This is a genomic window from Streptomyces sp. NPDC059499 (assembly GCF_042749285.1).
GTDB lineage: Bacteria > Actinomycetota > Actinomycetes > Streptomycetales > Streptomycetaceae > Streptomyces.
This window is the reverse complement of sequence record NZ_JBHYTT010000003.1, coordinates 113,720-171,390: the sequence shown is the minus strand read 5'-3', so window position 1 is coordinate 171,390 and position 57,671 is coordinate 113,720. Positions and strand designations below refer to the sequence as shown.

The following is a 57,671-nucleotide window of genomic DNA, read 5'->3' as shown; positions in this document are numbered from 1 at the left end:
ACGCCCGCCACCAGCGGATGACCGGGCACAACGTCCTGCACACCCTGGGCTTCGACGCCTTCGGCCTGCCCGCGGAGCAGTACGCCGTGCAGACCGGTACGCACCCCCGGGCCTCCACCGAGGCCAACATGGAGAACATGAAGGTCCAGCTGCGCCGGCTGGGCCTGGGTCACGACAAGCGCCGCTCCTTCGCGACGATCGACGCGGACTATTACAAGTGGACCCAGTGGATCTTCCTGCAGATCTTCAATTCCTGGTACGACACCGAGGCCGACCGGGCCCGCCCGATCGCCGAACTGATCGCCCAGTTCGAGAGCGGTGAGCGCCCGGCACCGGACGGCGGCGAGTGGAGCGCGCTGAGCACGGCCGAGCGCGCCGACGTCCTGGGGCAGTACCGCCTGGCGTACGCCTCCGACGCACCCGTCAACTGGGCGCCGGGGCTGGGCACCGTACTGGCCAACGAAGAAGTGACGGCCGACGGCCGTTCCGAGCGGGGCAACTTCCCCGTCTTCAAGGCCAAGCTGCGCCAGTGGAACATGCGCATCACGGCCTACGCGGACCGGCTGCTGGACGATCTGGACGGGCTGGACTGGCCCGAGGCCATCAAGCTGCAGCAGCGCAACTGGATCGGTCGCTCCGAAGGCGCGCGCGTCGACTTCCCGGTCGACGGAGCCGGTGACATCACCGTATTCACCACCCGTCAGGACACCCTGTTCGGTGCCACCTACATGGTGCTGGCACCCGAGCACGAGCTGGTCGAGCGGATCATCCCCGCGGCCTGGCCCGAGGGCACCCACCCGGTGTGGACCGGTGGTCACGCCAGCCCCGCCGAGGCCGTGACGGCGTACCGCAAGCTGGCCGCCGCCAAGTCCGACGTGGAGCGCCAGGCCGAGGCCAAGGACAAGACCGGCGTCTTCACCGGCGCGTACGCGACCAACCCCGTCAGCGGCGCGAAGGTCCCTGTCTTCATCGCCGACTACGTCCTGATGGGCTACGGCACCGGCGCGATCATGGCCGTACCCGCGCACGATTCACGGGACTTCGCCTTCGCGCGCGCTTTCGAGCTGCCGATGCGTTGCGTCGTCGAACCGTCGGACGACCGCGGCACCGACCCGTCGACCTGGGAGAACGCCTTCGCCTCGTACGAGGCGAAGCTGGTCAACTCGGCGAACGACGAGATCTCGCTGGACGGTCTGGGCGTCGTCGACGCGAAGGCGAAGATCACCGAGTGGCTGCAGGAGCACGGCGTCGGAGAGGGCACCGTCAACTTCCGGCTGCGTGACTGGCTGTTCAGCCGGCAGCGCTACTGGGGCGAGCCCTTCCCGATCGTGTACGACGAGGAGGGCATCGCTCACCCGCTGCCCGAGTCGATGCTGCCGCTCGAGCTGCCCGAGGTCGAGGACTACTCGCCGCGCACCTTCGACCCGGAGGACGCCGACACCCAGCCCGAGACCCCGCTGTCCCGGAACGCCGACTGGGTCAACGTCACGCTGGACCTGGGCGACGGCCCGAAGAAGTACCGCCGCGAGACCAACACCATGCCGAACTGGGCGGGTTCCTGCTGGTACGAGCTGCGTTACCTGGACCCGCACAACGACCGGCAGCTGGTCGACCCGGCGATCGAGCAGTACTGGATGGGACCGCGGGAGGGCCAGCCGACCGGTGGTGTCGACCTGTACGTCGGCGGCGCCGAGCACGCCGTGCTGCACCTGCTGTACGCGCGTTTCTGGTCCAAGGTGCTGCACGACCTGGGTCACGTCTCCTCCGCCGAGCCGTTCCACAAGCTGTACAACCAGGGCATGATCCAGGCCTTCGTGTACCGGGACAGCCGAGGAATCGCCGTCCCGGCCACCGAGGTCGAGGAGCGCGACGGGGCGTACTACCACCAGGGCGAGAAGGTCAGCCGTGTCCTGGGCAAGATGGGCAAGTCCCTGAAGAACGCCGTGACACCCGACGAGATCTGCGGCGAGTACGGGGCGGACACGCTGCGCCTGTACGAGATGGCCATGGGGCCGCTGGATGTCTCGCGGCCGTGGGACACACGGGCCGTGGTGGGCCAGTACCGGCTGCTGCAGCGGCTCTGGCGCAATGTCGTCGACGAGGAGACCGGTGAGGTCACCGTGGTCGACACGGAGCCCGACGAGGACACGCTGAGGGCGCTGCACAAGGCCATCGACGGTGTCGGCCAGGACATGGCCGGGATGCGCTTCAACACCGCCATCGCCAAGGTCACCGAGCTGAACAACCACCTGACGAAGTCGGGCGGCCCGCTGTCGCGGTCGGTCGCCGAGCGGCTGGTGCTGCTGGTCGCACCCCTGGCTCCGCACGTGGCGGAGGAGCTGTGGCGCCGGCTGGGCCACAGCGAGTCCGTCGTGCACCAGGACTTCCCGGTCGCCGATCCGGCATATGTCGTGGACGAGACCGTCACCTGCGTGGTGCAGATCAAGGGCAAGGTCAGGGCACGCCTGGAGATCTCCCCGTCGATCACGGACGAGGAGCTGGAGGCTCTGGCGCTGGCCGACGAGAGCGTCGTGGCCGCGCTGGGCGGAGCCGGGATCCGCAAGGTGATCGTGAGGGCTCCGAAGCTGGTCAACATCGTCCCCGCGTGACGACCGGGGCCCGGTGACCCGGTCCGGTGACCCGGTCCGGTACGGCTCAGGGACCGCTCCAGGCGGTCGCGGAGCCCTGCCGGACCGGTCTTGGGGCTTTCCCCTACGGGCAGGTTGGGGGTTCCGATGGAACCCCTGGCCTGCCCGTTCCGTTTACCGTAGAAGGGGCGGCCGCACACCGGCAGCCGAATCGAAAACCGAGGGGCGTTCATGGAAGCCGTGATCCTGATCCTGACGCTGCTCTTCGTCGCGTTCATGGCGCTCGGGGTGTACGCCGGAGTGAAGGCCGTCCGCGCCGCCAAGCGTGGCGTGGACCGCACGATCACGCAGGCGCGCCGCTCCGTCGAGGACACCGCGCTGCGGGCCAAGAGCTACGGCCAGCCGGGCGTCCAGGGGGAGCTCGCGCAGCTGCGGCTCGCTCTGCGGACGTCGATGCGGGCCACCCAGGACGCACTCGGTGCGGGGGTGGCGGAGGATTCCTCGCTCTCGGAGTCGATGGGACTCTTCCAGCGGCTCAGCGCGCACGGACGAGAGCTCGACAACGAACTGAAGAGGCTGGAGCGCGAGCCCGACCGGGCGACGGTCGCCACGCTGCTCCCGAGCCTGAAGGAGCGCACGGAGCGCATCACGCACTCGGCGGAGTCGCTGCGCTGGGCGGCGCGTGACAGGGCACGGCAGTTCGCCGACGACGACCTGGCTGCGCTGAACGCCCAGATCGACGTGGAGGCGGGTGCCCTGCGGCACTGGACGACGGAGGAGCCGTCGACGCAGGACGGTGCGACGGCGCAGAGCTGGAGCGGCCCGGCAGACGAAGAGGCACCGCAGGCGCTCACGCCGCCTGACCCGCGACTGCAGACGGGGTACCCGTGGCAGAAGTCCGCCAGGCCGGAGACCACGAACTGACCCGGAACGACAGTGACCGGGACCGGCAGGAATCGTTCCGGAACGACTGGGAATGATCGGCAGGGCGGGCCCGAGCTGCCGTGCCCCCGCCCCGGAAGGTAATCTCCGGCTCATGTCCCGCCATGTCGCGATCGTCACCGATTCAACGGCCTACCTGCCGCGCCAGACGATGGAACGGCACGGCATCACCGCAGTGCCCCTGACCGTTGTCCTGGGTGACCAGGCTCTGGAGGAGGGCACGGAGATCTCAGCCAGGTCGCTGGCTCTGGCCCTGCAGAAGCGCCGCTCCGTGACCACGTCCCGGCCCAGCCCCGAAGTCTTCGCGGCCACCTACCGTGCCGCGGCCGAGGCCGGAGCCACCGGCGTCGTCTCCCTCCACCTGTCGGCCGAGTTCTCGGGCACGTACGACGCCGCACTGCTTGCCGCGAAGGATGCGCCGGTGCCGGTGCGGGTGGTGGACACCGGCATGGTCGCGATGGCGCTCGGATTCTGTGCGCTGGCCGCGGTGGAGGCGGTCGAGGCGGGCGGTGACCTGGACGCGGCGGTCGCGGCGGCGGAGAAGCGGGCGGCCGGTACATCGGCGTACTTCTACGTCGACACACTGGACTACCTGCGCCGGGGAGGCCGCATAGGCGCCGCCCAGGCGCTGCTCGGCTCCGCGCTCGCGGTGAAACCGCTGCTCACTCTGGACGGCGGACGTATCGAGCTGCTGGAGAAGGTGCGGACGGCGTCCAAAGCGATCGCACGGCTCGAGGAGCTGGTCGCCGAGCGGGCCGGTTCGGGCGCGGTGGACATCGCCGTGCACCACCTGGCCGCGCCTGAGCGGGCGGACCGGCTGGCGGAGCGGCTGCGCGAGCGGGTTCCGGGGCTGGTCGAGCTGCATGTCAGCGAGGTGGGCGCGGTGATCGGGGCACATACCGGACCCGGGCTGTTGGCGGCAGTGGTTTCGCCTCGTTGATGCCGGCGCCGGCCGCACCCGTTGACCAACCGTTGATCCTTTTCTGTGATCCCGTCCATTGATCCCAGCCATTGATTCCAGCCCTGAGTCCTTCAGCTGATTCCGGTGATCATGCCCTGCGTCCGGCCGTCGGTCTCACTCCGGCGGGTGAGCGAAATATTCACAACTGGCAAGTTATCCACCGGAATTGAGGCTTCCGAACGGAATTCGCCGGAAGTGTCTAGCGTCGTGACACATGGCCCTCCGATCACCGCACACAGCCAGCCGCGCAACTATCCGACCGACCAGCCGCGCCGCACATCGCGCCACGCGTGGGCCAGGGCACAGGTACGGGCATGTGCCCGGATCGCCCCCTGACCCTGGCCCGATTCCGGGCTCTGCAGAACATGCCCGGCACGGTCCTGGCACCGGTGCTCCCCGCGCGGGCAGTGGTCCCGGCGTCCGGCCCGGGGGAGCGGCGGGTACCGGGCCAGGCGCCCGCCGTGGTCATCGGCGCAGGGCTGGGCGCGAACGCGATGCCGAGGTCGCGACGGCTTCACGTCGCCGCGCGGACGCGCTGATGGGGGCGTACGGAGGGGTTGGCGGCCGGCACGCGAGGCGAACGGTCGCCCCTGCTACGGTCCCTGCCCCCGCTGGGGTGATGATCCCTGCGGCGACCCCTGCGACGGCCGGAACCAGTGCTCCGGTGGTAGGCCCTCCACCCGTCACAGCCCGTACGCCGGTCGTTCCCCGCACTCCCGCCGCACCCCCTGCGCCCGCCCCGGCCCCTGCTCCTGCTCCTGCCTCCGCCCCTGCCGTGGCCCTTCCACGGGACTCGGTCCACTTCGGGGGGCCTTCTCCGGCGGTTTCCGCAACGGTTCAGGCGCCCGCTCGCGTTCCCGGCCCCGCCTCCGCCCGTGTGCGTGGCGCCAGGCCGATTCCCTCCTGGGCATCGGCCTCCACGCCGACTGCGAGCCCTGTCGCCGCCCGGGCGACCGCAGAGCCGGAACAGGTTCGTGGCGTACCGCCCGTGAGCGGAGGTACGACAGCGGTGTCGCGGTGGTGGCGTGCTCTCGGGCCCGCCCTGCGGGAGCGGTTACCGCTGTGGGTGCAGCTCCGGTGCGGTCTGGAACCAAAAGCGCTCACAGCGCTCGCCGTTGTCCTCGCAGGGGCCGCGGCCCTGGCCGCCACGCACTTCTGGTCGGCGCGCCCCCAGCCCGTACACGCCCCCGAGCAGGTGAAGGAGGCCGCAGCGGCGCACCCGGTCGCGCCGGGATCCTTCGACTCGCAAGGCGGCCCCGGCCTGATGCCCGGGCCGTCTGCCGGGTCGCCGCCCACCGCAGCGATGGGCGGACAGATCGTCGTCGATGTGAGCGGCAAGGTGCGGCGCCCGGGAATCCAGCATCTGCCCGCTGGTTCGCGCGTTGCCGACGCACTGCGCGCGGCGGGAGGAGTTCGCGAGGGCACGGACGTCACCGCGCTCAACCGGGCGCGGGTTCTGACGGACGGCGAGCAGGTCGTGGTGGGCGTGCCCGCTGCGCAGCCCGCCGCAGGCGGATCGGCAGGCGGATCGGCCGGCGGCGGAGACGGGCGGGGAGGGCAGGCGCGACCCCTGGCGCCGGTCAGCCTGACAACCGCCACTGTCGAGCAGTTGGAGACACTCCCCGGAGTCGGACCGGTACTTGCCCAGCACATCGTCGACTACCGCACCGAGCACGGGGGTTACCGGTCCGTCGACGAGCTTCGCGAGGTGAACGGGATCGGTGACCGCCGGTTCGAGGATCTACGGCCGCTGGTCAGGCCATGAGCAGCGTCGACGTCCATAGGACCACGGGTGGTCGACTGGGTGCCGCCGATCCGCGTCAGGAAGGTCCGGTCGATCTCCGGCTCGTCCCGCCCGCCCTGGCGGCTTGGGCCGCGGCCGCGCTCGCCCTCGTGGTGCCGGGGCAATGGGCTGCAGTGGGGGCTGTCGTCTGCACCTGCATCGCCCTGGGGCTCCTGGCGGTGCCTCGGCTGCCGGCCAGGGCGGGACGGGCCGGGACCGGTGGGTGCGCCGGTGGTGACCCGCCCACCGGGGGAGCCGGCGGGGTGTGGCGGCCCGGGGCCAGGGCGACAGCCGCTGCCGCGGCACTGCTCTGTGCTGCCGCTGGGGCCGCGGCGGCGGGGCTCCACGCGTCGGATGTGCGAAGCGGCCCAGTTCCCGGCCTGGCGCGGGACCACACCCGGGTCGAGGCGGAGGTGACGGTCACGTCGGATCCGCGGCAGACCCGGCCGCAGGTCCGGGGTGACCACAGCACCCCCGTATCCCTGCTCCTCGACGCCGAGATCGATCGGCTGACGGCTCCCGGGGGTGCTGCCACCAGGCTTCGCACCCCGGTCCTCGTCATGGTCGCGCCCGGTGACGCGGCAGCGCAGTGGCGTCGGCTGCTGCCGTCGACCAGGCTCCGTCTGAGCGGACGTCTCGCACCACCGCGCCACGAAGGGGAGCGACTTGCCGCGGTGCTCGGCACCGACGCCGACGAGGCCCCGCGGATCATCGGCCGGCCGACATTCCTCCAACGCACGGCGGGAGAGCTGCGCGCCGGACTGCGGAAGGCGACGGACGGGCTCGAACCCGATGCGCGGGCGCTCCTGCCCGGGTTGGTGGTCGGTGATACCTCCCGGGTCCCACCCGAGCTGCACGACGCTTTCAAGGCGACCGACCTCACCCACCTGCTCGCTGTCTCGGGCGCCAACCTGTCGATCCTGCTCTTCCTGCTGATCGGCCCACCGGGCACCGCCCTTCGTAGCGAACGCGGAGGTCTGGCACCCCGGTTGGGAATTTCCCTGCGGATGACCGCACTGACCGGTGGTGGGGTCGCACTCGCCTTCATCCTCGTCTGCCGCCCCGAGCCGAGTGTTCTGCGCGCGGCGGCCTGCGGTCTGATCACGCTGCTCGCCATCGGCACGGGACGTCGCAGATCGCTCCTTCCCGCGCTGGCCGCCGCTGTCCTGCTGCTGGTGCTGTACAACCCGTGGCTGGCCCGCAGTTATGGATTCCTGCTGTCCGTGCTGGCCACCGGGGCCCTGCTGACGCTCGCGCCGCGTTGGAGCAGTGCCCTGCAACGGCATCGTGTTCCGCCGCGGCTCGCCGAGGCGCTGGCCGCCGCAGGCGCCGCTCAGGCGGTGTGCGCCCCGGTGGTCGTGGTCCTCGCCTCACGGGTCAGCCTGGTGGCGATCCCCTGCAATCTGCTGGCCGAGTTCGCGGTGGCGCCCGCGACCGTCCTGGGGTTCGCCGCGCTCGCTCTCGCCCCGATGGCCATGCCCGTGGCCGAACTGCTCGCCAGGGCCGCCGGGTGGCCGGTCGGATGGATCGCCTCGGTGGCCCGCTACGGAGCGGGCCTCTCGGGAGCGGAGGCGGACTGGCCGGGAGGCTGGCCGGGGGCGGCACTCCTCGCCGGTCTCACCGTCGCCGTCGCGCTGTCCGCCCGCCGTCTCGCCCGCCATCCCTGGGTCTGTTCGGCCGCAGGCCTTCTCCTGGTCCTCGCCGTACTGAGGCCGGTGCCGCTCACCCGGATCATGACCGGATGGCCGCCTCCGGGCTGGGCGTTCGCGATGTGCGACGTGGGGCAGGGTGACGCCATGGTGCTCGCTGCGGGCGAGGGCACGGGGGTCGTCGTCGACACCGGTCCCGATCCCCGCCTCGTCGACCGATGCCTGCGCGACCTCGGCATCACGCGCGTACCGCTCCTCGTACTCACCCACTTCCACGCCGACCATGTGCGGGGCCTGCCGGGTGCGCTGCGTGGAAGGCAGGTCGGAGCGATCCAGACGACGAGCCTCGGCGAACCGGCGGAACAGGCCTCGTTCGTGAGGAGGACGGCGGCTGCGGCGCGCATTCCCGTGGTGCCGGCGCTTCCCGGGGAGCGCCGACGGATCGGTCCGCTCGACTGGCGGGTCCTCTGGCCGCCGGCAGAGTCGCGAGGCAGAGCGCCCGCCTTCGTCACCGAGGAGCCGAACGACTCCAGCGTCACCCTGTTCGTGCGATCCGGCGGGCTGACCCTCCTGCTCCTCGGTGACCTCGAACCCCCGGCCCAGCAAGGGGTGTTGCGCAGCTACCCAGTACTGCCCAGGGTGGACGTACTCAAGGTGGCGCACCACGGCTCCGCCTACCAGGACCCCGCCCTTCTGCGCAGCGTTCGTCCCCGGCTCGCCCTCATCTCGTGCGGAGCGGACAATCCGTACGGACATCCGGCGGCCCGTACGGTCGAGGCTCTCGGAGCGGCGGGAGCGAAGGTTCTGCGTACCGATACCGACGGTGCGATCGCGGTGACGGGCGCCGGGGCGGAACTGCGTGCGGCAGGTAGCTCATGAGCGCGCTGGGCAGGTCGCCAGTGAGTGCGCGCGGCGGGTCGCTCGTGAGCGCGCGGCCTTGGCGGTGCGGCGGCCACTCGTCAGACCAGCCAGCTCCCCTCGATCATCAGCTCGCGCCCGGTCAGCTCGTTCTGCTCCCGCCACGCCTTGACGGTGTCCGGGGTGATGCGCAGGTACACCCATGCAGGTCGGCCTCGCGGGTCCCAGTGGAGCTTCGAGGTGAACGCGTCACCGGACTCGGCAGGGAGCTCCGCCCCCTCCACGATCTCGGCCGTCCCCTCTATGAGCACCACATCACGGGTGTGCCCCAGGGTGACCCTGGCCTGTCCGGACGGCGTCACGTTGACCGCTGTCGGATTGGTCCGCCGGGTGGCCAGCAGCAGCGTCCCTCGGTCCCACACGAAGGACAGCGGCACCAGGCAGGGCACGCCGTCCGCCGAGGCTGTGGCAACCCAGGCGTCGTCGTCCTTCTCCAGGTGATCGAGCACGTCCTGCTTGCGCTGCTCCGGACCGCGCGCCGGCTCTCGCTTCGTCATGGTCCACACGCTAGCCACCAGCCGTGTCCACCACCTCCGTCGACGGTCCTAGGACCCGTGGCTGATGGCGCAGTACCGCGAACCGGGACAGAATTCCGATATGAACGAGGAATCGCTGGAGCTCCGGGAGACCGCCGACATCTCCCCCCGCACATGGGCCGATGCCTACCTGGAGCGCATCGGCGCCGCACGCCCCGCCCGCTCCGACGCGGCGGCCCTGCGCGAGCTGCAGCTCCGCCACCTGATGACGGTGCCCTTCGAGAACCTGGCGATCCACCACGGCGAGGACATCGTCCTGGAGGACAAGAGGCTCATCGAGAAGGTCGTGACCGACCGGAGAGGCGGTTTCTGCTACGAGTTGAACGGCGCCTTCGCCGCGTTGCTGAGTGCGCTCGGCTTCCGCGTCACGCTGCTCCAGGCGCGGATCTTCGGCGACGGCGGGCGGCTCGGCATTCCGTTCGACCACATGGCGTTGCGCGTGGAGACCGACGACGACACGGGCCCCTGGCTGGCCGACGTGGGGTTCGGCGACCACGCCGTACAGCCGCTGGCGCTGGACGACCGTACCGAGCAGGAGGACCCCATCGGTGTGTTCCGCTTCAGGCCCGCTCCGCAGGGGGACCTCGACCTGCTGCGCGGCGGATCGCGGCAGTTCCGTCTCGATCTCCGCCCACGGGCGCTGGCGGACTTCCGGGCAGGGTGCTGGTACCACCGGACCTCGCCGGACTCCTACTTCAGACGTTCCCTCGTCTGCTCCCGGCGCACCGGCACCGGGCGCGTGACACTCAGCGGCCGCACCCTGATCACGACCGTTGGGGGTGAGCGACGGGAGACGGAGCTGGACACCGACGCGGAGGTACTGGCCGCTTACGAAGACCACTTCGGGCTGCGTCTCACCTACCTGCCCGAGGTGCGTCGGATCCCGAATGCCTGACATGTGCGGCACACACAAGCGGAGCGATCAATTCGGACCTTCGGTAACACCTCGCCACAACCCCTTCCGAGCCCCTGCGTTTGCCTCGAACGTCGCATCAGTGATCGAATGTCCCTTCGTCGGCGGGCCGCTGCTCCGACAACGACGTCCAGCTGTCAGGGGTCCGAGGTGAGAACCGCCCTGGGGAGTACGCGCGCATGTTCGGCCGTTGGCTAGGCAACAAGGCGAAGTCCGGCAGCACAATCAGCAGCCCCTTCGCCGGACTCGCAGTCCCACGCACCGCCGGTCTGCTCAGCTGCCGGGTGCTCGACCCCGTCAACGAACCGGTGCGCAACGCCGAGTTCGTCCTTTCCGACAGCGCGGGCCGCAAGGCCGTCGGCGGGGAGACGGACCCGTTCGGGAGCGTCGTCGCCACCGTTCCGGCGGGTGACTACCGACTCGCTGTCACGGCCGAGGGTTTCACCCCGTTCCACGGCCCGGTCACCGTCGTCGAGAGCGGTCACGCGAGCGTCGGCGACGTGACCCTCCAGGTGTCCACGCCTCCGCAGCTTCCCGACCCGGGCGACTGGGACATCGAACCGACGCACTCCCAGATCGGTTTTACGGCACGTCATATCGGCATGGCCCGGATCCACGGAAGGTTCAACACCTTCGCCGGCGCCGTCCGGATAGCCGACCGCATGGAGGACTCCGCCATGCACGTGGTCATCGACGCCGCGTCGATCGACACGAACGTCCAGATGCGCGACGACCACCTGCGCTCCAGCGACTTCCTCGACGTCGGGCGCTACCCGACCCTCGAGTTCTACAGCGAGCGCTTCATCCACCGCGGTGGAAGCCGCTGGGGCGTCAGCGGCGCGCTCACCCTGCACGGTGTGAGCCGCACCGTCACCTTGGACACCCAGTACCTCGGTCTGGGCAACGGCCTCGAGGGTGAGACCCGTGCCGCATGCCGGGCCACCACCGAACTGCACCGCGAGGACTTCACGCTCACCTGGCAGACGATGCTGGCCCGCGGCATCGCGGCGGTCGGCTCGAGCATCGAGATCGACATGGACATCCAGATCGTCCCCAAGAGCTGATCCGCCCCGAGAACTGCCCACGCGCCCGGCCGGCCCCGAGGACCGGGATCCTGCCCTCGTGCCAGGCCCGCCCCCGTGCCGGCCCGTTCCCCGGTCCCGGCCCGTTCCCTGGCCCCGACCGGGATGCAGGCCGCCGCTACGGTGCCTCCAGCCACCCCTCGTACTCCGCGGCGAACGCGTCCAGCGCCGCGGAGTCCAGCCGCCCGGCCGGATCCTCCACGACCACCAGCCACTGGGCGTCCTCGGCATCGTCCTCGCCGGCGAGGGCGTCGCGTACGAGCTGAGGCTCCTCGGTGACGCCGAACCGGTCGGCGAGTTCCTCGGCCGCGTCCTCCGCCGTGTCGCGGTCGGGCAGCACCAGCACATGTCTCACATCGCTCACCCGGTCATTCTCCGGTACGCCCGGGCGGGCAGCCCCGCCGCCCTGTCACAGGGGCGTGGGATGCTGGACCGCGATGGCCACCAGAAGTAGTTCCACCGACAATCCGCTCGCCCCCGTGACGCTCGCCGTGGGCCAGGAGGACCTGCTCCTGGACCGTGCCGTGCAGCACGTGGTGGCAGCGGCACGCGCCTCCGACGCCGACACGGACGTCCGCGACCTCTCCTCCGACCAGCTGCAGCCCGGCACGCTCGCGGAGCTGACCAGTCCGTCGCTCTTCGCCGAGCGCAAGGTCGTGATCGTGCGCAACGCACACGACCTCTCCGCCGACACGGTCAAGGACGTCAAGGCCTACCTGGCCGCGCCCGCCGAGGAGATCACCCTCGTGCTCCTCCACGCGGGTGGCGCCAAGGGCAAGGGGCTGCTGGACGCGGTACGGAAGGCGGGGGCCCGCGAGGTCGCCTGTCCCAGGACGACCAAGCCTGCCGAGCGGCTCTCCTTCGTACGGTCGGAATTCCGGGCCCTGGGGCGCTCCGCGACCCCCGAGGCGTGCCAGGCCCTGGTGGACTCCATCGGCAGCGATCTGCGGGAGCTGGCCGCCGCCGCATCGCAGCTGACCGCGGATGTCGAGGGCACCATCGACGAGGCGATCGTCGCCCGCTACTACACGGGCCGGGCAGAGGCGTCCTCCTTCACGGTCGCCGACCGCGCGGTCGAGGGCAGGGCGGCGGAGGCGCTCGAGGCGCTGCGCTGGTCACTCTCCACCGGGGTCGCCCCCGTCCTGATCACCAGCGCGCTCGCGCAGGGCGTGCGGGCGATCGGCAAGCTGTCGTCGGCCCGGGGCGGACGCCCCGCGGACCTTGCCCGCGAGCTCGGTATGCCGCCGTGGAAGATCGACCGGGTGCGCCAGCAGATGCGCGGATGGACCCCGGACGGTGTGGCAGCGGCCCTGATCGCGGTCGCGGCGGCCGACGCGGGGGTCAAGGGCGGCGGGGACGACCCTGCGTACGCCCTGGAGAAGGCCGTGGTGGCTGTCGCGCAAGCGGCCCGCTCCGGGCGTTAGGGGCGCCACGCCGACCGACGCGTTCCCGAACGCACGGCATGAAGCGCACACACCGAAAGCCCCGGTCGCCGTCCTGGGGAGGACGGTGGCCGGGGCCTTCGGTTCACGCTTTGGTGTGCCGCACCCGCGTGGCGAACGCAGGTTCGGTGTGCGGCACGGAGTGCCGGTCAGGAGCGGGAGAGAGGGCCCGCGGAGTCCGTTCCGGCGATCACATCAGTGCTCAGCCCTGGAGGGCGGCAACCTTGAGCGCCAGCGCCGACTTCTTGTTGGCGGCGGCGTTCTTGTGGATGACACCCTTCGAGACGGCCTTGTCGAGCTGGCGGGACGCGTCACGGACGGCCACAGTGGCCTTCTCGACGTCACCGGCAGCGGCAGCCTCACGGGCCTTGCGGATCGAGGTCTTGAGCGACGACTTGACGGCCTTGTTGCGCAGGCGCGCCTTCTCGTTCGTCTTGTTCCGCTTGATCTGGGACTTGATGTTCGCCACGAAAGAGCCTTTTCAGGTTCGTTGGATCTTCTATGTGCGCCACGCCGCTTCTGAGGGCCACGAGGCACAGCTGCCCACGATACCAGTCGCCCACGGACCGGCCCAAACCGGTCCCAGCCCCGCGGGCGTGGGACGATGGAAGCTGCGTACAGATCCGTCCGACCCGACATCGACCCGAGACACGGCGTTCGGCGTCTCAAGAATCAGGACCCTGCGTGCCCGCGACTCCTACCAACGTGCCCGAGCCGAGCCGTACCGACCCGGCACTGATCCGCAACTTCTGCATCATCGCGCACATCGACCACGGCAAGTCGACGCTTGCCGACCGGATGCTCCAGCTGACGGGCGTGGTCGACGTGCGGCAGATGCGCGCTCAGTACCTCGATCGGATGGATATCGAGCGCGAGCGCGGCATCACGATCAAGTCCCAGGCGGTACGTCTGCCGTGGGCACCGACCACGGGCGGGGACACGGGCACCACCCATGTCCTCAACATGATCGACACCCCGGGGCACGTGGACTTCACCTACGAGGTCTCCCGCTCGCTCGCGGCATGCGAGGGCACGGTTCTCCTGGTGGACGCGGCGCAGGGCATCGAGGCCCAGACGCTCGCCAACCTCTACCTCGCGATGGAGAACGACCTCACCATCGTCCCGGTGCTCAACAAGATCGACCTGCCGGCCGCGCAGCCGGAGAAGTTCTCCGAGGAGCTGGCCAACCTCATCGGCTGCCAGCCCGAGGACGTACTGAAGGTGTCCGCCAAAACCGGTGTCGGTGTGGACGCCCTGCTCAACCGGGTGGTCAGGGACGTCCCCGCCCCCGTCGGCCAGGCGGACGAGGCAGCCCGCGCGATGATCTTCGACTCGGTCTACGACCCCTACCGGGGTGTCGTCACCTACGTCCGTGTCATCGACGGTCAGCTCAACAAGCGCGAGCGCATCCGGATGATGTCCACGGGCGCCACCCACGAGCTGCTGGAGATCGGTGTCTCGTCCCCGGAGATGACCCCGGCCGACGGCATCGGTGTGGGCGAAGTGGGCTACATCATCACCGGGGTGAAGGACGTCCGGCAGTCCAAGGTCGGTGACACGATCACCTCCCTGCACAACGGCGCGACCGTGGCGCTGGGCGGCTACAAGGACCCCAAGCCGATGGTGTTCTCGGGGCTGTACCCGCTCGACGGTTCCGACTACCCGGATCTGCGCGAGGCCCTCGACAAGCTCCAGCTCAACGACGCCGCCCTGGTGTACGAGCCGGAGACCTCCGCGGCACTCGGCTTCGGCTTCCGTGTCGGCTTCCTGGGCCTGCTCCACCTCGACGTGGTCCGTGAGCGGCTCGAGCGAGAGTTCGGCCTGGAGCTCATCGCCACCGCCCCCAACGTGGTCTACCGCGTCGAGATGGAGGACGGCACCGAGCACATCGTCACCAACCCGAGCGAGTTCCCCGAGGGCAAGATCGACAAGGTGCACGAGCCGGTCGTCCGGGCCACGGTCCTGGCGCCCAGCGAGTTCATCGGCGCGATCATGGAGCTGTGCCAGCAGCGCCGCGGCACCCTCCTCGGCATGGACTACCTCTCCGAGGACCGGGTGGAGATCCGCTACACCCTCCCGCTCGCCGAGATCGTCTTCGACTTCTTCGACCAGCTGAAGTCCAAGACCCGGGGCTACGCCTCCCTCGACTACGAGCCCACCGGCGAGCAGTCCGCCCAACTCGTCAAGGTCGACATCCTGCTGCACGGCGACAAGGTCGACGCGTTCTCCGCGGTCACGCACAAGGACAAGGCGTACGCGTACGGCGTCCGGCTCGTCGCCAAGCTGCAGAAGCTCATTCCCCGGCAGAACTTCGAGGTGCCGATCCAGGCAGCCATCGGTTCCCGGGTCATCGCCCGTGAGACCGTCCGCGCCATCCGCAAGGACGTTCTCGCCAAGTGCTACGGCGGTGACATCTCCCGTAAGCGGAAGCTGCTGGAGAAGCAGAAGGAAGGCAAGAAGCGGATGAAGATGGTCGGCAACGTGGAGGTGCCGCAGGACGCGTTCATCTCCGTCCTGTCGACCGACGAGTCGGCCGGCGAGGGCAAGGCCAAGAAGTAGCCCTCCGCTCCCGGAATCTACCCGGGAGTAGACAGACGGGCCCCCGTGCCGCAGACGCCTGCGGCACGGGGGCCCGTTCGTTATGAAGCGGCGGCCTGTTGCCCCTTACGCCACGGACCTGCGCGCTCTACTCTGATCACCACCCGTTAGTTACTCGCCAGTTAAACAAGCAGGCCGAGCGGGAACGAGAAGCAGGAACAGCAGGCAGCAGCCCCCCAGCACCCAGCACCATTACCCAGCAGCCGGTCGTAGCAATGCCGCAGGCCCGGAGGACGTCGTGAGCGACACACAGACCTTGATCGATAACCGACCGCCCTCCGTGGCGGCTCTCTTCATCGACCGCGTGGCGGCCACCCCGGATGGTGAGGCGTACCGCTACCCCGTGCCGTCGGCCTCCGGTCAGGGACCGGACGACTGGAAGTCGCTGACCTGGGCGCAGGCAGCGACCAGGGTCCACGCCATCGCGGCCGGTCTGATCGGACTCGGCGTCCGGCCCGAGGAGCGCGTCGCGCTCGCCTCCGCCACCCGTGTCGAGTGGATCCTCGCCGACCTCGGCGTGATGTGTGCCGGCGCCGCGACCACGACGATCTACCCGTCCACGAACACCGAGGAGTCCGCCTTCATCCTGGCCGACTCCGAGAGCCGTGTCCTGATCGCCGAGGACGCCGCCCAGCTGGCGAAGGCCCGTGAGAACCGGGACGCGCTGCCCCACCTGGCCCATGTCGTCGTCGTCGACCCGGCCGGCGTGGAGCCCGTGGAGGGTGACCCCGAGGGCTGGATCCTCACGCTTGCCGAGCTCGAGGCCCGTGGCGCGGAGTACCTGGCCAAGAACCCGGACGCGGTCACGGACCGGGTCTCCGCGATCACCGCCGACCAGCTCGCCACCCTGATCTACACCTCGGGCACCACCGGCCGCCCCAAGGGCGTACGGCTGCCGCACGACAACTGGTCGTACATGGCCAAGGCCACCGTGGCGACCGGCCTGATCAACGCCGACGACGTCCAGTACCTGTGGCTGCCGCTCGCCCACGTCTTCGGCAAGGTCCTCACCTCCGGCCAGATCGAGGTCGGCCACGTCACGGCCGTCGACGGCCGCGTGGACAAGATCATCGAGAACCTTCCGGTGGTCCAGCCGACCTACATGGCAGCCGTCCCCAGGATCTTCGAGAAGGTCTACAACGGGGTCGCGGCCAAGGCACGGGCCGGCGGCGGCGCCAAGTACAAGATCTTCCAGTGGGCGGCGGGCGTGGGCCGCGAGTACGCGAAGGTGTCGCAGGACAACTTCCGCCGTACCGGCAAGGCCTCCGTGCCGTTCGCGCTCGGCGCCAAGCACAAGGTCGCCGACACCCTCGTCTTCGCGAAGATCCGTGAGGCCTTCGGCGGCCGGCTCCGTGCCTGCGTCTCCGGTTCCGCCGCACTCGCCCCGGACATCGGCTTCTTCTTCGCGGGCGCCGGGATCCACATCCTGGAGGGCTACGGCCTCACCGAGTCCAGCGCCGCCTCCTTCGTCAACCCCGGCGAGGCCTACCGCACCGGCACCGTCGGCAAGCCGCTTCCCGGCACCGAGGTCCGGATCGCGGACGACGGCGAGATCCTGCTGCGCGGCCCCGGTCTGATGGAGGGCTACCACCAACTGCCCGAGAAGACCGCCGAGGTGCTGGAGTCCGACGGCTGGTTCCACACCGGTGACATCGGCGAGCTGTCCGAGGACGGCTACCTGCGGATCACCGACCGCAAGAAGGACCTGATCAAGACGTCCGGCGGCAAGTACATCGCCCCGGCCGAGGTCGAGGGACAGTTCAAGGCGGTGTGCCCGTTCGTCTCCAACATCCTGGTGCACGGCGCGGACCGTAACTTCTGCACCGCCCTCATCTCGCTCGACGAGCCGACCATCCTCGGCTGGGCGGAGGAGAACGGGCTGGGCGGCAAGCCGTACGCCGACGTGGTGGCCTCCCCGCAGGCCGTGGAGCTCGTCGAGGGCTATGTGAAGCGGCTCAACGAGGGTCTGCAGCGCTGGCAGACCATCAAGAAGTTCCGGCTGCTGCCCCGTGACCTCGACATCGAGCACGGCGAGCTGACCCCCAGCCTCAAGCTGAAGCGGCCGGTCGTCGAGCGCGAGTACAAGCACCTCATCGACGACATGTACGCGGGCTCCCGCGAGGCGTAACCGCCGGGGAGCGGGTCGGGGCCGGTGGGCGCCGGCCCCGAGGCAGGCCCGGACGGGGCCGGCGGGTGCGGAAGCACCTGCCGGCCCCGTTCCGCTGTCCAGCCTGTTTCTGTTCGGCACAGCCCACTTCGGTCACTCGGTGCTTATGAACACGGTCGGTCTGTCACTCTGTCGTACACGTCAGCGGTGTATCGCGAGAACTGTCAGGAGCCGCACCGTGGGGCCCATTCCCTTGCAGCGGGACATTGTTCACCGTCCCGGTACCGTCGTCGCCGGTCAGGGCGGTGACCCCCGCATGGTTGCCCGCACCAGCCTGCCCGGAATCCCGCTGGCCCCCTCGGCGGCCCGCAGGTTCGTCCGTGCCGCCCTCGCCGACTGGACCGGGCTCGGGCTGCCCGCCGCCGGAGGTTTCAGCGACCGGGTCACCGACGACGCCGTGACCGTGGCCAACGAGCTCGTCACCAACGCGGTCGTGCACGCCGGTACGGCGGTCGAGCTGCTCTTCAGGCTGGAGGACGCGGTCGGGGCCGAGCCGGCCGGTCTGGTGCTGGAGATCACCGACCACCATCCCGCCCGCTCGGTGCGCGACGGCGAGACGGAACGGCCCGATCCGTCCGAGTACGGCAGGGGACTGCAGCTGGTCGCCACCCTCGCCGAGTCCTGGGGCATCACCTACCGCACCGGCATCAAGACCGTGTGGGCGCGGCTGACCGCGGACGACTGGGACGCGCTGCCCGAGCACTCGCCGTCCGAGGAGGCCGCCCGCCGTCGCGGGCTGCGCGCCGGAGAGATCCTCGCTCCCGCGTCCCGGTGGACCGGACGTGACGACGCGGGCTGGGCCGGACGCGGTGCGCTCTCCTTCCTCGCCGAAGCCTCCGACCTGCTCGCGGGCCAGCTCGACGAGGACCTCGTGGCATCGACAGCGGGGCAGCTGCTCGTGCCCAGGCTCGCCGACTGGTGCGCGATCTGGCTGGAGAGCGAGGGCGGCGGGCACGCGGCCGTCCCACGGCTCGCCGGGGTCTGGCACAGCGACGAGGGCGGGACCGAGCTGCTGCGCCCGATGCTGGAGAAGGAGCCCCTGCGGTTATCCGGCAGCGTCGGCACCGGCCCCGTACCCATCCCGTGGCCCGGCGACCCGGCGGGGGAGGGCGGGGCCGCGCTCGCCCACCGCATCACCGCGGGCGGCCGCACACTCGGCGCCGTACTCGTGGGCCGGAAGGGCGTCGCGCAGGTACCCGACGAGGTCGCCGTGCTCATCGCGGACTTCGTACGCCGTGTCGGCCTCGCCGTGGGCGCCGCCCGCGCCTACACCCGGCAGGCCAACATCAGCCGCATCCTGCAGCGCGGCCTGCTCCCCAGCAAGGTCGCGGAGATACCCGGTGTCTCCAGCGCACTGGTCTACGAGCCCAGTGACGACGGCGTGGTCGGCGGCGACTTCTACGACCTGTTCCCCTGCCCCGGCGGGCGCTGGTGCTTCGTGCTCGGGGACGTGCAGGGGAGCGGTCCCGAGGCCGCCGTCGTCACGGGCCTCGCCCGGCCCTGGCTGCGGCTGCTGTCCAGAGAGGGCTTCCGCGTCGGCGAGGTCCTCGACCGGCTCAACCGGCTCCTCCTCGACGACGCCATGGAGGCGGCCGAGGCGGCCGCCCTGATGGTCGCGGCGGCGGGCGGGCAGCAGATCCAGGACGGCACCCAGTCCCGCTTCCTCTCCCTGCTGTACGGCGACATCGTGCCCCTCCCGGACGGCGGCGTGCGCTGCACCGTGGCCAGTGCCGGACATCCCCTCCCGCTGCTGCTCCGCCCGGACGGATCCGTCACCACGGCCGCCGAGTCTCAGGTCCTGCTCGGGGTCGTCGAGGACGTGGCGTACGAGAGCCAGGGCTTCGACCTGGAACCGGGTGACAGCCTCCTCTGCGTCACCGACGGGGTGACCGAGAGGCGCTCCGGGCGGCTGATGTTCGACGACGGCGACGGGCTCGCCCACGCCCTGGCCGGCTGTGCCGGCCTGCCGGCCGACAGGATCGCCGACCGGATAAAGCACGCGGTCCACGCCTTCGCCGAGCGTCCGCCGGACGACGACCTGGCCCTGCTCGTCCTCCAGGTCGGCTGAGAAGGAGCGTGGACCGGGAAGGTCCGGCGGCGAGCGACAATGGACGGTATGCCTTCCGTACTGCCCGATGGTGAGCCCGTGCCCGACGACGGAGCGCTGCCCCGTCATGCCCTGGAAGGCGCCGCCGACCGGCCGCTCGGCTTCTACCTGCATGTGCCCTACTGCGCCACCCGCTGCGGCTACTGCGACTTCAACACCTACACCGCGACCGAGCTGCGGGGTTCCGGAGGGGCACTGGCCTCCCGGGACAACTACGCGGCGCACCTGATCGAGGAGGTGCGCCAGGCCCGCAAGGTGCTCGGCGACGACCCCCGCCCGGTCCGTACGGTCTTCGTCGGCGGCGGCACGCCCACCCTGCTGCCCGCCGCGGACCTCGTCCGGATGCTCGGGGCGATCCGTGAGGAGTTCGGGCTCGCGGACGACGCAGAGATCACCACGGAGGCCAATCCGGAGTCCGTCGATCCGGCGTACCTGGCGGCCCTCCGGGAGGGCGGCTTCAACCGCGTCTCCTTCGGGATGCAGAGCGCCCGGCAGCACGTCCTGAAGATCCTGGACCGCACCCACACGCCCGGCAGGCCCGAGGCCTGTGTCGCCGAGGCGCGCGAGGCCGGCTTCGAGCACGTCAACCTCGACCTCATCTACGGCACCCCGGGCGAGTCCGACGACGACTGGCGGGCCTCCCTCGACGCGGCGATCGGCGCCGGCCCCGACCATGTGTCGGCCTATGCGCTGATCGTCGAGGAGGGCACCCAGCTGGCCCGCCGCATCAAGCGCGGCGAGATCCCGATGACCGACGACGACGCCCACGCCGACCGCTACCTGATCGCCGACGAGGCGATGGCGGCCGCGGGCTTCTCCTGGTACGAAGTGTCGAACTGGTCCAAAACGCCCGAGGGCCGCTGCCTGCACAACGAGCTGTACTGGCGCGGCGCCGACTGGTGGGGCGCCGGACCCGGAGCGCACAGCCACGTCGGCGGGGTGCGCTGGTGGAACGTCAAGCACCCCGGGGCGTACGCACAGGCCCTGGCCGAAGGCCGCTCGCCCGGTGCCGGGCGCGAGGTCCTGGCCGACGAGGACCGGCGGGTCGAACGCATCCTGCTCGAGCTGAGACTCGTCGAGGGATGCCCGCTGTCCCTGCTGGCGCCCGCCGGGCTCGCCGCGGCCGGCCGGGCCGTCGCGGACGGACTGCTGGAGTCCGCCCCGTACCGGGAGGGCCGGGCGGTCCTCACCCTGCGGGGGCGCCTGCTGGCGGACGCCGTGGTGCGGGACCTGGTGGACTGAGCTCCCGCGCCCTCGGTCAGCTCACCCGGCAGTCCTTGCGGGTGAGGACCACCGGGTCACCGGCAGCCCGGCCGCACACGACGCGGATCTCGGCATCCGGCCCCGGACGCGTGACCTTCATGATGTTCAGGCCGTGCACCTTCTGGGCGGCGTAGGGAATCGTCCCGCGGAAGGTGACGGTCCCGGTCGGCATGTCGTGGAGGGCGACCGAGTAGAGCGTCGCCCACGTCTCCGCCGCGCTCCGCGGGATGTCACTGCGGGTGGCGGCGGCGTAGAGGGCTGCCGTGGCCTGGTAGGAGATGACGGTCTGGCCGCTGGTGAACAGCTTGTCCTCGTACGGCGGGCGGTCCTTCGGCAGCGGGTTCAGCCGCTTCCCGTCGGGGAGCAGCGATTCCAGGGACCTGCGGGAGTCCTCGTAGAACGCCCGGCCACCGCCCCGGCTCATGGGCGCCAGCGAGCTGTAGTAGAGCGTGACCTTCTCCGCGAGCTTCGTCGAGTCGTCGAAGCGCGCCTTGGTCAGATCGTCCCCGGTGAACACCGTGATGGCCTTGCCCGAGCAGCCGCTGGTCTGCCCGAGGCCGGACATCAGGGTGTTGACGTCCTCGACCCGGCCGGCGAAGTACAGGGCGTCGGGGACCCGGTCCCCTCCGCAGATGCGCTGCAGCGGGCCGTCGAGGTTCGCGGAGCCGCCGTCCTTGGAGAGGGAGTACTGGGTGCCGTCGTCCTCGTCGCCGTTGTCGGCCGGGAGCGTGAAGCCGGAGGCCTCCAGCATCTGCTCGCCCACCCTGCGCTGCTCGGTGGTGTAGCGGTCCTTGTCCTCGTTGCCCACCCTCCGGGACAGGACGACCGCCTGTGGATCCGGCAGCTTGTCCGCCAGCTGCCCGGCGAGCAGGCCGAGCGCGTCCGCCTGCTCCTCGTCGGTCGCGGCGAGGCCGAAGTAGTTCGGGTACTCGCGGGCCAGACGGCTGTCGGAGTTGGTCGTGTCGACCACGGGCAGCCCGGCGCGCTGCAGCAGGCCGGTGGCTTCCGCGCTCTCGGTGGTGTTGCGGCCCAGGCCGACCACGCCGACGACGGAGGTGTCCCGCCGGGCGGCCTCGACGATCTTCCGCGCGGCCGTCGTCTGGCGCAGCATGTCCTGACCGCCGTTGGCCGTCAGGACCCGGAGTTTGACGGTGCGGTTCGCCGTGTCGTTGACGAACCGCTGGTGGAGAAAGACACCTGTCAGCTCCTCCAGGCCCTTGCGGGTGTCCTCCTTGTTCCTGTCCGTGCCGGTGAGGGGGCCCGCGTAGACGATGGTGACGTGCGGTTCGCCGGGTTTGATGTCGGCGTTCTGCTCACGTATCGCCTGCTCGATCCGCTCGAAGGTGATGCCCTCGCCCACACCGTTCAGCTCCAGGCCGTTGCCCTCGGCGAAGAGCACCTCGGGGGCCGTGGCCACTCCTATGCACTCCTTGGTGCCCTCGGGACCCGGCAGCCTGACCGCATCCGTGCTGCGGCCGACGAGCGGGCCGTAGCAGTAGGTCTCCTTCCAGTGCTCGCTCCACAGGAAGGCCCCCAGCAGCGCCCCGACCAGGACGAGGGCGACGGTCGTCCGCGACATCACCCACCACATCCAGGTCCGGCGCACGCGCTCGGTGACCAGCTGGGCGTGGGCGTGCTCGTGGGTCAGCTGGCCGGTGGACAGGGGCAGCCGCAGCACCCACGCCAGCTTCACCGCTGCCGCGGGGGCCTGGCCCACGCTCAGGTCGTCGACCCACTTCTCGTACCGTGCACGGGCACCCGACCTGGCGGCCCCGCTGTTCGCGGCCGGCTCAGGGGGAAGCGGCGGGGTGCGCCGCAGGATCTGCGCGGCCGGCAGGGAGGCCAGGAGCAGCAGAGGGTCCACCTCGCTGCGCCGGGAGCGGACGTTGTTGATCGCGTTGATCAGCAGCACGCCGCCGTTGTCGTGGGTGGCCGTCGGCAGGAACACCACGGGCGGTACGGTGCGCTTGCCGCGCCGCCAGTCCGGGGCGTGCGGCCGGTAGTTGTCCAGCAGATCCTCCAGCAGCGCCTGGACCCGCAGCTCCAGGTGGAACTGGCGTGCGTCCTGACCACCCGCCCCCGCGTCGGCCACCCGCTCGGCGACAGCGGCCGCCCTGGCCCGGATCACCCGCCACGAACGGCTCGGCGAGAACCACGACCAGCCGTCGGAGGGATACGCGGTGCTGGACGCGGCCAGCGAAGAGGTGGTCGCCAGCCACCGGCTGGCCGGGCGCAGCCACAGCAGGGGAGGCGCCGCCGTGGTCACCAGCCGCACGACCGCCAGGCCGAGCAGGGCACCGGCGGCGACCAGAGCGGTCAGCAGCCAGCCGATCTCGCCGAGCAGCACGCTGAGTACGGCGATGAAGACGGCACCCAGGAAGGTCTCCGGCCGGATCGACGCACGCAGCGAGCCCCACCAGTTGTTCCCCCTCGACCGGCTCGCCCGCCAGCGCAGGCTGCCCAGCTGTTCCAGGATCCGTTCGTCGCGGTCACCGCGGGCAGCGGCCCGCTCGGACTGCTGCGCGACGACTGTCGCCGTGGCCTGTTCGATGGCGTCGAGGAGACGGGAGCGGGGAAAAGTGAAGGGCTTGTACTGCGAGGTGCCCCGGGCCTCCCATGGCCGCTCCGTCAGTGCGCGCACCATCGAGAGCGCCGCTTCGTACGGGGTGGAGCCGTGGCTGTCCAGCAGCTTCACGGGGACGCGGCGCAGCTGGTTCGCCCGGTGGACCTGGTGGACGATCTGCGCGACCCTGCCGTCGATGTCGGGCCCGGCAGCGGCGTCCTCGGCCTGCGCGACCACCAGGGGCATCACCGGCCGGTTGACCCGGTACTGGTCGATCAGCTGCTGCATCAGGTGGAAGACAGCGGAGGCCGCCTCGTTCTCCGCACTGTCCCGCCACACTTCGCGCGCCATCCGCCCCCGGCCTTCCCCGTTTTTCCTGCTGGGCCCGTCCGGTCACCTGAAACCGCCGGGCCCCTCACCTCTCAATAACCGATGGTGCGTGTGAGGCGCAGGCATTCATGGGGATCGATACCGGATCCTCTTCAACGTTCCCGGGACATCAGGCAGGAAGGGTGACGAAGTCGATCAATTCCTCGACGCGGCCGAGGAGTTGTGGTTCCAGGTCCTTGTACGAACGCACTTTGGAGAGAATGTGCTGCCAGGCCGCGCCCGTGTTCTCCGGCCACCCCAGCGAACGGCACACGCCGGTCTTCCAGTCCTGGCCCCGCGGCACGGCCGGCCACCCCGGGATCCCCACGGACGACGGCTTCACCGCCTCCCAGACATCGATGTACGGGTGCCCCACGACCAGCACGTTCCCGTCCGTGACCTGCGCGGCGATACGGGACTCCTTGGAGCCGGGAACCAGATGGTCGACCAGGACGCCGAGCCGGGCGTCGGGGCCGGGGGCGAACTCCCGCACGATCGCCGGGAGGTCGTCGATGCCCTCCAGGTACTCCACGACCACGCCCTCGATGCGCAGGTCGTCCCCCCAGACCCGCTCGACCAGCTCGGCGTCGTGCCGGCCCTCCACGTAGATCCGGCCGGCCCGCGCCACCCGCGCCCGCGCCCCGGGGACCGCGACCGATCCGGAGGCCGTACGGGCCGGCCCGACCGGCCCGCCGGCCGCCGGGCGTACGAGCGTGACCACCCGGCCCTCCAGCAGGAAGCCGCGCGGCCCCATCGGGAACACCCGGTGCTTGCCGAAGCGGTCCTCCAGAGTGACCGTCGGCCCCTGGGCCGTCTTCTCGCACCGGATCACCGCACCGCAGAAACCGGTGGCGACCTCCTCCACGACCAGATCGGGCTCGGCGGGCACCTCGGGGACGGGAGCGGACCGCTTCCACGGCGGGGTCAGGTCCGGCTGGTAGCTGCGCATGGCACGACGATAGATCGCCGGCCCCTCAGGACACGCCGAACCGGGCAGCAAGCCGATCGCGCTGCGCCCGTACGAACGCGGCGTCCACGACGGCCCCGTGCCCCGGCACGTACAGCGCCTCCTCGCCGCCCAGGGCAAGCAGCCGGTCCAGCGCGGCGGGCCAGCGGGCCGGGACCGCGTCCGGGCCCGCCTGCGGTTCGCCGGACTCCTCGACCAGGTCGCCGCAGAGCACCACCACGGGAGAGCCAGGCACCAGCACCGCGAGATCGTGGCCGCTGTGGCCGGGCCCCACGTTGGCCAGCAGCACCTGGAGGCCGCCGCCCAGGTCGAGCGTCCGCTCACCGCTCACCTCGTGTCGGGGGGCCACCAGGACGTCCGTCGCCACGGTGGCGTCGTGCTCGGGCATCCCGTGGCGCACCGCGTCCGCGCGGAGCTCCTCCGCGCAGCGCCCCAGCAGCTCCCTCGTGCCCACCGCCCCGTAGACCTCCGCCCCGGCGAAGGCCGCGGTGCCGAGCACATGGTCGAAGTGCGGGTGGCTCAGTGCGATATGCGTCACCCTCCGGCCGAGCAGCCCCTCGGCCCGGGTCCGCAGTTCAACGCCCTCCCGGAGCGTGGAACCGGTGTCGTAGAGCAGCGCGCCCTCGGTCCCGGCTACCAGTGCGGCCGTCGCGTCCCAGACGGGAAGGCGCCGGCGCCCCACAACGTTGCCCAACCGCTCCCAGCCGTACTCTTCCCAAGAGGCGTCCATGCGGCGACGCTATCGGCAACGACCTGCGCAGTCCCGCGACGGCGTGGCCGGTCGCCCTTGCCCTTCGCCCACCCCGCCCCCGTACACTGACCGGGGGGATTGCTGGCACTCGAATGCACAGAGTGCCAGGCAGACACCGGAGAACCACAGCTGGAGGTGTGCGCGATGCTCAGCGAACGCAGACTCGAAGTGCTGCGCGCCATCGTCCAGGACTATGTCGGCACGGAGGAGCCCGTCGGCTCCAAGGCGCTCACGGAGCGGCACAAGCTCGGGGTATCCCCGGCAACCGTCCGTAACGACATGGCGGTGCTGGAGGACGAGGGCTTCATCGCCCAGCCGCACACGAGTGCGGGGCGTATCCCGACGGACAAGGGTTACCGGCTCTTCGTCGACAAGCTCGCGGGCGTCAAGCCCCTGTCGTCGCCGGAGCGCCGGGCCATTCAGAACTTCCTCGCCGGGGCGGTCGACCTCGACGACGTCGTGGGCCGTACGGTGCGGCTGCTCGCGCAGCTGACCCGGCAGGTCGCCGTCGTGCAGTACCCCTCGCTGACCCGCTCGACGGTGCGGCACGTCGAACTGCTGTCGCTCGCCCCCGCCCGGCTGATGCTCGTACTGATCACGGACACCGGCCGGGTCGAACAGCGTATGATCGACTGCCCTGCTCCGTTCGGTGAGACCTCTCTCGCCGATCTGCGGGCCCGGCTCAACAGCCGGGTCGTCGGACGCCGCTTCGCGGATGTCCCGCAACTGGTGCAGGACCTGCCGGAGTCCTTCGAGAACGAGGACAGGGGGACCGTTTCGACGGTGCTCTCCGTACTTCTCGAGACTCTGGTCGAAGAGACGGAGGAGCGGCTGATGATCGGCGGCACCTCCAACCTCACCCGCTTCGGGCACGACTTCCCCGTAATGATCCGGCCGGTGCTGGAGGCATTGGAGGAACAGGTCGTGCTGCTGAAGCTGCTCGGTGAGGCCAAGGACTCAGGCATGACCGTACGTATCGGGCACGAGAACGCCCACGAGGGCCTCAACTCCACGTCCGTCGTCGCGGTCGGCTACGGTTCGGGCGACGAGGCAGTCGCCAAACTCGGCGTGGTCGGACCGACCCGCATGGACTACCCCGGAACGATGGGAGCGGTACGCGCAGTGGCACGTTACGTCGGACAGATCCTGGCGGAGTCGTAAGTGGCCACGGACTACTACGCCGTACTCGGCGTGCGCCGCGACGCATCTCAGGACGAGATCAAGAAGGCATTCCGCAGGCTCGCCCGCGAGCTGCACCCGGATGTCAACCCGGATCCGAAGACCCAGGAGCGGTTCAAGGAGATCAACGCCGCTTACGAGGTGCTGTCGGACCCGCAGAAGAAGCAGGTCTACGACCTCGGCGGCGACCCGCTGTCCGCCTCCGGAGGCGGTGGCGCGGGCGGATTCGGACAGGGTGGCTTCGGCAACTTCTCCGACATCATGGACGCGTTCTTCGGCACGGCGTCGCAGCGCGGACCCCGTTCGCGTACCCGGCGCGGCCAGGACGCGATGATCCGGCTGGAGATCGACCTCTCCGAGGCGGCCTTCGGCACGACCAAGGACATCCAGGTCGACACGGCGGTCGTCTGTACGACCTGCAGTGGTGAGGGCGCCGCACCCGGCACCTCCGCCCAGACCTGTGACATGTGCCGCGGCCGTGGCGAGGTCTCCCAGGTGACCCGGTCCTTCCTCGGCCAGGTCATGACCTCGCGGCCCTGCCCCCAGTGCCAGGGCTTCGGCACGGTCGTGCCGACGCCGTGTCCCGAGTGCGCCGGTGACGGCCGCATCCGCTCGCGGCGCACCCTCACCGTGAAGATCCCGGCAGGTGTCGACAACGGCACCCGGATCCAGCTCGCGGGCGAGGGAGAGGTCGGCCCCGGCGGCGGTCCGGCCGGCGATCTGTACGTCGAGATCCACGAGCTGTCGCACGCGGTGTTCCAGCGGCGCGGCGACGACCTGCACTGCACGGTCACCATCCCGATGACGGCCGCGGCGCTCGGCACCCAGGTGCCGCTGGAGACGCTGGACGGCCTGGAGGAGATCGACATCAGGCCGGGCACCCAGTCCGGCCAGTCGGTCCCGCTGCACGGGCGCGGCATCACGCATCTGCGCGGTGGCGGGCGCGGCGACCTGATCGTGCACGTCGAGGTCATGACCCCGACGAAGATGGACCCCGAGCAGGAGCGTCTCCTGCGGGAGCTGTCGAAGCTGCGCGGCGAGGAGCGGCCCACCGGTCAGTTCCAGCCGGGGCAGCAGGGGCTGTTCTCCCGGCTGAAGGACGCCTTCAACGGCCGCTGAGCCGGTTTCCGAGCTTCATCCGCACCGCCCGCCGGTTCTCCGGCGGGCGGTGCGGCGTTCGCCGACGGGCCGTACGCCCGGCGGGAAAAGGCTGATTCGGCACGCCGCACGGGACGTGGCACGATGCCGTCATGTCCTTGGCGCTGACCGATCTCTGCCGGTATCCGATCGTGCAGGCCCCGATGGCGGGCGGCGTCTCCTGTCCGCAGCTCGTCGGGGCCGTCGCCGAGGCCGGGGGGCTCGGATTCCTCGCCGCCGGCTACAAGACGGCGGACGGGATGTACAACGAGGTCAAACAGCTGCGGGGGCTGACCGGACAGCCGTTCGGCGTCAACCTCTTCATGCCGCAGCAGGCGCTCGCCGACCCCAGCGCCGTCGAGGTGTACCGCCACCAGCTCGCCGGTGAGGCCGCCTGGTACGAGACTCCGCTCGGCGACCCGGACTCCAGCGGCGACGACGGCTACGAGGCCAAGGTCGCGATACTGCTGGAGGATCCGGTACCCGTGGTCTCCTTCACGTTCGGCTGCCCCGCCCGCGACACCCTCGACGCGTTCGCCGGCGTCGGCACGTTCACCGTCGTGACGGTCACCTCCCCGCAGGAGGCGCGGAACGCGCAGTGGGCGGGTGCCGACGCCGTCTGCGTACAGGGCGTCGAGGCGGGCGGCCACCAGTCCACGCACCATGACGACGCGCAGGCGGGCCTCACCGGCACCGGGCTGCTCTCCCTGGTCGCCCAGGTCCGCGAGACCGTACAGCTGCCGATCGTCGCGGCCGGCGGGCTGATGCGCGGCTCCCAGATCGCGGCCGTGCTCGCCGCGGGTGCCGACGCGGCGCAGCTCGGCACGGCGTTCCTGGCCTGCCCCGAGTCCGGGGCGCACCTGCTGCACAAGCAGGCCCTGACCAACCCGCTGTTCGTCACGACGGCTCTCACCCGGGCGTTCTCCGGCCGCCCCGCGCGCGGCCTGGCCAACCGTTTCGTCCGGGAGCACGGCCCGTACGCCCCCGCCGCCTACCCGCAGGTGCACCACCTGACCAGCGGGCTGCGCAAGGCGGCGGCCAAGGCCGGCGACGCCCAGGGCATGGCGCTGTGGGCGGGCCAGGGCCACCGGATGGCACGCGAGCTGCCCGCCGGGGAACTCGTGGAACTGCTCGCCACCGAAACGGACGCCGCATGGGCGGCAGTGAGTGGGAGGGGTGCACAGTGACGGCACCGGTCTTCGTCGTCGAACACATGCCCAGCGGGCCTGAGTTCGTCCTGGAAGGGTCCGAGGGGCGGCACGCCGTGTCCGTGAAGCGCCTGCACGCCGGGGAGGACGTCGTCCTGACCGACGGGCGCGGCCGCTGGGCGGAAGGCGTCGTGCGTGCGGCCGAGGGCAAGGACCGGCTCGTCGTCACGGACCTCGCCACGGTGCACGAGGAGCCCGCACCCGCGCCCCGCATCACGGTCGTCCAGGCACTCCCCAAGGGTGACCGCGGTGAGGTCGCCGTCGAGACGATGACGGAGACGGGAGTCGACGCGATCGTGCCGTGGCAGGCCTCGCGCTGCATCACGCAGTGGAAGGGCGAACGCGGCCTCAAGTCCCTGGCCAAGTGGCGCAACACGGCTCGGGAGGCGGGGAAGCAGTCCCGCCGGGTGCTGTTCCCCGAGGTGGCCGATGCCATGACGACCAAGCAGGTCGCCGCGCTGCTGGCCGCCGCGGACTTCGCGGGAGTCCTGCACGAGGACCGGGAGAGCGGCAGCGAACCCCTCGCCACCGCGCAACTCCCCGCCGGCGGCTCGATCGTGCTCGTCGTCGGACCGGAGGGCGGGGTCTCCCCGGAGGAGCTCGCCGCCTTCGCCGCCGCGGGCGCGCCGCCGTACCGGCTCGGTCCCAGTGTGCTGCGCACCTCGACCGCCGGGACGGCCGCCGCCGCCCTGCTGATGGGACGCACCGGGCGCTGGAGCTGAGGTCCGGCCGCCCGGCGGGTCCGGACGGATAGCATGCCGGTGTACCGATCACGATCACCAAGCGACCGAGGAGGCCGGGCCATGGCGGGAGAGCCGCAGACCGACTGCCTGTTCTGCAAGATCGTTACGGGGGACATCCCGGCGACCATCATCCGCGAGAGCGACACGACCGTCGCCTTCCGCGACATAAACCCCCAGGCCCCCACGCACGTCCTCGTCATCCCGAAGGCGCACTACCCGGACGTCGCCGCCCTCGCCGCGGCCGAGCCGGAGATCGCCGCCGACGTGCTGCGCGAGGCCGGGCAGGTCGCCGCGGACGAGAAGATCACCGAGACCGGCTACCGCATCGTCCTCAACACGGGTGCCGGTGCGGGACAGACCGTCTTCCACGCGCACGCCCACGTCCTGGGCGGACGCGGGATGCAGTGGCCCCCCGGCTAGGGTCTTTCGCGCGTGCCGGGCCCCGCGTGCCCGGCATGATCCGAACGAGAGGCCTAGGAGCCGCACCGTGTCCGTACGAGAGCTGGTGGTCCTCGGCACCGCAAGCCAGGTCCCGACGCGCCACCGCAACCACAACGGCTATCTGCTGCGCTGGGACGGCGAGGGCATCCTCTTCGACCCGGGGGAGGGCACCCAGCGCCAGATGCTCCGGGCGGGCGTCGCCGCGCACGACATCAACCGGATCTGCGTCACGCACTTCCACGGCGACCACTCGCTGGGCCTGGCCGGGGTGATCCAGCGGATCAACCTGGACCAGGTCCCGCACCCCGTCACCGCCCACTTCCCGGCGAGCGGGCAGCACTTCTTCGACCGGCTCCGGTACGCGACCGCCTACCGCCAGTCCGTCGAGCTCACCGAGGTGCCGGTCGCCGCCGACGGCGTCCTCGCCACCACGGACGCGTACACGCTGGACAGCCACCGGCTCTCGCACCCGGTCGAGTCCTACGGCTACCGCCTGACCGAACCCGACGGGCGGCGCATGCTGCCCGAGAAGCTCGCCGAGCACGGCATCGGCGGGCCGGACGTCGGACGGATCCAGCGCGACGGCGTCCTGCGCGGCATCCCGCTCGACGAGGTGTCCGAGCTCAGGCGCGGCCAGCGGTTCGCGTTCATCATGGACACGAGGCTCTGCGACGGCGTGCACGCCCTCGCCGAGGGGTGCGACATGCTGGTCATCGAGTCGACCTTCCTCGACGAGGACAGCGGCCTCGCCGCCGACCACGGCCACCTCACCGCCGGACAGGCCGGCCGGGCGGCGAGGGACGCGGGCGTACGGCACCTCGTGCTGACGCACTTCTCGCAGCGCTACAACGACCCCGAGGCCTTCGAGCACCAGGCCCGGGCGGCCGGCTTCGAAGGCGAACTGACCATCGCCCAGGACCTGATCCGGGTCCCCGTACCCACCCGCCACCAGTAACGAGAACACTGTGCACCTCCCCAAAGCCGAACTCCACCTCCACATCGAAGGGACCCTCGAACCCGAGCTGGCCTTCGCGCTCGCCGCACGCAACGGGGTGGACCTGCCCTTCGCGGACACCGAAGCGCTGCGCACCGCCTACCTGTTCGAGGACCTGCAGAGCTTCCTCGACCTCTACTACGCGCTCATGGCGGTGCTGCGCACCGAGGACGACTTCGCCGAACTGGCCGACGCCTACCTGGCCCGCGCCGCCGCCCAGGGTGTCCGCCACGCGGAGATCTTCTTCGACCCGCAGGCCCACACCGACCGCGGGGTCCCGATCGGAACCGTCATCGAAGGGCTCGGCAGGGCCCTGGAGCGCAGCGAGGAGACGCACGGCATCTCCACCCAGCTGATCATGTGCTTCCTGCGCGACCTGTCCGCGGAATCGGCGATGGAGACCCTTCAGGCCGCGAAGCCGTACCTCCACCGCATCAGCGCCGTCGGGCTCGACTCCGCGGAGGCCGGCCACCCGCCCGCGAAGTTCCGCGAGGTGTACGCGGCGGCCACGGCCCTCGGCCTGCGCAAGGTCGCCCATGCCGGCGAGGAGGGTCCGCCGGAGTACATCCGCGAGGCCCTGGACGTCCTGGGCGTCGAGCGGATCGACCACGGGCTGCGCTGCATGGAGGACCCGGAGCTGGTGGACCGGCTGGTGTCCGAGCGGATCCCGCTCACACTCTGCCCGCTGTCCAACGTCAGACTGCGCGCCGTCGACACCCTGGAGGACCACCCGCTGCCGACCATGATGGCCGCCGGGCTGCTCTGCACGGTGAACTCCGACGACCCCGCCTACTTCGGCGGATACGTCGGAGACACCTTCCACGCCGTCCACGAGGCGCTGGGCCTGGACCGTGAGCAGCTGCGCACCCTGGCCCGCAACTCCTTCGAGGCGGCCTTCCTCGACCACGACGAGGAGCGCAGGGCGCGCTACCTCGGCGAGGTCGAGGCGTACGCGTTCGACTGACCGGACCCGCCCGCGGGGCCGGCCGTCCGGAACGCGCTCCTGACCAGCCGCCTCCGGCGCAGCGCGGGAACGCTGATCTCCGTGACGGCCTGCTCCGGCGCGCCCAGCTTGGGCACCGCGCCGGACAGGCTGCCGGTCGTCGCGGCGAGGAGCGCCGCCGGGGCACCGCCCCTGCGCCGGACCGAACCCGGCACCAGCGGGCGCCCGCCGGTGTGCAGCGCGACAGCGGTGACGGGGGCCGCGACCAGCAGGGTGGCCGCCCCCAGGATCAGGCCCATCACCGCGTAGCCGGCCTGCTCGGAGAGCACACTGCCGAGGACGGGGCCGCAGGCCACGCCGACGGACGACGCCGAGCCGGCGAGGACCGCCCAGCGGCCGCGCACATCGAGCGAGGCGGCCAGACCGATCAGATACGACAGGACCACCGGGTAGAAGGTGTTCCACACGATCTCGCCGGTCGCGAAGGCCCCGAGGTCCTGGGCCGACGAGCTGAGCACGATGCTCGCGGCGATGATCATCGTCCCGAGGCCGATCGGCACGGCGCGGCCGATCCGCGCGCCCAGCATCCCGGCGCCCATGACACCGAGCAGCCCGGCTCCCAGCGCGGCGGCGAACACCGCGCCGACGGTCACCTCGGAGAGCCCGACCTGGACGACGCCGATCCGGCTGCTCACGCCCCACAGCGCGTTCTGCGCCATGGACCAGACGAGCATTCCGCCCGCCAGCACCAGCCCCGACCGCCGGTGCGGCAGCCGGCCGGAGACCGGCGCGCCGCCGCCCGCGGGCACGGAGCCGCCCAGCCTGGAGGTGGCCGGCCAGACGAGGAGCGCGACCAGGGCGATCGAGGCGAAGGGGAGCCGGTGCCCGCCGCCGAGGTGAGGGATCGTCAGGTAGAGCGCACCGGCCGTCGCCGAGACGCTGAGCAGCCCCAGGGACGAGGTCCGGTGCGGATCGTGCTGGGCGGCGATGCCGGATGCCGCGACCGCGGTCGCCGCGCCCGATCCGAAGCCGCCGACGACGACGCCCGCGACCACCAGCGGCACGGAGCCGGTCAGCGCCGCGCAGCCGTAGCCCAGCACGGCCAGGGCGAGCCCGATGCGCGCCGGTCTGCGTGCCCCGTATCTGTCGACGCGCCCCGCGAGGGCGAAACCGGCGGAGGCCGAGCTCAGCAGGAGGGCGCTGCCGACCAGTCCGGCCTGGGCGGAGCTCAGCCCCAGATAGGCGCTGAGGCGGCCGACGATGGTGGGGAGCAGATAGGCGGCGAGGTAACCGGCGGTGAACACGGCGACCAGGGGCCACGCGGCGCGAGGGCGCGAGGACATGGGCGTTCCTGAAGACATGCCAGAAGAGGCAGAAGAAGGCAGGGGAGGGCAATGCGAGGAGTGGCGCAGGGGAGGGTAAAGCGATGAAATGCGGGGGATGCGACACTCGTCGTCAACTGTCGTGAACGGTGCTCGCGGGCCAATTTGTATCAAGCGCGCACAGCGGACGGAAAGTCGTCACGATGTGATCTGGGTCACTTTCGGGTTTATTCACTTCTTGACCGGGTAGCAGCGCATGTTTATGCAGGTCAGGGTCGCTGTGTGCGAGACGGCGTGGACTCCCGGACCGGGGGAGCGGATCGGGCAAACTGGCCGGATCTCGCACTGTTCAGATCTGCCACGGCCGGGGAGCGCACGGTGAGCACAGGTAATCCAGGCATCGACCCGCTGCTCGGGCTGCGCGCCCCGCAGGACCCGCCCTGCGACGTCTTCCTGACGGGCACGGTCTTCCTGGACATCATCTTCACCGGCCTAGACAGCGCACCGGTGCGCGGCACCGAGTCCTGGGCCAGGGGGATGGGCTCCAGCCCCGGCGGCGTCGCCAACATGGCCACCGCGCTCGCCAGGCTCGGACTGCGTACGTCCCTCGCCGCCGCGTTCGGCGACGACCACTACGGGGAGTACTGCTGGGACGCCCTCGAACAGGGTGAACACATCGACCTGTCGATGTCGCGCACGGTTCCCGGCTGGCACTCACCGGTCACCGTCTCCATGGCGTACGAGGGCGAGCGGACGATGGTCTCCCACGGCCATGAGGCGCCCGCCCCCGACACCCCGGCCCCCGGCCGGACGCTCCCGCACTGCCCGCCGCGCGCCCGCGCGGCCGTCGCCTCCCTCACCCCCGGCCGCAGCGAGCCGTGGGTGGCCGGGGCGGCCCGTAACGGGGCCCTGGTCTTCGCCGACGTCGGCTGGGACGAGACCGGCCGCTGGGACCTGGACGCCCTCCCCGACCTGCGGCACTGCCTGGCCTTCCTGCCCAACGCCGAGGAGGCCATGCGCTACACCCGCACCGACTGCCCGCGCGCCGCCGCGCACGCCCTGACCGAACGGGTGCCCCTCGCCGTGGTCACCCTGGGTGCCGAAGGCGCGTACGCGGTGGACCGGGAGACCGGCACCGCCGCGGAGGTGCCCGCCATCGAGGTGGAGGCCCTGGACCCCACCGGGGCGGGCGACGTGTTCGTCGCCGGGTTCGTCACCGGCACCCTGGCCGGCTGGCCGCTCGCCGACCGCCTCGCCTTCGCCGGACTGACCGCCGCCCTCTCGGTGCAGGAGTTCGGCGGATCGCTGTCCGCGCCCGGCTGGGCGGAGATCGCCGCATGGTGGCAGCAGGTGCGCGCCTGCGCCGACCAGGACCCGGCGGCCCTGGAGCGGTACGCGTTCCTCCAGGAGCTGCTGCCCGCCGCCAGCCGGGCGTGGCCGCTGCGCCGTGCCGTCCCGACCATCGGCTTCCGGCAGTGAAGGGCTGATGATCGCGCGGTAAAACCTCTCGGTGTTGTCAGCACGGAGTCGTACGCTGGTACTCCAGAGGCCGTCGAGCAGCGACTGCCCTGCAACGGGAGGTATGTGCAGGCCCGAGGGCCGGCCCATGACTCAGTCACCTACACAGCCGCAGGCGCGTGCCCAGATCAGGATTCCGGCCGCACACCCCATGGTGATGCTCCTGGGATCGGGTGACTCGCTGCTGCGCGTGATCGAAACGGCGTTCCCGGCTGCCGACATCCATGTCCGGGGCAATGAGATAAGCGCGACTGGCAGCGCGGCGGACGTCGCCCTGATCCAGCGCCTGTTCGACGAGATGGTGCTGGTGCTCCGCACCGGACTGCCGATGACGGAGGACGCTGTGGAACGCTCGATCGCCATGCTCAGGGCGAGCGGGAACGGCAACGGGGACGGCGTGGAGACCCCCGCCGAGGTGCTCACCCAGAACATCCTCTCCAGCCGTGGCCGCACGATCCGCCCCAAGACGCTCAACCAGAAGCGGTACGTCGACGCCATCGACGAGCACACCATCGTCTTCGGTATCGGCCCCGCAGGCACCGGCAAGACCTATCTCGCGATGGCCAAGGCGGTCCAGGCCCTGCAGTCCAAGCAGGTCAGCCGGATCATCCTGACCAGGCCGGCCGTCGAGGCGGGCGAGCGGCTCGGCTTCCTGCCGGGCACGCTGTTCGACAAGATCGACCCGTATCTGCGCCCGCTGTACGACGCGCTGCACGACATGCTCGACCCCGACTCGATCCCGCGGCTGATGGCGGCGGGCACGATCGAGGTGGCGCCGCTGGCGTACATGCGTGGCCGCACCCTGAATGACGCGTTCATCATCCTGGACGAGGCGCAGAACACCAGTGCCGAGCAGATGAAGATGTTCCTGACCCGGCTCGGCTTCGACTCGAAGATCGTCGTCACGGGTGACGTCACCCAGGTCGACCTCCCGACCGGGACGAAGAGCGGTCTGCGTCAGGTGCAGGAGATCCTGGAGGGTGTCCCGGACGTGCACTTCTCCCGGCTCACGTCGCAGGATGTCGTCCGGCACAAGCTGGTCGGCCGTATCGTCGACGCGTACGAGAAGTACGACAACGCAGAGGGCCGAGACGGCCGCAACGGGAAGTAGTCGCACCGCACCATGTCGATCGACGTCAACAACGAGTCCGGAACCGAGGTCGACGAGCAGGCGATCCTCGACATCGCCCGCTACGCGCTCGCCCGGATGCGGATCCACCCGCTGTCCGAACTCTCGGTGATCGTGGTCGACACCGCGGCCATGGAGCAGCTCCACATCCAGTGGATGGACCTCCCGGGACCGACGGATGTCATGTCCTTCCCGATGGACGAGCTCCGTCCGCCGGCCAAGGACGACGAGGAGCCCCCGCAGGGGCTCCTCGGTGACATCGTCCTCTGCCCCGAGGTCGCGAAGAAGCAGGGCGAAGAGGCGGACACCGGGCACTCCATGGACGAGGAACTGCAGCTCCTCACCGTCCACGGAGTGCTGCACCTCCTCGGTTACGACCACGAGGAGCCGAACGAGAAGGCCGAGATGTTCGGCCTGCAGGCGGCGATCGTCGACGGCTGGCGCGGTGAGCGCGGGCTGACCGGGCCGTCGCCCGCCCCCACCGTCTCGTGAGCGTCCCCCTCGTCACGGGCGTCGTCCTGCTGCTCGTCGTCGGATGGCTGGCGGCCTGCGCCGAGGCCGGGATCGCCCGGACGTCCAGCTTCCGGGCAGCGGGCGCCGTCCGGGCCGGCCGGCGCGGCAGCGACAAGCTGTCGCAGGTCGCCGCCGACCCCACCCGCTACCTCAACGTGGCGCTGCTCGTACGGGTCGCCTGCGAGATGTCGGCCGGGGTGCTCGTCACGTACGCCTGCCTGAGCGAGTTGCCGGAGACCTGGGAGGCGCTGGCCGTCGCCATGGGCGTGATGGTCCTCGTCAGTTACGTCGCCATCGGGGTCTCGCCGCGCACCATCGGCCGCCAGCACCCGCTGAACACGGCCACGGCGGCGGCGTACGTCCTGCTGCCGCTGGCCAGGATCATGGGCCCGATCCCGCAGCTGCTGATCCTCATCGGCAACGCGCTGACCCCGGGCAAGGGCTTCCGCAAGGGCCCCTTCGCCAGTGAGGCCGAACTGCGCGCGATGGTCGACCTCGCCGAGCAGGAGTCGCTCATCGAGGACGAGGAACGCCGCATGGTGCACTCGGTCTTCGAGCTCGGCGACACCCTCGTCCGCGAGGTGATGGTGCCCCGCACCGACCTGGTCTGCATAGAGCGCTACAAGACGGTCCGCCAGGCACTGACCCTCGCCCTGCGCTCCGGCTTCTCGCGGATCCCGGTCACCGGGGAGAACGAGGACGACATCGTCGGCGTCGTCTACCTCAAGGACCTGGTCCGCAAGACGCACGTCAACCGGGACGCGGAGTCCGACCTGGTCTCCACGGCGATGCGCCCCGCCGCGTTCGTACCCGACACGAAGAACGCCGGTGACCTGCTGCGCGAGATGCAGCAGGACCGCAGCCACGTCGCGGTCGTCATCGACGAGTACGGCGGCACGGCGGGCATCGTCACCATCGAGGACATCCTCGAGGAGATCGTCGGCGAGATCACCGACGAGTACGACCGTGAACTCCCGCCGGTCCAGGAGCTGGAGAACGGCTGCTACCGGGTGACCGCGCGGCTCGACATCGGCGACCTCGGGGACCTGTTCGACCTCGACGAGTACGACGACGAGGATGTCGAGACGGTCGGCGGTCTGCTGGCGAAGGCGCTCGGACGGGTTCCGATCGCCGGAGCCTCCTCGGCGGTCGACCTGCCCGACGGCCGTCGGCTCCGGCTCACCGCGGAGTCCCCGGCGGGCCGCCGGAACAAGATCGTCACGGTGCTGGTGGAACCGGAGGGAACGGAATCGGGATGACTCCCCAGGAGTTGCGGGCGTTCTGCCTGGAGTTCAACGCGAGTGCCGAGGAGTTTCCCTTCGGCCCCGAGACCTCCGTCTTCAAGGTCCTCGGGAAGATGTTCGCCCTCAGCGCGCTGGACGCACGGCCGCTGACGGTCAACCTCAAGTGCGACCCGGACGACGCCGTACGCCTCAGGGAGAAGTACGCCGCGATCGCGCCCGGCTGGCACATGAACAAGCGGCACTGGAACACGGTGACGGTCTCCGGGCTCCCGGGCCGGACGGTCCGGGAGCTCATCGAGGACAGTTACGACCTGGTGGTGGCCGGTCTCCCCAAGGCGGAACGCCTGAAACTGGACCGGCCGTAGGGCGGCGCTCAGCCCGCGCGCCGCAGACCCGCACCCGCCGCCGCACCCGCGGCCACCAGGATCACCGCGGCGGCCGCCACCACCAGTCGCACGCCGTCGAACAGCGTGCCCTGCGTCGTGGCGAGCACGCCCAGCAGCGGGATGCCGACCGTTATCCCCACCTGCTGGGTCGTGGTCACCAGACCGGTCGCCAGGCCCTGCTCCTCGTCCGGGACACCGGACGTCACCGTCACCCCGTACGAGATGATCGCGCCCAGGTGGAACATGCTGGCCAGCGAGACGGCCACCGTCGCGAGCAGGACACCCGAGTCCTCCCCCAGAGCGAGCAGCGCCCCGATGAACAGGCCCTGACCGAGCAGCGACACGACCAGGGTCGGGCGGGCACCGAAGCGGCCGATGACCCTCGACGCGTACATCCCCGCCGCCACCGAGGCGATGCCCTGCACGCCGAAGACCAGCCCCGTCCCGAAGGCGGAGAGCCCCAGCACCTCCTGGAGGTACAGGGTCAGCACGAACACGACGGTGCTCATCATCGAGAAGGTCGCCAGACCCCCGAGGTTGCCGAACGCCACCGTGCGGCGGCGCAGCATGGGAAGGGAGACCAGCGGGGCCGCCGCACGGGACTCGACGATCCCGAAGGCCGCCAGGAGCGCCACCCCCACGACGAGCGTGACGAGGACGTCCGCATCGCCGAAGCCGCGCTGGGCGGCCGTCGACAGCGAGTAGATCAGCGCGAGCAGACCGCCGGTGACGGTCACGGCACCCGGCACGTCCAGCTTCGGCCGGTCCGGCGTACGCGACTCGGCGAGCACCTTCGGTGCCAGGACGAGCACGATCACCGAGGCGAGGGCCAGGAGCCCCATCGTGGAGCGCCAGCCGAGCGTGTCGGTGAGCACACCGCCCGCCACCATGCCGACGGTGAAGCCCAGCGAGAGAAGTGTGCCGCTGATACCCAGGGCCCGGTCCCGCAGCGGCCCCTCCGGGAACGTCGTCGTCAGCAGCGACATCCCGGTCGGCACGATCACGGCCGCGCCGAGCCCCTGCAGCGCCCGTCCCGCGAGGAACGACGCGGGGTCCCAGGCCAGCGTCGCCAGCAGTGAGGACGTCCCGAACAGGGCGAGGCCGGTGAGGAACAGCCTGCGCCTGCCGTAGAGATCGGCGATCCGGCCGAAGAGCAGCAGGAAGCCGCCGGACGGCAGGGCGAACGCCGTGACGGCCCACTGGAGCCCCGACGTGCTGAGCCCCAGATCCTTGCCGAGGACGGGCAGTGCCACATTCAGGACGGAGAAGTCGAGCGCCACCATGAACTGGGCGGCGCACAGCACGAAGAGAACGAGACGGGCCCGGCCCGGGAGCCGGGCAGGTGCGGGGTTCACGGGGTCAGCGGTGCCGACGGGTGCGGTGGTTGGGGTTTCGATCGCCATGTGCGACAGCCTGGAGCCGCAGGAATATCGGTGGGGAGCGGGAACTTATCCTGTTGGCCGCACCACCAGGCAGGCGCACGCACGGACACGGACACCAGGGGGAGTACGTGGCCTCACCGGCCCAGAACAGCACCACGGCCCGCGGTACCGCCGGCGACAAGGCGCACCGCCTCGCCGAACTGCGGGAGTTCCTGATGAGCCGCAGGGCCAGGGTCACCCCGGCCGAGGCCGGACTGCCGGACGGCGGGGCACGCAGACGTACCCCCGGGCTGCGCCGTGAGGAGGTCGCCGTCCTCGCGGGCGTCGGCGTCTCCTGGTACCAGTGGCTGGAGCAGGGCCGCGACATCACCGTGTCCCCCCAGGTCCTGGACTCCGTGGGCCGGGTGCTGCGGCTCAACAGCGCGGAACGCCGCCATCTCTACGTCCTGGCAGGCCTCAACCCGCCCGCGCCCGAAGTCGATCCGGCCGACCGCGACATGTGCGCGGGGCTCACCCGCCTCATCGACGCCTGGATGCCCTTTCCGGCGCACATCATGGACCGGTACTGGAACACCGTGCTCTACAACGACGCGGCTTCGGCGGTGCTCGGCATGCGTCCCGGCATCGTGCAGAACTGCATGATCGCCTTCTTCACCGATCCGGTGTACCGGGCGAGGTCGACCCAGTGGGAGCTGATCGCCTGCCGGGTCGTCGCGCAGTTCCGGGCCGCCTGCTCGGACCACCCCGAGGACGAGGGGTTCCGTGCCGTCGTCGCGGAGGCGAGGAGGCTCAGCACCGAGTTCGCCGCGCTCTGGGACCGGCGCGACGTCGCCCCCGGCGGCCAGATCCGCAAGGAACTGCAGCATCCGCTCGTCGGCACACTCAGCGTGGAGTCCACCCAGCTGCGGGTCCCGGCCCGCCCGGACCTGGTGATCGTGCTGCACACTCCGCTGCCCGACACGGGTACGGAGGCCAAGCTCCAGTGGCTGGCCTCGCCCGAGGGGCGGCGCGGCTCGATGTACCCCGTGGCCGGGTGACCGGACCCCGTTGCGGAGCGGGTGCCCTCCCGCTTCGTATGCTCAGCACATGACCGACAGCACCGACCTCGGACCCGAGGACCGCAAGATCGTCACGCTGGCCCGCAGCGTCCGCGCCCGCAACGGAGTGCCGGAGGGCGCCGCGGTACGGGACGAGACGGGACGCACGTACGCCGCGGGCACCGTCGCCCTGGACTCGCTGAAGCTCAGTGCGCTGCAGACCGCCGTCGCGATGGCGGTGGCCGGCGGGGCGACCTCACTGGAGGCCGCCGCGATCGTCTCCTCTGCCGAGGCACCCTCGGCCGAGGACCGGGCCGCCGTCCGTGACCTGGGCGGACCCGACACGCCCGTGCTGCTTGCCGGGCCGGACGGCACGCTGCGGACCACGGTCACCGCCGGCTGAACAGGGGCCGATGCGCCCTGCTGTGCAACGCCGCCGCCGGGATCGGGGAGAATGGGCGCCATGAGCGCTCGACCGAACACAGAAGCTGCTGCGCAGCAGGCTGAGAACAACGCCCCCCACCGGGCCGGCTTCGCCTGCTTCGTGGGCCGCCCCAACGCGGGCAAGTCCACCCTCACGAACGCTCTGGTCGGTCAGAAGGTGGCGATCACTTCCAACCGCCCCCAGACCACCCGGCACACGGTGCGAGGCATCGTGCACCGTGCGGACGCGCAGCTGATCCTGGTGGACACGCCGGGTCTCCACAAGCCGCGCACACTGCTCGGGGAGCGGCTGAACGACGTCGTACGGACCACCTGGGCCGAGGTCGACGTCATCGGCTTCTGCCTGCCCGCCGACCAGAAGCTCGGCCCCGGCGACAAGTACATCATCAAGGAACTCGCCGGGATCAAGAAGACCCCGAAGATCGCGATCATCACCAAGACCGACCTGGTCGGGTCCAAGGCGCTCGCCGAGCAGCTGCTGGCCGTCTCCCGCGCGGGCGAGGAGTACGGCTTCGAGTGGGCGGAGATCATCCCGGTCTCCGCGGTCAAGGACCAGCAGGTCGATCTGCTGGCCGACCTGATCGCCCCGCTGCTCCCCGAGAGCCCCCCGCTCTACCCGGAGGGCGACCTCACCGACGAGCCCGAGATGGTCATGGTCGCGGAGCTGATCCGGGAGGCCGCGCTCGAAGGCGTACGGGACGAGCTGCCGCACTCCATCGCGGTCGTCGTCGAGGAGATGCTGCCCCGCGAGGACCGCCCCGCGGACAAGCCGCTGCTCGACATCCACGCGAACGTCTACATCGAGCGCCCCAGCCAGAAGGGCATCATCATCGGCCCCAAGGGCCAGCGGCTGAAGGACGTCGGCACGAAGTCCCGCAAGCACATCGAGGCACTGCTGGGCACGCCGGTCTTCCTGGACCTGCACGTGAAGGTCGCCAAGGACTGGCAGCGGGACCCCAAGCAGCTGCGCAAGCTCGGTTTCTGAGCGGCACCGGCACGGGCGGGCGGGCCGCCCGTCCCGGCGCTCCCCGGGGGGCCCGGGCCTACGCGCCTTCCCTGAGGATCCGTGTGATCAGCGTGCGCTGCGCCTCGGTCAGGCGGGGGTCCGCGCAGTGGACGGTCCGGTCGCCGACCGTGATCCGATAGCGGAAGCCGTCCGGTACGCCCGCGGGCGTACCGTCCCGGCCCGCGGCGAGCGCGGCCTCGGCGAGGGTCTCCCACTCCGCGGCGTCGGGCCGCCCCGAGGTGTCGACCTCGCCCCGGCGCGCGATGCCGGCGAACCCGCCGGTCCGGCTCACCTGAATCCGCATCGCGCACCGGCTCCCGTCTGATCCGTTCGTACCTGCCCGGCTCCTACCCGCTCATCTGGTCGGAACGCCGACCTCCGACCACGCCTTGAGCACCGCCTCCGCCTCGTCGCCCTCCCCGAAGCGGCTCCGCGCCGCGGCGACCGTCAGCCGGGCGAAGTCCGCGAACTCCGCGTCCTGGGCCAGAGCGCCCCCGGTCAGGACGTCGAACCAGATCTGGCCGGCCCGCTCCCACGCGTTCCCGCCGAGCGCCGTGGCCAGCAGGTAGAACGCGCGGTTCGGGATGCCGGAGTTGAGATGCACCCCGCCGTTGTCCTCGTCCGTGTCGATGTAGTCGTCCATCGACGCGGGCTGCGGGTCCTTGCCGAGGACGTCGTCGTCGTACGCCGTGCCCGGAGCCTTCATCGAGCGCAGCGCGACCCCGCTGACACGGGGTGCGAGCAGGCCCGCGCCGATCAGCCAGTCACCCTGTTCCGCGCTCTGGCCGAGTGAGTACTGCTTGACCAGGGAGCCGAACACGTCGGACACCGATTCGTTGAGCGCGCCCGACTGGCCCTGGTAGACCAGGTTGGCCGTGTACTGGGTCAGCCCGTGCGCCAGCTCGTGGGCGATCACGTCGATGGCGACGGTGAAGTCGAGGAAGATCTCTCCGTCCCCGTCGCCGAAGACCATCTGCTCGCCGTCGAAGAACGCGTTGTTGTACTTCTCGTCGTAGTGCACGGAGCCGATCAGCGGCAGCCCCTTGCCGTCGATCGAGCTGCGGCCGTACGCCATGAGGAGCAGCTCGAAGGTGGCGCCGAGGCCCGCGTACGCACGGTTGACGCTGGCGTCCTGAGTGGCCTCGTCGCCCTCGTCACGGACCAGGTGGCCCGGCAGGTCCGTGCCGTGGCGGCAGTCGTACAGGGTCCGGTGCGGCTTGGAGGGGACGGGGTCCGACGTGCTCGGGACCTCGGGGGTGTGGGCCAGCGCGGTCATCCGGCGACGGTCGCGCCGGGCCGCGTCGGCCCGCAGGGTGCGGCGTGCGGGGCCGGCCAGGCGCGGGTCGTCCGCCTGGGACAGCTTGTCGAGGAGATGGGGCGGCACGATGGTGCAGAAGACGGGGTGGAACCCGTTGTTCGGTCGAGGCTGCATGCAAATGACTGTGGCACTCCGTGACCGCACTGTCACTGGTTGCGATAGTGATTGACGAAATAGAGTGATGAGTCACCGTTTTACCCACACGGTGATCCGATCCCGCATACTGATACGGACCCACGCATCAGGCGCCTCTCGGTTAGTCTTGCCGCATCATGCGTTTCGGGCTGCTCCTTCTTAGCTGCCGCGGCGAGGGCCTGTAGTCGTAGGCCGGCTCCCTCCCCGCGGAGTTCGCTGTTGCAGCGACACAGTCGGCCGCCCCTGCTGGACCTCCTAGGAGCCCTACGCCATGACTGCCGTAAATCCCGCTGTGAACGCCGCTGCATCCGTGAACGCCGACGATGCGGCCGCCCCCGTCAACGGGCCCACTCCGGTCACCAACGCGACGCAGCTCCAGAAGCCGTCCGGGATGCCGGTCCACAAGTACCGCGGGTACGAGGCAGTGGACATCTCCGACCGCACGTGGCCGGACAACCGCATCACCCGGGCGCCCCGCTGGCTGTCCACCGATCTGCGCGACGGCAACCAGGCACTGATCGACCCGATGTCCCCGGCCCGCAAGCGCGAGATGTTCGACCTGCTCGTACGCATGGGCTACAAGGAGATCGAGGTCGGCTTCCCGTCCTCCGGTGAGACCGACTTCGCGTTCGTGCGCTCCATCATCGAAGAGGGCGCGATCCCCGAGGACGTGACGATCTCCGTCCTGACGCAGGCCCGTGAGGAACTGATCGAGCGGACCGTCGAGTCGCTGGTCGGCGCCCGCCGCGCCACCGTCCACCTGTACAACGCCACCGCGCCCACCTTCCGCCGTGTGGTCTTCCGCGGCTCGAAGGAGCAGGTCAAGCAGATCGCCGTGGACGGCACCCGGCTGGTCATGGAGTACGCGGACAAGATCCTGGGCGACGAGACGATCTTCGGCTACCAGTACAGCCCGGAGATCTTCACCGACACCGAGCTGGACTTCGCCCTGGAGGTCTGCGAGGCCGTCTGTGACGTCTGGCAGCCGGAGGAGGGCCGGGAGATCATCCTGAACCTGCCCGCCACCGTGGAGCGTTCGACGCCGTCCACGCACGCGGACCGGTTCGAGTGGATGTCCCGCAACCTGAGCCGTCGCGAGCACGTCTGCCTGTCGGTCCACCCGCACAACGACCGCGGCACCGCCGTGGCCGCCGCCGAGCTGGCCATCATGGCGGGCGCCGACCGCATCGAGGGCTGCCTGTTCGGCCAGGGCGAGCGCACCGGGAACGTCGACCTGGTCACGCTGGGCATGAACCTGTTCTCCCAGGGTGTGGACCCGCAGATCGACTTCTCGCAGATCGACGAGATCCGCCGTACGTCCGAGTACTGCAACCAGATGGAGGTCCACCCGCGCCACCCCTACGCGGGCGACCTGGTCTACACCGCCTTCTCCGGCTCCCACCAGGACGCCATCAAGAAGGGCTTCGACGCCATGGAGGCCGACGCGGCCGCCCGGGGCGTGACCGTCGACGATCTCGAGTGGGCCGTGCCGTACCTGCCGATCGACCCGAAGGACGTCGGCCGCTCGTACGAGGCCGTCATCCGGGTCAACTCGCAGTCCGGCAAGGGCGGAATCGCCTACGTCCTGAAGAACGACCACAAGCTGGACCTGCCCCGCCGGATGCAGATCGAGTTCTCCCGGATCATTCAGGCCAAGACCGACGCCGAGGGCGGCGAGGTCACACCGAACCAGATCTGGTCGACGTTCCAGGACGAGTACCTGCCCAACCCGGACAACGCCTGGGGACGCGTACAGATCCGCAGCGGCCAGACGACGACCGACACGGACGGCAAGGACACGCTCACCGTCCAGGCGACCGTCGACGGTTCGGACACCGTGCTGACCGGTACCGGCAACGGTCCGATCTCCGCGTTCTTCGAAGCGCTGCAGGCCATCGGCATCGACGCGCGTCTGCTGGACTACACCGAGCACACGATGAGCGAGGGCGCGAGCGCCCAGGCCGCCTCCTACATCGAGTGCGCGATCGACGGCAAGGTGCTGTGGGGCATCGGTATCGACGCCAACACCACGCGCGCCTCGCTCAAGGCGGTCGTCTCCGCGGTCAACCGCGCGACGCGCTGACGGCTCCGGCGACCCTTCGGAGATACGTCCGAGAAGTCGCGGAACCACCCGGTTCAGGAGCCCCGTCCACCCGCCGAGGGTGGGCGGGGTTCGGCCATCTCCGGGTGTTGTGACATCCGGGATACTGACGCCACATCACGCATGTGGCTAACATCACGTCCAACGCGGCAATGTTGCCGGAGCGTTACGGAGGTGTGCGACGTGCGGTCAGCCAAAGGACAACGCGCCATGAGACTGCGTATCTGCGGCATCCGCACCGTATGGGACACCACGGGCGACGGTGAGTTCTTCTGCCCCGGCTGCGGAGGCGACCGCAACTACCGGCGTCTGACCGGACGCAACCGCTTCACCGTGCTCGGCCTGCCGCTGCTGCGGCGCGGCGGCACCGGCCCCGTGATCGAATGCGCCGCCTGCCGGGCCCACTTCCCGACCGACACCCTCGAGCACCCCACCACCACCCGGTTCTCCGCCATGCTCCGCGAAGCCGTGCACACCGTCACGCTCGCCGTGCTCGCCGCGGGCGGAACCACCTCCCGTACGGTCCTGGAGGCCGCGGCGGCCACCGTCCGCGACGCCGGACTCGACGACTGCACCCAGGAACAGCTCTTCACCATCGTCGAGGTGCTCGCGGCGGACACCGGGCACGGCGACGGCACCGACCCCGCGGCCGAGGCCTGCGGCGCCGCCCTCGCCATCGAACTGCACGAGGTGCTGAAGCCGCTCGCCCCGCACCTGGCCGTGGCCGGACGCGAGACGGTCCTGCTGCAGGGCGCCAGGATCGCGCTCGCCGACGGCCCGTACAGCCCGGCCGAACGCGAGGTGCTGACGACGGTGGGCGGCGCGCTCCAGCTCTGCCCCGGCGACACCGCCGAACTGCTCGCGGCAGCCGCGCGTACGCCTTCGTAGGCCCCGGAGCCGCGGTACTCCCCAGGGAGTACCGGAGGCTGTGGGCCACCCCCGGCAGTAGCGGTGATGTCCCTCCCGCGTGCGACGAATCGGCCTTCCCCGGACGGGAGTCTGGACAGGACCGACACCGTCCAGGAGGGGAGGGCCCCGTCATGAGGGCCGAAACGGAAATGAGCGGGCGACCGCAGCCCGACCGCGGGTCGCGGCTGCGGCAGGCGGTTCCGTGGGTGATCGTCGCCTTCTGGGTCGCGCTGATAGCCGTCGTGGGGCCGTTCGCGGGCAGCCTCGGCGACGTGCAGCGTGACCGCGCCGTCGACTATCTGCCGGCGGGCGCCGACTCCACCCAGGTCGCGAAGATCCAGGACACGCTGCCCGGCGGCGAGTCCACCGACCTCGTCCTCGTCTACCACCGGGACGGCGGACTGACCGCGGCCGACCGGGCCACGGCCGGCGAACAGACCACCGCGGTCGCACGCGACCACACCCTCACCGCCACGCCTCGGGGCATTCCGTCCGAGGACGGCACGACCCTGATGTTCCCGGTCTCCTCGACCGAACCGGGCCAGGACGAGGAAGCCAGGGCAGCGTTCGTCGACGCGGTGCGCGGGACCACCGAGGGGGGCGGTGGGCTGAGCGTCGAGGTCGGCGGCCCGGGGGCGCTGATGACCGACGCCCAGGAGGTCTACGGGTCCCTGGACGGTCCGCTGCTCTACACGACCGTCGCCGTTGTCGCGATCCTGCTGATCGTGATCTACCGCAGCCCGTTCCTGTGGCTGGTGCCCCTGATCGTCGCAGGGATCGCCGACGTCCTGTCGATGGCGGTGGTGTACGGGCTCAACCAGGGCTTCGACATCACCGTCAGCGGTCAGAGCTCGGGGGTGATGACCATCCTGGTCTTCGGTGCGGGCACCGACTACGCCCTGCTGCTCGTGGCCCGCTACCGCGAGGAACTGGGCCGCCGGGCACGGCCCCACGACGCGATGGCCGCCGCCCTGCGCGGCTGCGGGCCCGCTGTCGTCGCCTCCTCGGGCACCGTCGCGGCCGGGCTGCTGTGCCTGCTTGCCGCCGACCTCAACAGCAGCCGGGGCATGGGCCCCATCGCGGCCGTCGGGGTGCTGTGCGCCCTCTTCGCCATGATGACCCTGCTGCCGGCGATCCTCGTGCTCCTGGGCCGCCGCGTCTTCTGGCCGCTCGTTCCCGCGTACGGCAGCACACCCAAGCAGCGCCGGTCGCTCTTCGCCGCGATGGGCAGCTCCGCCGGACGCAGGCCGATCGCCGTGCTCGTCTCCGGAGGAGTACTGCTCGGCGCACTCGCGCTCGGCGTGTTCAGCATGCCGGGCGACCTCAAACAGGAGGACTCCTTCACCAGCAAGCCCGAGTCGATCACCGCGATGGAGACCCTCTCCGCCGCCTATCCCGAGCGCTCCACCCAGCCGATCACCGTGATCACCCCCACCGGCCGGGCGGACGACACGCTGGCGACGGCCCGTACGACCGACGGCGTCGCGGCCGCCGAGCGCGGCCGCAGCGGCGCCGGCTGGACCGAGCTGTCCGTCACCGCGCAGGACCCACCCGAATCGGCGGGGGAGCAGGCCACCATCACGGCCCTGCGCAGTGCTCTGGAGGGCAGCCACGTGGGCGGGCCCAGCGCCCAGCAGATGGACCTGGAGAAGACCAGCGCCCGCGACCTGAAGCTCGTCGTACCGCTCGTCATCCTCTCCGTCCTGCTGATCCTGGTCGTGCTGCTGCGGAGCCTCGTCGCGCCGCTGCTCCTCGTCGTCGCCGTCGTCGCGGTCTGGGGAGCCTCGCTCGGTATCGCGGGACTTCTCTTCGAGCCGCTCCTCGGCCTCGAAGGCACCGACCCCGGACTCCCTTTGCTGTCCTTCGTCTTCCTGGTGGCGCTCGGCGTCGACTACGGGATCTTCCTCCTGCACCGGATGCGGGAGGAGTGCCTCTCCGGAGCCGAACCCACGGCCGCCGCGCTCACCGCCCTGCGCACGACCGGCGGGGTCATCGCCTCGGCAGGACTGGTGCTCGCGGCCACCTTCGGCGTGCTCACGAGCATGCCGATGACGGCCCTGGTCGAGATGGGCTTCGTCATCGCGGTCGGTGTGCTCCTGGACACCTTCCTCGTCCGCACCTACCTGGTCACCTCGGCGAGCGTGGCCCTGGGACGCCGGGTGTGGTGGCCGGGCGCACTCGGCCGCAGGCCCGCCCCGGACAGCGCCCGCACACCGGAACTCACAGCGACCCGCTGACGGGACCGCGCAACTGACCGAGGATGGCAGCGTGTCCGCAACCCGAACCACGCGCCGCGGCGAGCGCGTCCTGGCCGTCGTCAACCGCGACCCCATGGACGCGCCGCACAAGCTGCGCACCGACGCCCTCATCGCGGGGGGCGCCGGTGCGCTGTCCGTCGTGCTCGCCCTCGTCACCGACGACGGAAGGGTCCCCGACACGCTCGGCTGGGTCCTGCTCCTGGCCAGTGCCGTCCCGCTGGTGTGGCGCCGCAGCAGCCCCGTCGTCGTCCTGCTCTCGATGATCCCGGTCCTCATGGCCTACCACGGGATGGACAACGCCCACACGGCACCGATGCCGCAGACCTTCATCGTGCTCTACACCGTGGCGGTGACCGGCCGTCCGCTGCGCACCCTGCTCACCGGCGGCGTCGTGCTCGGCGCGATGGTGTCCGTCGTATCGGCCATCGACGCCCACCAGGGGCTCGAACTGCTGCGGATCTCCGGCTGGATCATCGCCGTGCTGTTCTTCGGTGTGGACGTGCGGTTCTACCGCCGGTACGTCGCCTCCATGGTGGAGCGCGCGGAACGGGCCGAGCGCACCAGGGAGGAGGAGGCCCGGCGCCGAGTCACCGAGGAACGGCTGCGTATCGCACGCGACCTGCACGATCTTCTGGCCCACAGCATCACCGTCATCGGGGTGCAGACGTCAGTGGCCTCGCACATCCTGACCGTCGACCCCGAGCGCCTGGACCGCGAAGCCGTCGCGCGGGCCCTCGACGACATCGCGGGGACCTGCCGGGAGGCCCGCGCCGAACTGCGCACCACCCTCCAGGTCCTGCGCGCGGACTCCCACGAGAGCGACGGGCCGCTGCCCGGCCTGGTCGCTCTGCCCGGTCTCGTACGGGCTGCCGAGGCGGCAGGGGCGACGGTCGAGCTCTCCGTACCGGACCAGGCGGAGGGGATCGCCCCGGCGACCGGTGCCGCCACGTACCGGATCGTTCAGGAGTCCCTGACGAACGCCGTGCGGCACGCGGGGCCGGGGGTACGGATCAGGGTCGCCGTGGAACCGGATCCCGGCAGTGGGGCCCTGCGGGTCACGGTCACCGACGACGGCGCGGGGCGCGAGAGCTCCGGGACGGGCGGCTCCGGGCCCGGATTCGGCATCGTGGGGATGCGGGAACGCGCACGCAGTTCGGGCGGCACACTGGCCGTGGGACCCCTTCCCGGGGGCGGCTTCGAAGTCGCGGCGGTGCTGCCGCTGCCCGGACCACGGGACGGGGAGCCGTCCGGGGAGCCTGCGGCCGTCGCCGCGGACACAGGGGAGACCGCACGATGATCCGGGTCCTGCTCGCCGACGATCAGACGCTCGTCAGGGCCGCCTTCGCGATGCTCGTCGGGTCCGACCCCGGCATGACCGTCGTCGCCGAGGCCGCCACCGGCCTCGAAGCGGTCGAGAAGGCCCGCTCGGCACGGGCCGACCTCGTCGTCATGGACATCCGCATGCCCGAGCTCGACGGCATCGAGGCCACCCGCCGCATCGCCGCCGACGAGGACCTCGCCGGGGTCAAGGTCCTCGTGCTGACGACGTACGACACCGACGACCACGTCGTGGAGGCCCTGCGCGCGGGCGCGTCCGGCTTCCTGGTCAAGGACACCCGGCCCGCCGAGCTCCTCGCCGCCATCAGGACGGTGGCCGCGGGCGAGGCCCTGCTCTCCCCGGGGCCGACCGCACGGCTCATCGCCCGGGTGCTCAGCGCTCCCCGCGCGCCCGACACCGCCGTCACCGGCGGCCCGGACCGTCTCTCGGACCGCGAGCGCCAGGTCCTCGGCCTCGTCGCGCGCGGATTGAACAACACCGAGATCGCCGAGACCCTGGGGCTCAGCCCGCTCACCGCGAAGACACATGTGAGCAGGATCATGGGCAGGCTGGGCGCCAGGGACCGGGCACAACTCGTGATCATCGCCTACGAGTCCGGCCTCGTCGTACCCGCGAGCCACCAGGAATGAGGACCGCCGACGGGCCGCCGTCCCGGTGGGCGACAATGGGCGCATGAGCTTGTTCCGGGACGACGGCGTCGTGCTGCGTACGCAGAAGCTGGGCGAGGCCGACCGGATCATCACGATCCTGACCCGCGGCCACGGCCGGGTGCGTGCCGTCGCACGCGGGGTGCGGCGCACCAAGTCCAAGTTCGGGGCACGGCTCGAACCCTTCTCCCATGTGGACGTGCAGTTCTTCGCGCGCGGCAGCGAACTGATCGGCCGCGGTCTTCCCCTGTGCACCCAGAGCGAGACGATCGCCCCGTACGGCGGGGGCATCGTCTCCGACTACGGCCGCTACACCGCGGGCACCGCGATGCTGGAGACCGCCGAGCGCTTCACCGACCACGAGGGCGAGCCCGCGGTCCAGCAGTACCTGCTGCTGGTGGGCGGGCTGCGCACCCTCTCGCGCGCCGAACACGCGCCGAACCTCATCCTCGACGCGTTCCTGCTGCGGTCCCTCGCCGTCAACGGCTACGCCCCCAGCTTCGACGACTGCGCCAAGTGCGGAATGCCCGGTCCGAACCGGTTCTTCTCCGTCGCGGCGGGCGGCGTCATATGCGGCGACTGCCGGGTACCCGGCAGCGTCGTACCCTCAGCGGAGGCCCTCGAGCTGCTGAGCGCACTGCTCACCGGTGACTGGGAGACGGCGGACGCGTCCGAGGCGCGTCATGTCAGGGAGGGCAGCGGACTGGTGTCCGCCTATCTGCACTGGCATCTGGAGCGCGGGCTGCGCTCGCTGCGGTACGTAGAGAAGTGACACAGGGAGACGAGAGAGCTCATGGCAGTACGCGGGATTCTCGGTGGCCGTAGCCGGCGCGAGTACAAGACCCCCGAGCCGCACCCCTCCGGCGCCACCCCGCCGAAGATCCCCGGCGAGCTGGTTCCCAAGCACGTCGCGGTCGTGATGGACGGCAACGGCCGCTGGGCCAAGGAGCGGGGCCTCCCGCGGACCGAGGGCCACAAGGTCGGCGAGGGCGTCGTCATGGACGTCCTCAAGGGCTGCATCGAGATGGGTGTCAAGAACCTCTCGCTGTACGCCTTCTCCACCGAGAACTGGAAGCGCTCGCCGGACGAGGTGAAGTTCCTGATGAACTTCAACCGCGACGTCATCCGCCGCCGCCGCGACGAGATGGACGAGCTCGGCATCCGGATCCGCTGGGTCGGCCGCATGCCGAAGCTGTGGAAGTCCGTCGTCCAGGAGCTCCAGGTCGCCCAGGAGCAGACGAAGGACAACGACAAAATGACGCTGTACTTCTGCGTCAACTACGGTGGCCGGGCCGAGATCGCCGACGCCGCGCAGCGCATCGCGCAGGACGTCGCGGCAGGGAAGCTCGACCCGTCGAAGGTCAACGAGAAGACGTTCGCGAAGTACATCTACTACCCGGACATGCCGGACGTCGACCTCTTCGTACGTCCCAGCGGCGAGCAGCGCACGTCCAACTACCTGATCTGGCAGAGCGCGTACGCCGAGATGGTCTTCCAGGACGTCCTGTGGCCGGACTTCGACCGCCGGGACCTGTGGCGCGCCTGCCTGGAGTTCGCCCGGCGCGACCGCCGTTTCGGCGGCGCCGAGGAGGAGGCGGCGACGGGACAGGGACCGGCCGTCTGACCGGACTGTACGATCATGGCCCGTCGGGCAGGGGAGGGGTCGTGCCGCAGGAACCGGACGTCGTGGAGCGGGGGGCGGTCGAGCTGAGATTCCGGCTGACCGCCCGGGACTGCACGAACGCGCTGCGCGCCCGCAGCAGGGTCAGCGCGGAGGGCAGGCGTCACCGGTTGCTCGGAGTGCTGCTGCTGGCGCTGACGGCCGTGCTGGTGGCACTGGAGGCGGGGCTCGGGGTCGACTTCCCGCCGGCGATGTACGCGCTGGCGGGCATCACGGGCCCGCTGATGTTCCTGGCCCCGTGGCTGATGGCCCGTCAGGTGTGGAACTACGTCAAGCGGCAGGGCGAGTCCCGTGCCCGGGTGGACGAGGACGGCCTGACCGTGACCATGGACCACTCCAGTGGTTCCGTGGGCTGGGCCGCACAGCCGCGGTACCTGGAGACCGACGAGCTCTTCGTCCTGCTCAGTGACGACCGCAACGCCACCGCGATGACCCTGCTCGCCAAGCGCGGAGCCGGCGGCCCGGCCGCGGTCGACCGGCTGCGCGGGATACTCGACCGCCACCTGACGAGAGTCTGAGCCTTCGGGGGAGAGCCCCGGAGGACCTCCGGGGCGGACGGCCTACTCGGTGGGTGACGCGCACTCCGCGCAGGTCCCGAAGATCTCCACCGTGTGGGCCACGTTCACGTAGCCGTGCTGCGAGGCGATCGTCTCGGCCCACTGCTCCACGGCAGGCCCCTCGACCTCGACGGCCTTGCCGCAGATCCGGCACACCAGATGGTGGTGGTGGTCCCCCGTCGAGCAGCGCCGGTAGACGGCCTCGCCGTCCGTCGTCCGCAGGACGTCGACCTCGCCCGCGTCGGCGAGGGACTGCAGGGTGCGGTAGACCGTCGTCAGCCCGACCGAGTCGCCCCGGTGCTTGAGCACATCGTGCAGGTCCTGGGCGCTGCGGAACTCGTCCACCTCGTCCAGCGCCGCGGCGACCGCCGCGCGCTGCTTGGTGGACCGGCCGCGTACCGGGGCCGCGTTCGTGCCACTGATCGGCGCCGTGGCCACAGGTGCCTCCTCATGTCGCCCGTACGTATGTCGGGCCATTGTGCCAGCCCGTACCGGCGGCACGGTCGACACGTCAGACATGGACGTCGTCCGTGGCCGTGCGGGCCTTCGGTACCTCCAGGGTGCACTCGGACCCGTCCGCTCCGCGTTCACGGGCGCGCCTGCGGGCCAGTGGTGCGGCGAGCGCGGTCAGCGCGATGAACACGGCGATGGCCAGCAGCACGATCGTCGCGCCGGGCGGTACGTCCTGGTAGTACGAGGTCACGGTGCCGGTCAGGGTCACGGCCGTACCGATGACGACGGCCAGGACGAACGTCACCTTGAAGGACTTCGAGATCTGCTGCGCCGCCGCGACCGGGACCACCATCAGCGCGCTGACCAGCAGCAGGCCGACGACCCGCATCGCCACGGTGACCGTCACCGCAGCCGTCACGGCGACCAGCAGGTTGAGCGCCCGCACCGGAAGGCCGGTGACCCTGGCGAACTCCTCGTCCTGGCTGACCGCGAACAGCTGCCGCCGCAGCCCCACCGTCACCAGCACCACGAAGGCGGCCAGTACGACGATCGCGCGGACGTCCTCCTCGGAGACCGTCGACAGGGAGCCGAAGAGGAACGAGGTGAGGTTGGCGTTGGAGCCGGTGTCGGAGAGGTTGATCAGCATCACCCCGCCCGCCATGCCGCCGTAGAACAGCATGGCCAGGGCGATGTCGCCGCGGGTGCGTCCGTACCAGCGGATCAGTTCCATGACGACCGAGCCCGCGACGGCGACGAGCGTGGCCATCCAGACGGGGTTGGTGGAGAGCAGGAAGCCGAGACCGACACCGGTCATCGCGATGTGCCCGATGCCGTCGCCCATCAGGGCCTGGCGGCGCTGGACCAGGAAGATGCCGATGGCGGGGGCGGTGATCCCGACCAGGACGGCCGCGATCAGGGCCCGCTGCATGAAGGGGGGTGTGAGGAATTCCATGATCAGCTCAGCAGTCCCGTCCGGACGGGCTCGGAGGCCGCGTGGGGGTGTACGTGGTCGTGGCCGGGCAGCGCGTGCTGGCCCAGGGCCTCGGGGGGCGGTCCGTCGTGCGTCACGCAGCCGTCGCGCAGCACGATCGCCCGGTCGATCAGCGGTTCCAGCGCGCCGAGCTCGTGCAGGACGAGCAGCACCGTCGTACCGGCGGCGACCTGCTCGCGCAGTGTCTCGGCGAGGATCTCCTGGCTGGCCAGGTCGACGCCGGCCATCGGTTCGTCCATGATCAGCAGTTCCGGCTCGGAGGCCAGCGCACGGGCGATCAGGACCCGCTGGTGCTGCCCGCCGGAGAGGGCGTTCACGGAGTCCTTGGCCCGGTCGGCGAGTCCGACGAGCTCGATGGCACGGTCGACGGCCGCCCGGTCCGCCTTGCCCGGCAGCCTCAGCTTCGTACGCGACAGGCGCCCCGAGGAAACGACCTCGCGGACCGTGGCGGGGACGCCGCCGGCGGCCGTGGTGCGCTGCGGTACGTAGCCGACGCGGGCCCAGGTGCGGAAGCGGCGCAGCGGGGTGCCGAACAGTTCGACGGTGCCGCCGGTGAGCGGGACCTGGCCGATGACGGAGCGCACGGCCGTGGACTTGCCCGATCCGTTGGCGCCGAGCAGCGCGGCGACCTCACCGCGGTGGACGGTGAGATCGACGCCGCGCAGCACGGGGCGCGCACCGAGCGTCGCCGTGGCTCCGCGCATCTTGATCACGGGTTCGGGCCTGCTGGGCTCGGGCATGAGCTCCTCCGGTGCTGCTGGTACGGGCGGGGTGGGGGTCACTTCGCGCCGAGAGCCTTCTGCAGCGCGGCCAGGTTGGACTTCATGACCTCGAGGTAGTCAGCGCCCTTGGAGGAGTCCGTGATTCCCTCCAGCGGATCCAGGACGTCGGTCGTGAGCCCGAGGTCCTTGGCGAGCGTCTTGGCGGTCCTGTCGCTGGCGAGCGTCTCGAAGAACACGGTGGTGGCCTTGTTCTTCGACGCGACGGCGTGGATCTCGTTGATCCGGGCGGGGCTGGGCTCGGCCTCGGGGTCGATGCCGGCGATGCCCTCCTGGGTCAGACCGTAGCGCTCGGCGAGGTACCCGAAGGCGGAGTGGGTGGTGATGAAGGTCTTGGTGGCGGTGTCCCTCAGCCCGGTTTCGTACGCCGTGTTCAACGCGTTCAGCTCGTTGACCAGGGCATCCGTGTTCTTGCGGTAGTCCGCGGCGTGGTCGGGGTCCGCCTTCTCCAGGGACTTGCCGACGCCCTTCGCGACCTCCGCGTACTTCACCGGGTCCAGCCAGATGTGCGGGTCGGTGCCCGCCTCCTCGCCCTCGTGCGCGTGCTCCTCGCCCTCCTCGTGCCCGTGGTCGTGACCGTCGACCTCGGCGCCGTGGTTCTCGAGCGTGGTGAGTTCCGCCGCGTCCACGGTGTTCTCGACGCCGGCCTGGCCCACCGCGTCGTCGACGGCCGGCTGGACGCCCTTGAGGAACAGGATGTAGTCGGCCTCGCTCAGGCCGCCGATCTGGCGGGGGGTGAGGTCCAGGTCGTGCGGTTCGACGCCCGGCTTCGTCAGCTGCGTGACCGAGACGTGCGTCCCACCGATCCTCTCGGCCAGGAACTGCATCGGGTAGAAGGACGCCACCACGTTCAGCTTGTCGCCGCTCGCGTGGTCGGCCGCGTCGGAGGAGGAGCATGCGGAGAGCGCGGTGAGGCCGAGGGCGACTGCTCCGGCGACGGCGGTCGTGGGTATGAGGCGGCGTACGTTCATGACAGTCATTTTCAACAAAACTGGAAACGATTGTCAACAAGGCCGATGAGATGCCCGGATCGCAGTCCGGATCCCGTTAACCCCCCCGCCGATTTGATCCAAGGGGTGCGCCCGCCGGTAATCTGAGGCATTCACCCGCCCGTCACCCGAGCCCCGCCCCCCATCGAGGCGCTTTGCGCCGCCCCTGTCCCATTTCGCCGTCGCAATGAAGAGAGCACCGTGGCCGCCGACAAGATCGACACCATCGTCAGCCTGAGCAAGCGCCGTGGCTTCGTCTACCCCTGCAGTGAGATCTACGGGGGCCAGAGGGCCGCCTGGGACTACGGGCCGCTGGGCGTCGAGCTGAAGGAGAACCTCAAGCGCCAGTGGTGGCGCTACATGGTCACTTCGCGCGAGGACGTCGTCGGTATTGACTCCTCGGTCATCCTGGCCCCCGAGGTCTGGGTCGCCTCCGGCCATGTCGCCACCTTCTCCGACCCGCTCACCGAGTGCACCTCCTGTCACAAGCGCTACCGCGCCGACCACCTGGAGGAGGCGTACGAGGAGAAGCACGGCAAGCCGCCCGTCAGCGGCCTCGCCGACCTCAACTGCCCCAACTGCGGCAACAAGGGCACGTTCACCGAGCCCAAGCAGTTCTCGGGCCTCCTCTCCACGCACCTCGGCCCGACCCAGGACTCCGGCTCCGTCGCCTACCTGCGTCCCGAGACCGCCCAGGGCATCTTCACCAACTTCGGTCAGGTGCAGCAGACTTCGCGCAAGAAGCCGCCGTTCGGCATCGCGCAGATGGGCAAGTCCTTCCGGAACGAGATCACTCCGGGCAACTTCATCTTCCGCACGCGCGAGTTCGAGCAGATGGAGATGGAGTTCTTCGTCAAGCCGGGCGAGGACGAGCAGTGGCAGGAGTACTGGATGGAGCAGCGCTGGAACTGGTACACCGGCCTGGGCCTGCGCGAGGAGAACATGCGGTGGTTCGAGCACCCGCAGGAGAAGCTCTCCCACTACTCCAAGCGCACCGCTGACATCGAGTACCGCTTCCGCTTCGGCGGCAGCGAGTGGGGCGAGCTCGAGGGCGTCGCCAACCGCACGGACTTCGACCTCAAGGCGCACTCCAAGGCCTCCGGCACGGACCTGTCGTACTTCGACCAGGAGAAGGGCGAGCGCTACACCCCGTACGTCATCGAGCCGGCGGCCGGTGTCGGCCGTTCGCTGCTCGCCTTCCTCCTCGACGCCTACAACGAGGACGAGGCCCCCAACGCCAAGGGCGTCATGGAGAAGCGCGCCGTGATGCGTCTCGACCCGCGCCTGGC

50 protein-coding genes (2 of these 50 running past the window's edge) are annotated in these 57,671 nt (G+C 70.7%); 36 read left to right on the top strand and 14 right to left on the bottom strand.

What is annotated here, in order from left to right:
• From leuS to ACFW9O_RS09560, 5 genes are all read left to right on the top strand, one after another.
• Window positions 1–2,609 carry the 3' portion of a leucine--tRNA ligase gene (gene leuS / locus ACFW9O_RS09580; RefSeq protein ID WP_384606914.1) on the top strand. The gene continues 259 nt to the left of window position 1, outside the view, so only the last 2,609 of its 2,868 coding nucleotides appear in the window; its start codon lies beyond the left edge, outside the window; it ends in the stop codon at window positions 2,607–2,609.
• 210 nt (window positions 2,610–2,819) lie between these two features.
• Window positions 2,820–3,512: a hypothetical protein gene (locus tag ACFW9O_RS09575; protein ID WP_384606911.1), complete on the top strand. Its 693-nt coding sequence runs from the start codon at window positions 2,820–2,822 to the stop codon at window positions 3,510–3,512.
• A gap of 112 nt (window positions 3,513–3,624) precedes the next feature.
• Window positions 3,625–4,470, top strand: coding sequence for a DegV family protein (locus ACFW9O_RS09570; protein WP_351173383.1), 846 nt, complete (start codon window positions 3,625–3,627; stop codon window positions 4,468–4,470).
• A 1,009-nt stretch (window positions 4,471–5,479) separates the two neighbouring features.
• On the top strand, window positions 5,480–6,256 hold the full coding sequence (locus ACFW9O_RS09565) for a helix-hairpin-helix domain-containing protein (RefSeq protein ID WP_384606907.1): 777 nt from the start codon (window positions 5,480–5,482) through the stop codon (window positions 6,254–6,256).
• On the top strand, window positions 6,253–8,802 hold the full coding sequence (locus ACFW9O_RS09560) for a ComEC/Rec2 family competence protein (RefSeq protein WP_384606905.1): 2,550 nt from the start codon (window positions 6,253–6,255) through the stop codon (window positions 8,800–8,802). Before ACFW9O_RS09565 ends, ACFW9O_RS09560 begins: the two co-directional genes overlap by 4 nt.
• Before the next feature lie 80 nt (window positions 8,803–8,882).
• On the opposite strand, the gene ACFW9O_RS09555 is transcribed toward ACFW9O_RS09560, so the two are convergent.
• Window positions 8,883–9,338, bottom strand: a complete 456-nt coding sequence (locus tag ACFW9O_RS09555; RefSeq protein ID WP_384606902.1) for a pyridoxamine 5'-phosphate oxidase family protein — start codon at window positions 9,336–9,338, stop codon at window positions 8,883–8,885.
• Between the two features lie 100 nt (window positions 9,339–9,438).
• Between ACFW9O_RS09555 and ACFW9O_RS09550 the strand changes: the two genes are divergently transcribed.
• Both ACFW9O_RS09550 and ACFW9O_RS09545 read left to right on the top strand, forming a co-directional pair.
• On the top strand, window positions 9,439–10,272 hold the full coding sequence (locus ACFW9O_RS09550) for an arylamine N-acetyltransferase (protein WP_384606899.1): 834 nt from the start codon (window positions 9,439–9,441) through the stop codon (window positions 10,270–10,272).
• Window positions 10,273–10,469: 197 nt separating this feature from the next.
• Window positions 10,470–11,354, top strand: coding sequence for a YceI family protein (locus tag ACFW9O_RS09545; protein ID WP_384606895.1), 885 nt, complete (start codon window positions 10,470–10,472; stop codon window positions 11,352–11,354).
• Window positions 11,355–11,490: 136 nt separating this feature from the next.
• Here ACFW9O_RS09545 and ACFW9O_RS09540 read toward each other — a convergent pair whose 3' ends face one another.
• Window positions 11,491–11,736 carry a hypothetical protein gene (locus ACFW9O_RS09540; RefSeq protein WP_351173344.1) on the bottom strand — a complete coding sequence of 82 codons (246 nt, stop codon included), beginning with the start codon at window positions 11,734–11,736 and terminating at the stop codon, window positions 11,491–11,493.
• A gap of 73 nt (window positions 11,737–11,809) precedes the next feature.
• On the opposite strand from ACFW9O_RS09540, the gene holA reads away from it, so the two are divergent.
• The gene (gene holA / locus ACFW9O_RS09535) at window positions 11,810–12,796 is read left to right on the top strand and encodes a DNA polymerase III subunit delta (protein WP_351173341.1); all 987 of its coding nucleotides are present in this window, start codon (window positions 11,810–11,812) and stop codon (window positions 12,794–12,796) included.
• A 220-nt stretch (window positions 12,797–13,016) separates the two neighbouring features.
• On the opposite strand, the gene rpsT is transcribed toward holA, so the two are convergent.
• Window positions 13,017–13,283, bottom strand: a complete 267-nt coding sequence (gene rpsT, locus ACFW9O_RS09530) for a 30S ribosomal protein S20 (protein ID WP_014156344.1) — start codon at window positions 13,281–13,283, stop codon at window positions 13,017–13,019.
• Window positions 13,284–13,498: 215 nt separating this feature from the next.
• Here rpsT and lepA point away from each other — a divergent pair, with 215 nt between their 5' ends.
• The 4 genes from lepA (at window position 13,499) to hemW (ending at window position 20,928) form a co-directional block, all read left to right on the top strand.
• Entirely contained in the window at window positions 13,499–15,373 is a 1,875-nt protein-coding gene (gene lepA / locus ACFW9O_RS09525; protein ID WP_356414777.1) for a translation elongation factor 4, read from the top strand.
• 277 nt (window positions 15,374–15,650) lie between these two features.
• A complete protein-coding gene (locus tag ACFW9O_RS09520; protein WP_384606891.1) occupies window positions 15,651–17,540 on the top strand; it encodes an AMP-dependent synthetase/ligase in 1,890 nt (629 codons plus the stop codon).
• Window positions 17,541–17,757: 217 nt separating this feature from the next.
• Window positions 17,758–19,647, top strand: coding sequence for a SpoIIE family protein phosphatase (locus ACFW9O_RS09515; protein WP_384606889.1), 1,890 nt, complete (start codon window positions 17,758–17,760; stop codon window positions 19,645–19,647).
• A 39-nt stretch (window positions 19,648–19,686) separates the two neighbouring features.
• A complete protein-coding gene (gene hemW / locus ACFW9O_RS09510) occupies window positions 19,687–20,928 on the top strand; it encodes a radical SAM family heme chaperone HemW (RefSeq protein WP_384606887.1) in 1,242 nt (413 codons plus the stop codon).
• A 16-nt stretch (window positions 20,929–20,944) separates the two neighbouring features.
• Here the strand turns inward: hemW and ACFW9O_RS09505 are convergent, their stop codons facing one another.
• The 3 genes from ACFW9O_RS09505 to ACFW9O_RS09495 form a co-directional block, all read right to left on the bottom strand.
• Entirely contained in the window at window positions 20,945–23,863 is a 2,919-nt protein-coding gene (locus ACFW9O_RS09505; RefSeq protein ID WP_384606885.1) for a hypothetical protein, read from the bottom strand.
• A gap of 148 nt (window positions 23,864–24,011) precedes the next feature.
• Entirely contained in the window at window positions 24,012–24,830 is an 819-nt protein-coding gene (locus ACFW9O_RS09500; protein ID WP_384606881.1) for a DUF3097 domain-containing protein, read from the bottom strand.
• Window positions 24,831–24,855: 25 nt separating this feature from the next.
• Window positions 24,856–25,578, bottom strand: coding sequence for an MBL fold metallo-hydrolase (locus tag ACFW9O_RS09495; protein ID WP_351173321.1), 723 nt, complete (start codon window positions 25,576–25,578; stop codon window positions 24,856–24,858).
• A 165-nt stretch (window positions 25,579–25,743) separates the two neighbouring features.
• Between ACFW9O_RS09495 and hrcA the strand changes: the two genes are divergently transcribed.
• The 7 genes from hrcA (at window position 25,744) to ACFW9O_RS09460 (ending at window position 32,265) form a co-directional block, all read left to right on the top strand.
• A complete protein-coding gene (gene hrcA, locus ACFW9O_RS09490; RefSeq protein WP_351173319.1) occupies window positions 25,744–26,760 on the top strand; it encodes a heat-inducible transcriptional repressor HrcA in 1,017 nt (338 codons plus the stop codon).
• Window positions 26,761–27,897 carry a molecular chaperone DnaJ gene (dnaJ, locus tag ACFW9O_RS09485; protein WP_329211207.1) on the top strand — a complete coding sequence of 379 codons (1,137 nt, stop codon included), beginning with the start codon at window positions 26,761–26,763 and terminating at the stop codon, window positions 27,895–27,897.
• Window positions 27,898–28,028: 131 nt separating this feature from the next.
• A complete protein-coding gene (locus tag ACFW9O_RS09480) occupies window positions 28,029–29,102 on the top strand; it encodes a nitronate monooxygenase (RefSeq protein WP_384606878.1) in 1,074 nt (357 codons plus the stop codon).
• The gene (locus ACFW9O_RS09475; RefSeq protein ID WP_384606875.1) at window positions 29,099–29,845 is read left to right on the top strand and encodes a 16S rRNA (uracil(1498)-N(3))-methyltransferase; all 747 of its coding nucleotides are present in this window, start codon (window positions 29,099–29,101) and stop codon (window positions 29,843–29,845) included. Before ACFW9O_RS09480 ends, ACFW9O_RS09475 begins: the two co-directional genes overlap by 4 nt.
• A gap of 81 nt (window positions 29,846–29,926) precedes the next feature.
• Window positions 29,927–30,286 carry a histidine triad nucleotide-binding protein gene (locus tag ACFW9O_RS09470; protein WP_351175345.1) on the top strand — a complete coding sequence of 120 codons (360 nt, stop codon included), beginning with the start codon at window positions 29,927–29,929 and terminating at the stop codon, window positions 30,284–30,286.
• Window positions 30,287–30,353: 67 nt separating this feature from the next.
• Entirely contained in the window at window positions 30,354–31,262 is a 909-nt protein-coding gene (locus ACFW9O_RS09465; protein WP_384606872.1) for a ribonuclease Z, read from the top strand.
• Window positions 31,263–31,272: 10 nt separating this feature from the next.
• Window positions 31,273–32,265 carry an adenosine deaminase gene (locus ACFW9O_RS09460; RefSeq protein ID WP_384606870.1) on the top strand — a complete coding sequence of 331 codons (993 nt, stop codon included), beginning with the start codon at window positions 31,273–31,275 and terminating at the stop codon, window positions 32,263–32,265.
• Here ACFW9O_RS09460 and ACFW9O_RS09455 read toward each other — a convergent pair.
• Entirely contained in the window at window positions 32,229–33,587 is a 1,359-nt protein-coding gene (locus tag ACFW9O_RS09455) for an MFS transporter (RefSeq protein WP_384606867.1), read from the bottom strand. The two genes, ACFW9O_RS09460 and ACFW9O_RS09455, sit on opposite strands and share 37 nt — an antisense overlap.
• Before the next feature lie 357 nt (window positions 33,588–33,944).
• On the opposite strand from ACFW9O_RS09455, the gene ACFW9O_RS09450 reads away from it, so the two are divergent.
• The 5 genes from ACFW9O_RS09450 (at window position 33,945) to ACFW9O_RS09430 (ending at window position 38,335) form a co-directional block, all read left to right on the top strand.
• Window positions 33,945–35,045 carry a carbohydrate kinase family protein gene (locus ACFW9O_RS09450; RefSeq protein ID WP_384606866.1) on the top strand — a complete coding sequence of 367 codons (1,101 nt, stop codon included), beginning with the start codon at window positions 33,945–33,947 and terminating at the stop codon, window positions 35,043–35,045.
• A 127-nt stretch (window positions 35,046–35,172) separates the two neighbouring features.
• On the top strand, window positions 35,173–36,195 hold the full coding sequence (locus ACFW9O_RS09445; protein WP_351175336.1) for a PhoH family protein: 1,023 nt from the start codon (window positions 35,173–35,175) through the stop codon (window positions 36,193–36,195).
• 12 nt (window positions 36,196–36,207) lie between these two features.
• Window positions 36,208–36,705 carry an rRNA maturation RNase YbeY gene (gene ybeY / locus ACFW9O_RS09440; RefSeq protein WP_329211222.1) on the top strand — a complete coding sequence of 166 codons (498 nt, stop codon included), beginning with the start codon at window positions 36,208–36,210 and terminating at the stop codon, window positions 36,703–36,705.
• Window positions 36,702–37,985, top strand: a complete 1,284-nt coding sequence (locus ACFW9O_RS09435; RefSeq protein WP_384606862.1) for a hemolysin family protein — start codon at window positions 36,702–36,704, stop codon at window positions 37,983–37,985. The genes ybeY and ACFW9O_RS09435 overlap by 4 nt, the downstream gene beginning before the upstream one ends.
• Window positions 37,982–38,335 (top strand): MmcQ/YjbR family DNA-binding protein, encoded by a 354-nt coding sequence (locus ACFW9O_RS09430; RefSeq protein ID WP_351175330.1) that lies wholly within the window; start codon window positions 37,982–37,984, stop codon window positions 38,333–38,335. The genes ACFW9O_RS09435 and ACFW9O_RS09430 overlap by 4 nt, the downstream gene beginning before the upstream one ends.
• 8 nt (window positions 38,336–38,343) lie before the next feature.
• On the opposite strand, the gene ACFW9O_RS09425 is transcribed toward ACFW9O_RS09430, so the two are convergent.
• On the bottom strand, window positions 38,344–39,759 hold the full coding sequence (locus ACFW9O_RS09425; RefSeq protein ID WP_384606859.1) for an MFS transporter: 1,416 nt from the start codon (window positions 39,757–39,759) through the stop codon (window positions 38,344–38,346).
• A 107-nt stretch (window positions 39,760–39,866) separates the two neighbouring features.
• Here ACFW9O_RS09425 and ACFW9O_RS09420 point away from each other — a divergent pair, with 107 nt between their 5' ends.
• The 3 genes from ACFW9O_RS09420 to era are packed head-to-tail and all read left to right on the top strand — an operon-like array spanning window position 39,867 to window position 42,204.
• Entirely contained in the window at window positions 39,867–40,775 is a 909-nt protein-coding gene (locus tag ACFW9O_RS09420) for a helix-turn-helix transcriptional regulator (protein WP_384606856.1), read from the top strand.
• A 49-nt stretch (window positions 40,776–40,824) separates the two neighbouring features.
• Complete coding sequence (locus ACFW9O_RS09415; protein ID WP_384606854.1) at window positions 40,825–41,178, top strand: cytidine deaminase; 354 nt, start codon at window positions 40,825–40,827, stop codon at window positions 41,176–41,178.
• Between the two features lie 51 nt (window positions 41,179–41,229).
• Window positions 41,230–42,204, top strand: coding sequence for a GTPase Era (era, locus tag ACFW9O_RS09410; protein ID WP_384606852.1), 975 nt, complete (start codon window positions 41,230–41,232; stop codon window positions 42,202–42,204).
• 58 nt (window positions 42,205–42,262) lie between these two features.
• On the opposite strand, the gene ACFW9O_RS09405 is transcribed toward era, so the two are convergent.
• On the bottom strand, window positions 42,263–42,529 hold the full coding sequence (locus tag ACFW9O_RS09405) for a protealysin inhibitor emfourin (RefSeq protein WP_351175320.1): 267 nt from the start codon (window positions 42,527–42,529) through the stop codon (window positions 42,263–42,265).
• Between the two features lie 51 nt (window positions 42,530–42,580).
• A complete protein-coding gene (locus tag ACFW9O_RS09400) occupies window positions 42,581–43,657 on the bottom strand; it encodes a M4 family metallopeptidase (RefSeq protein WP_351175318.1) in 1,077 nt (358 codons plus the stop codon).
• A gap of 292 nt (window positions 43,658–43,949) precedes the next feature.
• Between ACFW9O_RS09400 and leuA the strand changes: the two genes are divergently transcribed.
• From leuA to ACFW9O_RS09360, 8 genes are all read left to right on the top strand, one after another.
• Entirely contained in the window at window positions 43,950–45,761 is a 1,812-nt protein-coding gene (gene leuA / locus ACFW9O_RS09395; RefSeq protein WP_384606849.1) for a 2-isopropylmalate synthase, read from the top strand.
• Between the two features lie 228 nt (window positions 45,762–45,989).
• Entirely contained in the window at window positions 45,990–46,667 is a 678-nt protein-coding gene (locus ACFW9O_RS09390) for a TerB family tellurite resistance protein (protein WP_351175314.1), read from the top strand.
• Window positions 46,668–46,819: 152 nt separating this feature from the next.
• Complete coding sequence (locus ACFW9O_RS09385) at window positions 46,820–48,925, top strand: MMPL family transporter (protein ID WP_384606845.1); 2,106 nt, start codon at window positions 46,820–46,822, stop codon at window positions 48,923–48,925.
• Window positions 48,926–49,019: 94 nt separating this feature from the next.
• Window positions 49,020–50,243, top strand: a complete 1,224-nt coding sequence (locus tag ACFW9O_RS09380) for a sensor histidine kinase (RefSeq protein ID WP_384607838.1) — start codon at window positions 49,020–49,022, stop codon at window positions 50,241–50,243.
• Window positions 50,240–50,914 (top strand): response regulator transcription factor, encoded by a 675-nt coding sequence (locus tag ACFW9O_RS09375; RefSeq protein ID WP_351175308.1) that lies wholly within the window; start codon window positions 50,240–50,242, stop codon window positions 50,912–50,914. Before ACFW9O_RS09380 ends, ACFW9O_RS09375 begins: the two co-directional genes overlap by 4 nt.
• Window positions 50,915–50,957: 43 nt before the next feature.
• Window positions 50,958–51,704, top strand: coding sequence for a DNA repair protein RecO (gene recO, locus ACFW9O_RS09370; protein ID WP_329211245.1), 747 nt, complete (start codon window positions 50,958–50,960; stop codon window positions 51,702–51,704).
• Window positions 51,705–51,725: 21 nt separating this feature from the next.
• Window positions 51,726–52,556, top strand: coding sequence for an isoprenyl transferase (locus ACFW9O_RS09365; protein ID WP_329211247.1), 831 nt, complete (start codon window positions 51,726–51,728; stop codon window positions 52,554–52,556).
• 41 nt (window positions 52,557–52,597) lie between these two features.
• Window positions 52,598–53,131, top strand: a complete 534-nt coding sequence (locus tag ACFW9O_RS09360) for a hypothetical protein (protein WP_384606841.1) — start codon at window positions 52,598–52,600, stop codon at window positions 53,129–53,131.
• A gap of 42 nt (window positions 53,132–53,173) precedes the next feature.
• Here ACFW9O_RS09360 and ACFW9O_RS09355 read toward each other — a convergent pair whose 3' ends face one another.
• From ACFW9O_RS09355 to ACFW9O_RS09340, 4 genes are all read right to left on the bottom strand, one after another.
• Window positions 53,174–53,608 carry a transcriptional repressor gene (locus ACFW9O_RS09355; protein ID WP_329211248.1) on the bottom strand — a complete coding sequence of 145 codons (435 nt, stop codon included), beginning with the start codon at window positions 53,606–53,608 and terminating at the stop codon, window positions 53,174–53,176.
• Between the two features lie 73 nt (window positions 53,609–53,681).
• A complete protein-coding gene (locus ACFW9O_RS09350; protein WP_351175302.1) occupies window positions 53,682–54,575 on the bottom strand; it encodes a metal ABC transporter permease in 894 nt (297 codons plus the stop codon).
• Window positions 54,576–54,577: 2 nt separating this feature from the next.
• Entirely contained in the window at window positions 54,578–55,354 is a 777-nt protein-coding gene (locus ACFW9O_RS09345; RefSeq protein ID WP_384606839.1) for a metal ABC transporter ATP-binding protein, read from the bottom strand.
• A gap of 38 nt (window positions 55,355–55,392) precedes the next feature.
• The gene (locus ACFW9O_RS09340) at window positions 55,393–56,364 is read right to left on the bottom strand and encodes a metal ABC transporter substrate-binding protein (protein ID WP_384606837.1); all 972 of its coding nucleotides are present in this window, start codon (window positions 56,362–56,364) and stop codon (window positions 55,393–55,395) included.
• A gap of 219 nt (window positions 56,365–56,583) precedes the next feature.
• On the opposite strand from ACFW9O_RS09340, the gene ACFW9O_RS09335 reads away from it, so the two are divergent.
• Window positions 56,584–57,671, top strand: partial view of a glycine--tRNA ligase gene (locus ACFW9O_RS09335; protein ID WP_384606836.1) — the 5' portion only. 295 nt of this gene lie beyond the right edge of the window; the window shows 1,088 of its 1,383 coding nt (coding positions 1–1,088); its start codon is at window positions 56,584–56,586; its stop codon lies off the right edge, out of view.

What these genes read in the sequence shown, in the direction of transcription:
- ACFW9O_RS09400 (WP_351175318.1), bottom strand. Translation starts at nt 43,657, where the DNA reads ATGCAGCCTCGACCGAACAACGGGTTCCACCCCGTCTTCTGCACCATC.
- ACFW9O_RS09575 (WP_384606911.1), top strand. Translation starts at nt 2,820, where the DNA reads ATGGAAGCCGTGATCCTGATCCTGACGCTGCTCTTCGTCGCGTTCATG.
- ACFW9O_RS09550 (WP_384606899.1), top strand. Translation starts at nt 9,439, where the DNA reads ATGAACGAGGAATCGCTGGAGCTCCGGGAGACCGCCGACATCTCCCCC.
- ACFW9O_RS09350 (WP_351175302.1), bottom strand. Translation starts at nt 54,575, where the DNA reads ATGGAATTCCTCACACCCCCCTTCATGCAGCGGGCCCTGATCGCGGCC.
- ACFW9O_RS09425 (WP_384606859.1), bottom strand. Translation starts at nt 39,759, where the DNA reads ATGGCGATCGAAACCCCAACCACCGCACCCGTCGGCACCGCTGACCCC.
- ACFW9O_RS09455 (WP_384606867.1), bottom strand. Translation starts at nt 33,587, where the DNA reads ATGTCCTCGCGCCCTCGCGCCGCGTGGCCCCTGGTCGCCGTGTTCACC.
- ACFW9O_RS09495 (WP_351173321.1), bottom strand. Translation starts at nt 25,578, where the DNA reads ATGGACGCCTCTTGGGAAGAGTACGGCTGGGAGCGGTTGGGCAACGTT.
- ACFW9O_RS09415 (WP_384606854.1), top strand. Translation starts at nt 40,825, where the DNA reads ATGACCGACAGCACCGACCTCGGACCCGAGGACCGCAAGATCGTCACG.
- holA (WP_351173341.1), top strand. Translation starts at nt 11,810, where the DNA reads ATGGCCACCAGAAGTAGTTCCACCGACAATCCGCTCGCCCCCGTGACG.
- ybeY (WP_329211222.1), top strand. Translation starts at nt 36,208, where the DNA reads ATGTCGATCGACGTCAACAACGAGTCCGGAACCGAGGTCGACGAGCAG.
- ACFW9O_RS09345 (WP_384606839.1), bottom strand. Translation starts at nt 55,354, where the DNA reads ATGCCCGAGCCCAGCAGGCCCGAACCCGTGATCAAGATGCGCGGAGCC.
- ACFW9O_RS09365 (WP_329211247.1), top strand. Translation starts at nt 51,726, where the DNA reads ATGGCAGTACGCGGGATTCTCGGTGGCCGTAGCCGGCGCGAGTACAAG.
- ACFW9O_RS09480 (WP_384606878.1), top strand. Translation starts at nt 28,029, where the DNA reads ATGTCCTTGGCGCTGACCGATCTCTGCCGGTATCCGATCGTGCAGGCC.
- ACFW9O_RS09375 (WP_351175308.1), top strand. Translation starts at nt 50,240, where the DNA reads ATGATCCGGGTCCTGCTCGCCGACGATCAGACGCTCGTCAGGGCCGCC.
- ACFW9O_RS09555 (WP_384606902.1), bottom strand. Translation starts at nt 9,338, where the DNA reads ATGACGAAGCGAGAGCCGGCGCGCGGTCCGGAGCAGCGCAAGCAGGAC.
- ACFW9O_RS09470 (WP_351175345.1), top strand. Translation starts at nt 29,927, where the DNA reads ATGGCGGGAGAGCCGCAGACCGACTGCCTGTTCTGCAAGATCGTTACG.
- ACFW9O_RS09500 (WP_384606881.1), bottom strand. Translation starts at nt 24,830, where the DNA reads ATGCGCAGCTACCAGCCGGACCTGACCCCGCCGTGGAAGCGGTCCGCT.
- ACFW9O_RS09390 (WP_351175314.1), top strand. Translation starts at nt 45,990, where the DNA reads ATGAGACTGCGTATCTGCGGCATCCGCACCGTATGGGACACCACGGGC.
- ACFW9O_RS09560 (WP_384606905.1), top strand. Translation starts at nt 6,253, where the DNA reads ATGAGCAGCGTCGACGTCCATAGGACCACGGGTGGTCGACTGGGTGCC.
- hemW (WP_384606887.1), top strand. Translation starts at nt 19,687, where the DNA reads ATGGACGGTATGCCTTCCGTACTGCCCGATGGTGAGCCCGTGCCCGAC.
- ACFW9O_RS09570 (WP_351173383.1), top strand. Translation starts at nt 3,625, where the DNA reads ATGTCCCGCCATGTCGCGATCGTCACCGATTCAACGGCCTACCTGCCG.
- ACFW9O_RS09340 (WP_384606837.1), bottom strand. Translation starts at nt 56,364, where the DNA reads ATGAACGTACGCCGCCTCATACCCACGACCGCCGTCGCCGGAGCAGTC.
- ACFW9O_RS09405 (WP_351175320.1), bottom strand. Translation starts at nt 42,529, where the DNA reads ATGCGGATTCAGGTGAGCCGGACCGGCGGGTTCGCCGGCATCGCGCGC.
- era (WP_384606852.1), top strand. Translation starts at nt 41,230, where the DNA reads ATGGGCGCCATGAGCGCTCGACCGAACACAGAAGCTGCTGCGCAGCAG.
- ACFW9O_RS09545 (WP_384606895.1), top strand. Translation starts at nt 10,470, where the DNA reads ATGTTCGGCCGTTGGCTAGGCAACAAGGCGAAGTCCGGCAGCACAATC.
- recO (WP_329211245.1), top strand. Translation starts at nt 50,958, where the DNA reads ATGAGCTTGTTCCGGGACGACGGCGTCGTGCTGCGTACGCAGAAGCTG.
- ACFW9O_RS09385 (WP_384606845.1), top strand. Translation starts at nt 46,820, where the DNA reads ATGAGGGCCGAAACGGAAATGAGCGGGCGACCGCAGCCCGACCGCGGG.
- leuA (WP_384606849.1), top strand. Translation starts at nt 43,950, where the DNA reads ATGACTGCCGTAAATCCCGCTGTGAACGCCGCTGCATCCGTGAACGCC.
- ACFW9O_RS09380 (WP_384607838.1), top strand. Translation starts at nt 49,020, where the DNA reads ATGGACGCGCCGCACAAGCTGCGCACCGACGCCCTCATCGCGGGGGGC.
- ACFW9O_RS09445 (WP_351175336.1), top strand. Translation starts at nt 35,173, where the DNA reads ATGACTCAGTCACCTACACAGCCGCAGGCGCGTGCCCAGATCAGGATT.
- ACFW9O_RS09430 (WP_351175330.1), top strand. Translation starts at nt 37,982, where the DNA reads ATGACTCCCCAGGAGTTGCGGGCGTTCTGCCTGGAGTTCAACGCGAGT.
- hrcA (WP_351173319.1), top strand. Translation starts at nt 25,744, where the DNA reads ATGCTCAGCGAACGCAGACTCGAAGTGCTGCGCGCCATCGTCCAGGAC.
- ACFW9O_RS09505 (WP_384606885.1), bottom strand. Translation starts at nt 23,863, where the DNA reads ATGGCGCGCGAAGTGTGGCGGGACAGTGCGGAGAACGAGGCGGCCTCC.